This window comes from Nostoc sp. FACHB-190, from assembly GCF_014696905.1.
Taxonomy (GTDB): Bacteria; Cyanobacteriota; Cyanobacteriia; order Cyanobacteriales; family Nostocaceae; genus Nostoc_B.
The window spans coordinates 1-57671 of sequence record NZ_JACJQW010000013.1 but is presented as its reverse complement, the minus strand read 5'-3'; the positions used below and the strand labels follow the sequence as shown (position 1 = coordinate 57671).

Sequence of the window (57671 nt, the reverse complement as noted above, 5' to 3'; positions counted from 1 at the left end):
CATACACATCAGTGCTTGCCGGGTTGTAGGATAAATATTCTTTTCCTCAATTGTGACACAAAGAATCTTAAGACTTTTCTGATGTGGCAAGCGATCGCACCTGCAACTCACAACGGTGCGATCGCCTAAATTAACGAATCACTAAAAAGTCTGCAAAGATTTCTGTGCTTCTGTGGCGACTGCTTCGACTTGATCATTCACCATAGTTTCCAATATCGCTTTGGCTTCTGCGCCACCCAGTCTGGCTAAAGCTTGGGCGACTCTATAACGCATTTGCCAATCGGGATTAGTAGAGTATGGTGCTAATAAAGGAATTGCGGCGGTATTTCCTAAATCACCAAAGGAACTAATCGCAGCAGTTTGGACTAATTCGTTCTCGGATGACAGGGCTTCTTGGAGTAAGTCAAAAGAACGCGGATCACCTAATTCACCTAATGCCGCAATGATGCTGAATTGAACTAGCCACTCATTAGTAGAGTGGTAAAGGTGCTGTAAATCTACAAAAGCATCGTGTAATTTGAGCGCACCTAAACAATCGGCGGCGGCGGCTTGCACATCGGCTTCGGGGTCATTGATCAAGCGATCGCGTAAAATATCCAAAGACAATTGCAAATCTTGGCTACCGAGTGTATCCATCTGACTCACGGCTGAGTAACGCACTCTTGAGTTGCTATCACCTATAGCAATCTGCACAAGTTCTAAACCAACTGCGGGTTCTAATTCGCGGATTTGATTGACAGCACGCAGGCGATCGCCCAAATCTTCAGAACTGAGCATTTGTCTTACCGACTCAGGAGTAATACTCATTTAATGATCCTAACTTCTAAAATGTTTTAAAAAATCTCCATAGTTAATCGTCAAATGTCCATAGTCAATAGTCAAGAAACTCCTAACTAATGACAAAGGACTAATGACTAATGACCATGATTAACTTGCTGCCATTGCCCGAATCACATCACCACGGGTAAGAATGCCAACAACTTGACCTTGGTTATCTAATACAGGTAAGCGATGCACATTGCGATCGTGCATCATTTGTGCTGCTTCTTTTAAGGTTTTGTTGGGGGAAATAGTGACCGGATGTTTACTCATCACTTCTCCCACGGTTTGCCCCAAGGCTTTATGTAAATCGCGATCGTAAGTGGCAGGATTTTTTAAATAAATCACACTATCCAAAAACATAATGTAGGCAGGCGGAGTTACACCAGTTTCTTGCCACATCAAGTCAGTTTCCGAGATAATCCCCACCAGTTGACCGACATCATCCACCACAGGCAGCCCACTGATGCGTTTCTCTGCCAAAATTTGAATAGCTTCCTTTAGAGGAGTTTCCGGCCGAACAACAATCGGGTTGCGGCTCATTACGTCGTCAACATTTCTAGACATTTGCTTGCTGACACCATTTTTTACAGTCTCTGGCATTATTGTAGAAAATTGCCGGGATGAACTGAATTGAATTAATAGATTGTTACTTGCGGACAATGTTATGGCAGAAGGCAGTGGTTCGACTGCGCTCACCAAACGGAGGTAGGAAGTAGGGAATGGGGAGTAGTTTTTTTGTCATTTGCTCATTTCACCTTAAACCTTGTTGACGCAGCAGTTCACTTAGCCAAGCTGTATCTGTGACTGATAGTGCAGGTATGGGGTCACGAGTGTAATCAATTCTCAAGTCATAACTACCTTGGTCATAAATATCATTGATGACCTTTTGGAGATTTAAGAATGGTTCTTGGTCTTCTGGGTACAAAGGTAAGGCAAATTGAGGAATAGTATCTTTGAGATTAAAACCATAGAGTTCTGCTTTGGGACGGACTTCGCTGCGGCTCACTAAAATTCGATAATCGCTTTCTATGGTTTTACCCAAAATCGGCATTGGTTTTCCCTGACGGAGTAAATCAATTTCAACCAAATGAGTAGAACTGCCTAAGACTGTTTGACGTTTCGTTTCATATTGCAAGCGACCCATCACAGATTGCTTATTCTTAGGGGATAGAACTTCAATGGCTGTAACAACTTCATTGGTTTGTACTGCCCGAATTTCTAAATAACCTTCTGTTATGACTTCTGGCAAAGGAATTGTTACTTCTATTGGCTCAACATTGGGAGTAACAAGGGCGATATTATTAGGTTGATTGATGTTAGTCCTCGCTCGTTGCACTGATACATCAGGAACACCAATTAATAAAGATTCCTCACCGCTACTTTGATAAACACGCTCTTCAATCGCCACAATATATTTTGGTCGAATTTGTGGTGATAAATCATTAGCGATCGCAGTTATTAAGCGATGATGAATCCCAGACCATAATGCTGGATGCTCTAGATAGGGATTCATCCCAGGAAATGGAGAAGGCATAAGTAAGTAAAAAGTTAAAAGTCAAAAGTTAAAAGACTGCTTTACTCAGACTTTGTTGGGTTACGCTATCGCTACTATTCTCTTAACTGAACTGCTTTACTCAGCACTCAGAAATTTATACTCAGCACTTTTTAAAGCGGCGATAATTTGACCATTAGCTTCGGGAAAAGCATAATTTTCTAATTCATCTAAGCTGACCCAGCGAACTTCCTCACATTCTAGCGGTTGGGGAATACCTGATAACAGGTGACAGTGATGCACTGTTAAAGTTACACGCAATTGAGTATAAGTATGGTCGATGGTGATGAGATGGTCTTTGACTACAATTTCTATACCTAGTTCTTCGGCTATTTCTCGCCGGATACATTCTTCTATGGTTTCTCCTGGTTCAATTTTGCCCCCAGGAAATTCCCATAAACCACCCATTGCACCTTGCTGACGACGACGGTCAATTAAAACTTGCTGCTGGTCATTCCAAATGACGGCGACACCAATAATTTTATGTGGAATAGAAGTCATATCAATTTTAGATTTTAGATTACAGATTTAGTGATTTATCTAATCAACTGGAGTGGTCAGATACCCGACTTCTTGAAGAAGTCGGGGATCTCGCAGACTGATCAAAAAACTCGGCAGGATAATTTTGAATCTGCCGAGTTTATATGATTGATAGTCAAATTTCTTGTAATTGCTTAAATATTGTCGCAGAAGTCGCCCAAAGCTACAAGTTTTGATTTCAGAACTATTGATTAATCTATTCTGAGAAATCTAATGTCTAAACATCTTCTTCCCTTGTCTCTATTCCTATTCTTGATTATCGGTTTCTGTGCCTTGTAGCGCCATTTCAAAGTCCATACGTTGTTCAGCGTTACGCAGGAAATAACCACTAATCATTGCGGAGGCCAATAGACGACCAAGACTTTCCCGGCTGGTTGTAATGGTCATATTAAAGTGTTCTGGAGGTAAGTTACCTAACAACCCCACAATGTTACGTTCCATGACTTGGAAGACTTCGGGAGATGTTGGTTTAGATAAATGGCTTACTGTTTCGGGACTTAAAGATTTAACATATTGCCACAGTAAGTTACTGGTTTCTGATGCGTCGCTGGGGAAAAATTCTTCTGAGACTCGATTAGATTGGTTACTCACGTTTAACCTCCTGTACTACTGTTGCTGGTGGCTATGTTTGCAACTGAGATAAGATGTGCCTGTCTTATATTTAACGATCGCTGCCCTTTTATTGTTCCTGTTAAATAATTTAACAGGCACATTCTCATATAGAAGTCGGTGTAACCGTACCAAAACCGGAGTATTTTCTCGCCTAATAGTTATTTAGTCATTGGTTATTGGTCATTTGTGAACTACTTAGGACTTACGCAAAAAAACGAGAAAATAAGGTTTTAGAACAGGGTGCAGGGGTATGAGGGTATAAGGGTGTAAGTATTCAAAACCCTTTCACCCTCACACCCAATCCCCACAGAAAATTTTGATGCGTAAGTCCTGCTACTAATAACCAAGGACAAATGACAAAGAACTAACTCGCCAAATACTCATTCATGGTGGCTTTGGATTTGCGGAGTTTGTTTAAGGCTTCCCGTTCAATTTGGCGGACTCGTTCACGGCTGATGTTTAAGATTTCACCGATTCTGGCCAAGGTTAAGGCTTGACCGTCAATCAACCCAAAGCGCAAGGTGATGACTTCTCGCTGTTGGGGGGTGAGTTCCGCCATGACTCGTTCTAAATCCGATGAGAGGGAGGTTTGCATAACAAACTCTTCGGGAGAAGCACCAGGATCTTCTAGCATTTCTCCAAGTTCAGTGTCGTAGTTGTCTCCCAAGCGCAAATCTAAGGAAAGGGGTAAACGGGCTTTTTCGAGGTATTCTCTGACTTGTTTGGGAGTTAGGTCTAGTTCTTGGGCTAATTCGCCGACTGAAGGGGCGCGTCCGAGTTTTTGCGATAACTGACGCTGGGCTTTTTTGATTTTATTGAGTTTTTCGGTGATGTGAATGGGTAGGCGAATGGTACGGGCTTTTTCGGCGATCGCCCGCGTAATTGCTTGGCGAATCCACCAGTAAGCATAGGTAGAAAACCGATAACCTTTGGTGGGGTCAAATTTTTCTACACCCCGTTGCATTCCAATGCTACCTTCTTGGATCAGGTCAAGTAGGTCTACATTGCGCTTGATGTATTTCTTGGCGACAGATACGACTAAGCGCAAATTGGCTTCGACCATTTTACGTTTCGCAATTTCACCCTCGGCGATCGCTTTGTTCAATTCGGTTGTATCTAGCTTGGCTTCCTTCGCCCATTCTTCTAATGTGGGTTCATGACCTAACTTGCCAGCTAAAGATTCTCGAAGTTCTTGTAAAGCAGTTGAACGCTGCACCTGTTTACCGTAGCGAATTTCTTCTTCATGGGTTAACAGGGGTACACGGCCAATCTCACGCAGATAAGTCCGCACGAGGTCTGTAGCTGTCGGGGCCGTCTTGACGGCGCTACTGATTGGTGATGTTGGGGGGTTGATTGCTGTAGTCATTCAACTAACTAGTAGATAACTGATAAATAGATGTTTGTTGAGGTGCTGCCCAATTGACTTGGGAACACATGATATGGTTTACGATTTACGCTTCCGTTACGGGCGGCAGATTTTATTAATCAAATTAGGCTATTAACTGCTAGACGTTACAGTTTTTTCTGAGATTGTACAAGTATCTACGGATAGATAAGAGTAGCTAGAACAACACCTTACATCTTTAAACTTTGTTAATAATTGTAACATTTATTAAAAAGATTGCAAAGCCCCACAGGCTGAAAACGATTGAATTTGAGAATGATTGTAATAGCCTCAACACAGTGGTTGATCGAGCTTTATCCCTCGTACAGCAACAATGAGAACCATAGACTGTGGTCAATAGGTAGGCAAAAATTATGAATTTGTGGTTTTGGGCTGAGACTCCTATCAATCAATTGTTTGGCAAGTATTTGGAATGAGTATAATTGCTTGAGATGGGATGAGGGCGATCGCACTTGCCAGTTAATAAAAATTCGCAGAGAGAAAAATTAGTTTACTCATATTTGTTAAAATATCTCAATATGAACCATAAGGTTTCTTCTATAATAATTACTTAATTTTCCTTGTAAATACTGCTTAAAGCAGATTCATGAAAAAAGGGTAGGAGACAAGTGAAATCTTTACACTGCCTCCAAACCCCTCATACTCCAGTTAAATTAAGTGCCACGCCGGGCAGAATTACGGCTCTCGCTTCATACAATATTCTTGGATGCCTTTTACGTCTAAAGTCGTATTTTGCAGAGAACGGATAGCGGCGACGGTGGCTTTAGCACCAGCAATGGTAGTAATAATCGGGATTTTGTAAGCTAAGGCTGTGCGGCGGATGAGTTTAGCATCGGTTTGCGCTTCTTCACCAGAAGGTGTGTTGATGATGAGTTGAATCCTCTGGTTTTTAATTGCATCCAGGACGTGGGGACGGCCTTCGTGGAGTTTCAGCACCAACTCAACCTTTAAGTTATTTTCTTGAAGTACTTGGCGTGTGCCGAAAGTCGCCATCACAGTAAAGCCTAGGTCAATAAACTCCTTGACTACGGGAACGGCTAAGGCTTTGTCGCGATCGCTCATGGATACAAATACAGTACCAGTTAGGGGTAAACGCTCACCAGCAGCTAATTCTGCCTTGGCAAAGGCGCGGCCAAAGTCGCTGTCGATGCCCATCACCTCACCAGTCGAGCGCATCTCCGGGCCTAATATTGTATCTGTACCAGGAAATTTATTAAAGGGTAAAACTGCTTCTTTGACGGCAATATGTGAAGGTATGACTTCTTCTGTAAAGTTTAACTCCTCCAGAGTTTTACCCGACATAATTAATGATGCCAGTTTCGCCAACTGCACACCTGTAGCTTTAGAAACAAAAGGTACAGTCCGGGAAGCGCGGGGGTTAGCTTCGAGAATGTAGATTTGGGGAGAGTAGGAACCAGCACCCACCACCGCAAACTGAATATTCATCAACCCCACCACCGAAAGTGCTTGCGCTAGTTGCACAGTCCAAGAACGAATTTGATTGAGAACGGCGGGGGGGAGAGAAATTGAAGGTAAAGAACAAGCAGAGTCGCCAGAGTGGATTCCGGCTTGTTCGATGTGTTCCATGATGCCACCAATCACCACCCGTCCGGTATGATCAGCGATCGCATCTACATCGACTTCGATGGCATTTTCTAAGAACTTATCAATTAAGATGGGATGTTCTGGCTCTACTTGTACCGCAAAGGTCATGTAGCGTTCTAATTCTGTATCAGAGTAGACAATTTCCATCGCCCGTCCACCCAACACATAGCTAGGACGCACCACGACTGGATAACCAATGCGTCTAGCCACAATCAACGCATCTTCATAACTCCGCGCAATTCCATTTGGTGGTTGAGCGATATTTAATTGCTGGAGAATCTTCTCAAACCGTTCTCTATCTTCGGCTGTGTCGATGGAATCGGGGGATGTACCCCAAATTTTGGGGATTGGGGAGTGGGGAGTGGGGAGTTGGGAAGCATCTACTCCCTGCAAATACTTTTGCAGAGGTAGTGCTAATTTCAGAGGTGTTTGTCCGCCGAATTGGACAATGATTCCCACGGGGTTTTCGGCTTCGATGATGTTGAGAACATCTTCTTTGGTTAATGGCTCAAAGTAAAGGCGATCGCTAGTATCGTAATCAGTAGAAACTGTCTCTGGGTTAGAGTTGACCATGATGGTTTCATAGCCTGCACCTTTTAAAGCATAAGCAGCGTGACAGCAACAATAGTCAAACTCAATTCCTTGACCGATACGGTTCGGGCCGCCACCCAAAATCATCACCTTGGGTTTCTCGGAAGGTAAAACTTCGGTTTCTTCTTCGTAGGTGGAATAATAGTAAGGGGTAAACGCTTCAAACTCAGCCGCGCAAGTATCAACAGTTTTATAAACTGGTATGACTCCCAACTCTTGACGGTATGCCCTAACTTCATCTTCTGTGGTTTTGGTGGCGAAAGCAATTTGGCGATCGCTATAACCTTCCCGCTTGACAGCATACATTTGTTCTTTTGTCAATTGCTTTAACGGGGTGCGCTTGATAAATTTTTCAGTTTCCAACAACTGCTGCATTTTATCTAAAAACCAAGGGTCAATCCCTGTAAGTTCATAGATTTCCTCAATAGTTAGCCCTACTTGCATAGCGTGACGCACAGCAAAAATGCGATCGGGATTCGGTGTCCGCAACAAAGCGCGGATTTGTTCGCCACTGGGTAATTTTTCGGCTTTGTCACAACCCCATCCCGCGCGTCCGGTTTCTAAAGAACGCAGCGCCTTTTGGAAAGATTCGTTAAAGGTGCGCCCTATCGCCATCGCTTCCCCGACTGATTTCATCTGTGTGGTTAGCACTGGTTCCGAACCGGGGAATTTTTCAAAGGCGAAGCGGGGAATTTTGGTAACTACATAATCTATTGTCGGTTCAAAGGAGGCGGGGGTTTTTTTGGTGATGTCGTTTTTAATTTCGTCTAAGGTGTAACCAACGGCTAACTTCGCCGCCATTTTGGCTATCGGGAAACCTGTAGCTTTAGAAGCCAACGCCGAACTGCGAGATACACGGGGGTTCATTTCAATTACCACCACATCCCCAGTCACTGGGTTAACAGCGAACTGAATATTAGAACCGCCAGTTTCTACCCCAATCTCGCGGATGATTTTAATCGACATATCCCGCAACCGTTGATATTCCTTGTCGGTGAGGGTTTGGGCGGGTGCAACGGTGATGGAGTCACCTGTATGAATCCCCATCGGGTCGAGGTTTTCGATAGAACAGATAATCACCACGTTATCTGCCAAATCGCGCATTACTTCTAATTCATATTCTTTCCAGCCGAGGAGGGATTGGTCAATGAGAATTTGCGATACCGGACTCGCATCAATCCCCACCTGTGCCATTTCTTCAAATTCTTCTTGGTTGTAGGCAATACCACCACCAGTCCCCCCCATTGTAAAGGCAGGACGGATAATTAGGGGATAACTGCCAATTTTACGAGCGATCGCTTTGGATTCTTCTAAAGATGAGGCTGTACCACTGGGGCATACTTTCACACCGATTTTCGCCATCGCCTCATTAAATAGCTTCCGGTCTTCCGCTTTTTCGATCGCGTCTAACTTTGCCCCGATCAATTCCACATTATATTGATCTAAGACACCGTTTTTAGCTAAGGCAACGGCGAGGTTGAGGGCAGTTTGTCCCCCCATTGTTGGGAGTAAAGCATCTGGACGTTCTTTAGCGATGACTTTAGCGACTAATTCTGGTGTTAACGGCTCAATATAAGTGCGATCGGCCGTTTCCGGGTCAGTCATAATTGTGGCAGGATTGGAATTGACCAACACCACCTCATAGCCTTCTTCTCGTAATGCTTTACAGGCTTGGGTTCCAGAGTAGTCAAATTCACAGGCTTGCCCAATCACAATTGGGCCAGATCCTAACAGTAGTATTTTTTTCAGGTCTTGACGGCGGGGCATAGTCTTGGGGTTGGAGTAAGAAAATACAAATCCTGATTATTTTAAGGGTCTTTGCCCTCAGTCATCTTGTTTATTATCAAGTTTTCCGGGTTAAATCTTCGCCGCTAGCGAAAAGAAAGTAAGAAAACCAGGATATACAGAGAACAAATGAGTATCGACGAATGACTATTGATGAATATATCTCTTTTACTATCTTATGTATCTTACTTGTCTTGACTAACGCGGTATCCCGTTTTTCTGTGTTGACAGTTTTAACTAATTCTCAAAAAGTAAATTCGCAATTACCCGCAAATAATTTTTATCTAAACTGCTACATACTCTAATTATTTAAGTATAATTTTCCGGCTGATATAAATATTTAACAAGACACACAATATTTCTTAAATAAAAGTATTTATCATTTACTTAATTGCCAATAATTTTTAATATCTAACTAAAGAATTATTTTTTCTTGTGATTTTTTGTGTATCTGAATAAAAAATGACAGAGATACTGATTGCCTCTCTGTCATTTTTTACCTTCTCTTAATATTCTGTACTATGAGATTTTGCTGCAACCATATAAAGACTGAACTAGATAATGAGATTTCTAGTTTTGAGCAGGTTGAACAAAACCCAAAGTTAAGCTGTCTTTTGCCAAGAAATGAGCTAAATGATAAGCTCTTTCTTCGGTCTTCAACAGAATTTTTTCGTACATATAGCGTGTACCACGGTCGCCCAAACTCTCTGCCTGTGCGGCTTGGCGGCGAATCACATTAATAATAGCTTGTTCGGCAGCTAGGTCATTTTCTACCATTTTGCGGGAAGAATATACACCATCAGATTCTTGCTCAAAACAAGTTAATTCTGCTAATTTGCTGAAAGACGCAGCCGGTACACCACCTAAACCGTTAAGTCTTTCACCAATTTCATGAACATGGTCTTGGACTTCGTTGTAACTATCGTTAAAAAACTCATGCAAAGAGTAAAACTCTGCACCCTCTACAACAAAATGATGTTTTTGATACTGCAAGTAAAGTGCCTGAAAACTAGCTAAGACAACGTTTAGTCCTTCTGTAACTGGAGCCGTAACACTGCGGTCTAACAATACAGGGTTGTCATAAACTTGACCGAAATTTTGTACCAAAGTTTGTGTATCAGACATGGTTCTCCTCGCTATTTTTGCAGTTTATAGTTTTTAACCGCTTAGTTTTTACATATTAACATTCAGAAAATAAAAGCAAGTCCAAAGAATATCATAAATTTCTAAAATTTTTTGTGGCGATAATTGCAAATTTTTGCTTTTTAGCATATCAATCTTGAACTATTTCTTAAGGCTTATATCGAGAGATTGTAGAAATATTTACTAATAGGAGAAATTGCTAATTAAGAAATTCATGCAGTAAAGGAAACAAGAAAGACATTCAGGAAAAGGTAGAACTCAAAAGCCCAGAAGCAGAACTGAAGAGGGTTTGAGCCTAATTTCCCTGCACATTGTTCAGTCTTTCCCAGTAGCAACACTGAGTTAAAGCAGACTATTTACTATTGCTCTTACTTAATACCCAGTTGATTATGACTGGGTATCAATAAATAAGCTTTACGCACAAAGATTATCTGTAGAGATTGGGTGTAAGGGTGAAAGGGTTTAGGGCTTCGCCGTGAGCGTCAGCCGAACGGTGTAAGGATGCTAAAGAAATCTTTCCCCCCACCCTCCCCACACCTCCCCACTACGTAATTCCTAAAAGATTATTAAATTTTTACAAATTTTCCATCACGTCAAAGCTTGATGACATAAGGGTTTGAGCTAATTTTTAACCTCCAGTTAATGAGAAACTTTCATATTTTTACCTAAAAATAACTGAGAATTGTTCGCACTTAGGTTATTCTTATTTAAAGAAGCTGTGATCCCCAGATTGGCAAAATCGGGGAGCCAAGGCAGGCTAGTTACTGCAAATTCGTCGCGCTTTGAGGGTTCGTCTCTTGAAATCGTTTAGTTCCGGTTCAGAAATAGACCAAAAGTACGTAGTAGAAATTAATTGGGCAGACCGTTGGCAAGTCTATCAACGTCTAAATGAGCTAGATATTCCCTGTTTTTGTGAGGCTAACCAACCATTGCAAGTGGAAATTGCTCATCCTTTAGCAATGGTGCAGTTTTGGTGTGTGATGCAACGGTTTTTCGCTTGTCGCCCAGAACTAATTCAGATTCTTGAGAATAGCTGGCAAAGTCACTATTGAAATTCATAGCCAAAGACAGATGTCTGACAGCTATTACGTGGTTAGAACAAACTTAGTCGGTAAGAAATTAGGGTAAAAAATATGGGTATAATCTACAGTCAATCAATTACGGAATTTTGCTTAGAAGGCAGATTTATAGATTTTGTTATTAAAGATGGTTATAAGCTCAAAGGTTTAAATTTAGAGACTTCTGAGGGTGAATGCTATGTCAAGCTGGCGAAACCCTTGAGGGCTGCTTTTGATTGGCGCTTACCTAAAGGTACTTGGCTGCAAGTGGTTGGTACTAAAAAATATGATGAGAAAAAAAGAGAGTTTACACTCAAAGCTGAACGGGTAATGGCTGCGAGTGCTGATTTAGGTAGAGTTGCATTACAGGAACCGCCTGCGGATACTGCTGCTAAGGTTAAATCTGCAAAGACGAAGCAGACAATTTTAATGTGTCAAAAGTCAGACTGTTGGAAACGTGGCGGTAAAGCAGTTTGTCAAGCATTTGAGGCTGCATTGAGCGATCGCGGCCTAGAAGACCAAGTTACCATCAAAGGTACAGGTTGTATGAAAAACTGCAAAGCAGGCCCCAATGTAGTCATGCCTGATAAAACCCGCTATAACCGGATTCAACCTTCTGAAGTTGCTTCTGTGATGGATAAGCACTTTGCACCACAGCCAGAAGATAAGCAAACTGAAAGTTCAGAACTATTACAAATAAATATCTCTAATTTCAATAAAGTTTCTGCAAAAATTTCTGCAATTTAATGAGAAAATCATGAAGTCGGCAGATTAGTGTGTTTCCTTTAAACTTGGCTATAACTTTGACAAAAAAGATGCAAGAGTTATAGCTGGGTTATTTAATTTTTAATATGTTAGTGGGTAGTTATTTATAGCGATTTTTACTTGGGTAGAATACAAATTCATCCGCGTTGGTCTGCTTTCATCTGCGGTTAATTATTTTTTCCTGTCTGTAAAGGTTTGTATTCACTCAAGTCCTCTGTTTTAACCTTGATCATAAATCAACAGTTAGTGCGATCGCTCAAATTAGCATCTACAGAAGATGGCGATCTTACTTAGGGAAGTTATTATAGTATATAGATACTAGTTAAAGTGAAAACCTATGGGTAAAAAGAAAAACTATGGCGATAATTTTGGATTTAAGAATTTAGACAATTTTAAATTCAGAAACCCTCCCACACAACGAAAAAAGCTTATTCCAGAACCACCCGCACCTTTACCAAAGATTGACCTACCCAATATCAATCCGCCAAGTTTATAGTTAGGTTAAGTAGGGTGCATCAGAACGATAAAGTTAGAGATGATATCCAAAATTCTGGTATCTGAAGCACCCTACAGCTATTAAACGTAGCGATGGTAGTACGTCAGTCTATACGCCTCGTTGCCATAATTCGTAATTTGTAATTTAGCTGTTAGTTTTGTTGAGTTTTATGATCGCTCAATCCAACCTAGCATTCTTTATATAGTTAAGAGTATAGTTGCGCCTACTTGAACATCCTACCTGTTTGTTCTGTAGTTATACCAAAATGGGCTTCCTGTAATGCTGATTGGGTATTCTGCGGTAAGTCAACAATGTTGTAAAATTCCTGTTTTTGGGGAGGCACAAATGAACCATTTATACAAAGCCCCAACACTTCAGCATAAGAATTTATTGGAGAATGTTTAATGTGTTGAACTACCACATCTTTATCGGTGATTAATAAGTTTCCGTATATACCTTTAAGTTGAAATGCGGAAACAATATTACCATCTGTAAGAGCAGTATAAAACAACGGTTTAGCTATTAATTGCTCAGTTATTTTATAGGCTTGATAGTTGTGAATAAATGGACGATATGGCGTAGGAGTTGGCTGATTAAGATTGTCGATGTTGTACCCTGAAACATATTGGTTAAGATTGCCATCGTAAATTTGACAGAATTGAGGTCTAGACTGTGCTTGTGCTACCGATTGAATTGGTATAAGGTCAGATGCTGTGTTTGTTGTGATTGGTTCCATTGTTGTACTATTTTCTATAGGTACAGGTGTTTGGATAGACGCTGTACTAGCTTGGGGCTGAGTAGCTGAATTACAACCAGCAGTCAAAATTGTAATAAATATGCAAATTTGGATATTTTTTTTCATAAATGCACTCAGCAAGTCTTGTTACAGCATCACTCCTACAAGTGCTAACTACCTCAGCAGCAATACGATACTTGTTTCAAGAATTGTTAAGAGTATGATCGCCCACTACTACCAGTATTCCCAAGTAAAAGCTACATCGAATCTAGGCGCTGACGTAATTTACTACTAAAGGTATCAATTACAGTCACAACCACCAACAGCACTAACATCATCGTTGTGGCTTTGTTGTATTCAAAACCATCAATATAACTCTTTAATTGAAAGCCAATTCCACCAGCGCCAACTACACCTAATACTGAAGCGGCGCGGATGTTATATTCAAACATCCATAAGGTGTAGCCTAAACCCAAGGGTAAAACTTGGGGTAAAATGCCATACTGCACAATCTGAAATCTTGATGCACCCATGACTTCTAAAGATTCTAAAGATTTGGCGTTGACGGCTTCAATGGCTTGTTGATAGAACTTTGCTAAATAGCCAATGGTGTATATAGCTAAGGCTAAAGTTCCGGCTGGTGCGCCTAAACCAGTGGCGGCGACGAAAATCAAACCTAAAATGATGGAAGGAACGGAACGTACAGCATTTTGGAGTAAGTTGGCTAACCATTGCAACCAACGAGGCGCAACGTTACTAGCACTCGCTACCGCAATGGGTAAAGATAAAATTGCACCAACGGTAGTTCCCCACAAAGACATCTGCACTGTTTCTATGAGTGCTTTAATTGCTATATCTATAACCGTGGTATCTGGGGGGAATAGGCGAGATACAAAGTCGGTGATGTAAGGCCAGCTAGAGGTTAGCAATTCAAAATCGACTTTGATACCTTGCAAAGCCCATGTATAAACTACAACTGTAATTAATAGGATGAGTAAGGGACTAATCCAAGGATAACGGCGAAGAGTCTTGAGATTTAACATTGGACAAATTGGGCTTGCAGGTTTTCACAAATTCCGTCGTAAACAATGCGTCCAGCATCTAAGACGATCGCACGTTGTCCGTATTTTGCAGCTATACCTAAATCATGCAAAACTGTGACAATCGTCATTCCTTGCTGGTGCAGTTCTGATAAAGTTTCCATCACCTGTTGACAGGCAACAACATCTAAACCTGTAATTGGTTCATCAGCTAAAAGTATCTGCGGTGATTGAATTAATGCACGGGCGATCGCAACTCGTTGTTGTTGTCCCCCACTGAGTTGACTGGTTTTTTGATAGGCTTGTTCTTTTAAACCCAACTGTGCAAGTAAATCCATTGCTAAGTTGCGATCGCGTCCTGGAAAACCAAACAATGTCTGCCAAGTTGTCCTCACGCCCAGTCTGCCACACAATACATTATCAATGGCGGACAACTGCCGAATTAACCCACCGCCCTGAAATATCATTCCCACATGACGGCGAATCTGCACCAGTGTGCGGGGTGTCATAGTTACACCATTGATTTTAATTTCTCCCTTGGTGTAAGGAACTAACCCAATCAGCGATCGCAGTAATGTTGATTTACCCGCACCATTCAGTCCCAGTAAAACCACAAACTCGCCCTGTTTTATCTGACAATTAATGCCATTCAAAATAGGACGATTCAAAGATGCGGTGTAGGCTGTTTCTAAGTTATGACATTCAATTACAAAATCATTCATCGATTTTTTAAGGGGTGTAAGGATGTCAGGGGATGTTCTCGTCTAGCCCCAACGAAGTTTTATTCTTTGGGGCTATATGCAAAAAAATATATGTCTATCTCCCTTGTCTTCCTTGTCTTCCTTGTCCTCCTTCTGGACGTATTTTTCAAAAGCGAGAATGTTGGGTTTCGCTATCGCTTCACCCAACCTACAATTGTCCTTAACTCAGCACTCAGCACTCAGCACCCAGCACTCTTAAGGTGCAATTCCAATGCGAGACAAGGCGGTGCGAACTGGGGACAAGTGACGGTTATGATCAACTCTCACCAATTCGGTGGAATTGTATAAGTTACGTAGGAGTTGGTTATTTTGTGATTGATTTAACTTGAGTAAAGCGTTAATTAATCTTTCTCTGTCTTGGACTGGGACATCATCATCAATAGCGATACCGTGGGCGGGAACACCGGAGATTTTATACAGTACGCGCAACTGACTTCTTTCTTGGGCGGTGATGTACGGAGGGAACAGTGCATACTCAGACACAGCCGCTACATCAGCTTGACCACGCACCACAGCTTGTAAAGCTTTGCTGTAATTACCACCATAAGCTACTTGACCGAAGAAACCATCGAGGCGATCGCGGTTGGGGACAAATCCCTGTTTCACCAATTCACTCACCGGGAAAACAAACCCTGAACCAGAAGTTGGGGAAGTAAAGGCGATGCGCTTACCCCGCAATTGTCCCAGAGTTGCTTGAGCCGTATTTCTAGTTTTTAAAGAGCTATTGTTGGGAACAACAAATATTGAATTATAGGTGTATCTTCCAGAGTAATTGTCGCGGACTTCTGCGAGGTACAACTTTGCATTTGCTAACTGTTCCGCTTTCAACGCCGGACGACTGCTCAGAAATGCGACATCAGCGCGATTTGCTCTCAAAGCTTCCACCGCCGCCGTATCATCACCAATTTGGGCTTTCACGGGAATTTTTAACTCGTTCGAGAGAAATCTGGCTACAGCATTGGCTTTATTTTGCAAATCTGTGGAGTCAGAACGACTGGGAAAAATTATCGTTAAATTGTTTAATCTTCTAGCTTGGGCAAGTAAGTTAGGCGCTTGTTGATGAGGCATAACATTAGTATTAGCATCAATCGTCCGCATCGCCCCAAAACTGCCAGCCACCAAACCTGTCAGCGCCGCAAAGGCAACACCAGCACTCAACACACCCTTTTTACTCACACTCATTTTTCACTCCCCGTTAGGAACTATTAGCAGTATTTTTGATAAAAAGTTTCAAATACTTCAACAAATGAATCTAAAACTTTTAGGAATAAAAGTCAATATGAACTGTTTGTGACTACATATAAAGATGAATCATCGATATAGCAACCAGCAGGTTTTTAATCCACTTTTCAACAAAAATTCAGCAGTCAGAAAGACAGGGTTTTCTAGGGGCGTTTGATTAGCTAAAGATTTTTTCACTTATGCTTGACAAGTATAAAATTATACTTTAAGATAAAATCATGATAAAAGCGATCGCCCTCCAAACAGAGTTTGCGATCGCTCTTATCTAAACCCTACTACAGAATAAAGGCGATCGTTCTCCGGCCAGAGTTTGCGATCGCCTTTATGTAACCCTACTACGATTACAAATTCATCATGACACAATTACAACAGCCTGCCCAGTCAAAACTAGAACAATATCTGCGTGAAGAAGACTTAAATCAAACCATCCGCAGCCAACCAACCCAACCACCAGTTTCCCATCGAGAACCAATCAAGCATTTGTTAATGGGTTCTCCCAAAGCCGTCACCAACACCATTCACCGCTTACAGGTAATTGGCTACGCCAGCGTTGGCGACTGGAGTCCACTATTACCAACCGGAAACGCCGATGAAGTCATGAGTATTTTAATCCGGCAAATTTTAACGTAATAGTTAAATACCCGGCTTTCTTTGCAAAGTCGGGTATTTGAATCAGTAGAATTTAAACGATAAAATATCAACAATCATCATTCTTCTATTAGCAAAAATTATGAGTAACCTTGCCAGTGAAGGTTTACCAGCAGAGGATAAAAAGTCGATGTTGGCTGCGTAACCCGCCTTGAACTCAAGTTCCAGGCTAATAGCTCAAGTCTACTCAAGTAGACTAATAACAATTCTATGTGAGGCTGCACTTAATCTTTTATCTCTTCTTTCTTTGCGTTCTACCCTTCGGGAAGCCGCTATCGCGTCTATGCGCCCTTTGTGGTTCGTTCTTTAATTCAGTGTATCTTCATACAGAATTGGTATAAGAAATTTTAGGCGTACTGAGTCATCTTCAGATGACTTTTGCTATGAGCAAGGAACTTAAGTTCCTTGCGGGGCAGGGGTTAGACTTTAAGTTCACAACTATAGCGGTTGTTCGCCTTCACAGCAAAAAGTATATTGTTTGTCTTTTTATATAAACAAAATGCTTTGACAATATCTAGTAAAGGTCGGCGTAAATAAACAGACCATAAGAAATTGCGAAAAGGCTTCTAGTATCGTTATTTTTTATTTTTACTTTTGCCCTTCGGGTTCACCATTTGCTTTATGCCGGGAAACCCGTCCACCGCAATGGCTCACCTTTTTACTTTTGCCTTGTTGTACTAGTTTTTGTCTAGTTTTTGTTCCCAAGTTTCAGTATCTTGAGATTCTTGTACAGCAGAAACAATCTGCCCATTAATATAAGTAACAATAAAAATTAAGTCGCCAATTGCTTCTAGTTCAGAGGCTTCCTTTGGTGTCAAAGAATCAGCTAATTTTTTATCGACAAGTTCTTGCATTCGGTCTTGTAATTCATCTGTCAATTTAAACAGATTCACACTATTGACTTTTTCAATTTGAATCCCTTTTTCTAGCCAAGATGAGGGTTTAACTGATGCTGGTATCATGGGTTTATGGCAATTGAATACATCACTATTTTATACTTAAATAGTAAAACTTACTGTGTAATTTAACTTAACTAGCCTAGAAAGATGGTGCATTAAGGCTGATTCTCACTCTTTTCAGTTCTGAAATCATTGCATAGCCGGAACACACCCTACTGGCGTGGCAAGGCTACAATAGGGCATAAAAATCTTATGATGAAGTTAGCGATACTGGCTATGTAGTTACAGCTTATATCCCTGACTCAAATTTATGGACAGATAACTTTAGAAAACGAAAATAAAGGTATTGAATCTATGCAATGCGTTATATGTAAACACGGCAATACTCAGCCTGGACTAGTGACAGTGACTTTAGAGCGAGATAATACCATTGTTATTCTCAAAGGTGTACCAGCACAAGTTTGTAATAATTGTGGTGAATATTATTTAAGTGCTGTTGTCAGCGAAGAAGTTTTACAACGTGCAGAGGAAGCTGTTAATAAAGGTGCGGAGGTGGAAATTTTACGATATGTAGCGTAAGGAATTGTTGTGATCATCAGTATATTGACTACTGCTATGATAGCCAATTTTCTAGGTTTAATCCTTGTATTCGCTGCAAATCAGAATCGTGAGAAACTAGAATTAAACCTCGTGCGATCGCAGTAGCAGCAATTAAAATATCTGCATCTTCTAAACGATGACCTCTGCTCTTTAAATCAACTTGAATTTTACAGGCAGTTTCAATAATTTCTAGATCATCTATTAATAAAACTGGATAAAATTCACAAAATTGCTTGAAATCGACTAACTGTCTTGTAGCATTAATAGCCAAAAGACCTCTTTTTATCTCATAGTAAGTTATACAACTAATAAAAATATCTTGTTTGAGTCGCCTTAATTACCGAATTTTACTATCTATAATTTGATTTCTCTTAAGAATATAGGTAACTATATTTGTATCAAGTAAATAAGCCACCTTATTATTTACCTTCTACAACTGCATCAAAAATTGCTATTTGCTCAGGAGTCAATTCATTTAGTGTTCCTGAGACGGCTTCTAAAACAAGAATACTATTAATTCTTTCTGTTAAATCATCATCTTTAATTATCCGCATTTCTTCAGGAGTAAACTTGGCAAAAGTTTCCACCAAAGTTCCTATCATTTCTTTTTTGTTTAATCTTACCAAATATAAACTATTATTTTTAAATAATTTATCTAATATTCTTGCTATTCGCACAGCCAATTCTTGATGATAATTTGTAACTTCTAACATACTCATTACCTTTAGTATTCTTTATTCAATTAGTTAATGCTTTTCGGGGTTCTGCAATAAGCCAATGTTGCGGTACATCCAGCAATCTGATATTACTTATCTTTTTTATTACAACTATCTTCCATTAACGGCAACATCAAATTTTTCTATTTGCTCTGGTGTCAAATCATTTAATGTTCCTGAAACTGCTTCTAATACTAAAATGCTATCAAGTCTATGTTTTAATTCATCATCAGAAATTGATTTGATGGTTTCTGGAGAAAATTTGTCCAGCAAAGTAATGCTGCATTATTTCTCTTTTTTGCAACCTTTCTTCATATAAATTATTACCTTGAATTAAATTGTCAACAATTTTTGACATCCGCGCGATCGCTATATCTTTCTCCTGAGCAATCTTATCCATAAAATCTTCCTGTTCAATTGCAAATTTTGGCTAGATTATTTAATTAATCCTGGCTTTTTTATGCGGGAACGAAAGATAGTATTTATACCGTTATACCGTCTGAGTTAATAATGGGTCGAGTTGACCTTTAGTATCTAACTCATAAATGTCATCACAACCACCGATGTGTTGATTATTGATGAAAATTTGCGGGACTGTACGACGACCGTTTGAACGTTCTGCCATTTTGGCTCTAGCGGCTTCGTCACCGTCAATTTTATATTCGGTGAAGTTTACGCCTTTCCACCACAACAGCATTTTGGCACGGATGCAGTAGGGGCAGGTTTGCCAAGTGTATATTTCGACGTTAGCTTTAATTTTTTCGGGATGGCGACCGAGAAGCGGGTTGAGGAAGTCCAACATATAGTGTGAAGTGTTGATGAGTTGAGGGATGAATTTATTGACATCTTATAACGGGGGGGGGGTGGAGTTGTTGCACTTCGGCTTCGCTCAGTGACCAACTTCGACCCTTCTCCTGCCGGAGACGCTACGCGAACGACAGGCTCAGGGCGGCGCTGCGCTCAGTTATTGGCCGTGCGGGTTCAATTTTATTTGTCGGGAGTAGGTGATGAGATGAATTGCTGTTGTAGCTAATTTTTTTCGTCAACTTATACGCAGTTTTTGTGACTTGCTCTAGTTATATGCACACACCACAAAAGGATATTTATTATACCGACTGAATGATTGAGAAATCATATTAAAATTGATCAGTTTGTCTTAAAGTCTTGTGCGGTAATCTATTGAGGGATTTCATAAGTTCAGTTAATCTTTCTATATTATCAGTACAAAAGAACTGTATTTTTGCGTTACTGGTATAGATTGATATCAATTAGCAGCAAAAATTAACAATTGTGTGAGTCAATACTATTTTCCATAGGTATCGGCACTTTGGTAGACTTGAAAACTGAAATGGCTAGATGAAATAACGCAATAGAGAGCAGTTGAGAGGGGGACTCTGTGGAAAATACGCTTGGGTTAGAAATTATTGAGGTAGTAGAACAAGCCGCGATCGCATCTGCAAAGTGGATGGGTAAGGGCGAAAAGAATACAGCTGACCAAGTAGCAGTAGAAGCTATGCGGGAGCGCATGAATAAAATCTATATGCGCGGTCGCATCGTGATTGGGGAAGGGGAACGTGATGACGCTCCTATGCTGTATATCGGTGAAGAAGTTGGTATCTGTACCCGTGAAGATGCCAAAGAATTGTGTAATCCAGATGAATTAGTCGAAATTGACATCGCCGTAGACCCCTGCGAAGGTACAAACTTGGTAGCCTACGGACAGCCTGGATCAATGGCTGTGTTGGCAATTTCGGAAAAAGGTGGCTTGTTTGCTGCACCTGACTTCTACATGAAGAAACTCGCAGCACCTCCAGCCGCTAAAGGTAAGGTAGACATCAACAAGTCAGCCACCGAAAACCTCAAAATTCTCTCCGAGTGTCTAGATCGCTCAATTGATGAACTCGTAGTAGTCGTCATGAAGCGCGAACGCCACAACGACTTGATTAAAGAAATCCGCGATGCTGGCGCTAGAGTCCAACTCATTTCTGATGGTGACGTAGGCGCTGCAATATCTTGTGGTTTTGCGGGAACTAATATTCATGCACTCATGGGTATTGGTGCTGCACCTGAAGGTGTGATTTCTGCGGCGGCTATGCGAGCTATGGGTGGACATTTCCAAGGCCAATTGATCTACGATCCAGCAGTAGTCAAAACAGGTCTAATTGGAGAAAGCAAAGAAGCTAACATTGAGCGTTTGAAGTCTATGAACATCACTGACCCCGATAAGGTCTACGATGCTCATGAGCTTGCATCTGGTGAAAATGTTCTATTTGCTGCTTGCGGTATTACCTCTGGTAACTTGATGAACGGTGTTCGGTTCTTCCACGGTGGTGCAAGAACTCAAAGCTTGGTCATTTCTAGCCAGTCTAAGACAGCTAGATTCGTCGATACAATCCACATGTTCGACCAGCCTAAGACTCTGCAATTGCACTAAAGACTCAGGGAGTAGGGAGTAGGGAGTAGGAAGTAGAAAAAACCTACTCCCCACTCACCACTCACAACTCCCCAATTGTTAATAACCCATTATTAATTGTTGATAAGAAATGAATATTGCAGTGGTGGGGTTAAGCCATAAAACAGCCCCAGTCGAAGTTAGAGAAAAGCTGAGTATTCCAGAACCACAAACTGAAAGTGCGATCGCTAATTTAACTAGTTATCCCCACATTGACGAAGTAGCCATACTCAGCACTTGCAACCGTCTGGAAATTTACATTGTCGCCAGCGAAACTGACCAAGGTGTGCGCGAAGTTACTCAATTTCTTTCAGAACACAGCAAATTACCTGTAACTTCTTTAAGACAACACTTGTTTGTATTGCTGCACGAAGATGCTGTGATGCACATTATGCGCGTCGCCGCAGGTTTAGATAGTTTAGTCCTCGGCGAAGGTCAAATTCTGGCTCAGGTGAAGAATACTCATAAACTGGGGCAGCAATACAACGGTATAAAAACAATTTTGAATCGGTTATTTAAACAAGCAATTACAGCTGGTAAGCGAGTCCGCACCGAAACCAGTATTGGTACTGGTGCAGTCTCTATTAGTTCGGCGGCTGTGGAATTGGCACAAATCAAAGTAGATAATTTGGCAGCTTGTCGCGTGGCAATTCTCGGTGCTGGCAAAATGTCGCGGTTGTTGGTACAGCATTTAGTTTCTAAAGGTGCGACACAAATTAGTATTGTGAATCGTTCCCGCGATCGCGCCGCAGAATTAGCACAGCAATTCTCAGAACACCCCATCCGCACCCACCTACTTGGGGAAATGATGACTGTAATTGCCGAAAGTGATTTAGTATTTACAAGTACATCGGCAACCGAGCCAATACTTGACCGTGCCAAGTTAGAAGTAGTCTTAGAACCTGGCCGTCCTTTAATGTTATTTGATATTTCTGTGCCGCGTAACGTTCACTCAGATGTAAATGAATTGGCGCATGTCCAAGCGTTTAACGTCGATGATTTAAAAGCCGTCGTTGCACAGAACTACGAAAGCCGCCGCAAAATGGCTCAAGAAGCCGAAAAACTTTTAGATGAAGAAGTCGAAGCTTTTGATGTGTGGTGGCGCAGTTTAGAAACTGTAACTACTATTAGCTGTCTGCGAAATAAAATCGAAACCATCCGTGAGCAAGAATTGGAAAAAGCTTTATCGCGGTTAGGTTCGGAATTTGGTGACAAACATCAAGAAGTCATTGAGGCTTTAACACGAGGCATCGTTAACAAAATTTTACATGATCCAATGGTGCAATTACGAGCGCAGCAGGATGTAGAGGCCAGAAGGCGCTGTATGCAAACCTTACAAATGTTGTTTAACTTGGATGTTGAACAGCAGTTTGGTTAATAAATTGAGGGTGTAGGGGTTTAGGGGCTACCGTGTACACACAAGTCATTAAATTACTACCAACCTTTGAATTACCCCACCCTAACCCTCCCCTTGGAAAGGGGAGGGAACTACTAGATTTTACTGTTTCCCCCCTTTCCAAGGGGGGATTAAGGGGGGTAATTCGACTTGTGTAATATTTATACCGAAGTGTCATCCATTTGCGATCGCCACTTCAAACTCTTCTAATGCTTGCAGATTCCCAACTTGCCAAGCACGTTCTACAAAAGTAGGAATGACTTGCTTGATTGGGATATCTTCAAACAGAGGACTGTAATCAGAAACTAAATAAATTCCATCACGCAATAGATAAATTTTTAGTGTGCCGTTATCATAAACCCAAAGTTCCGGCACGCCAACGGCTGCATAAGCATCAAGTTTAGTTTTAGAAGTAACATCCGATTGAATTGCTAAATCCGGTGGTGGGTCGTCTGGTTCCAAGCGACGACGACCAATCATGCGCTGATAATTTTGGATGTAAAAGCAAGCGTCGGGTTCAACGCCGGCGACACCTTCCCTTTTAAAAGTAGTCGAACCAAAAGGTTGATATCTCAGACCTTTTACCTTTAGCAATATTTTGACAATATCTGAAAGCAGGTCTCTGGGTATTTCATGTTCAGGTAAAGGAACCATAATTTCTAAAGTACCCTGGCTGTAAGCTACTCTGGAACGCCGCTTGTGTCCCAATTCCGCCAAAATCGCTTCAAACTCTGACCAACTGACATCAGGTATCGTCACTGTACTACCAGGAGCCAATTGCAATTGACTAACAGGTTTTGCAACGCGAATAACAGTAGTCATAATTTCAACAAGGGAAATATTATATTACTTTATCAATAAACTTGGGTGATGGTTTTGGTGAAGCGATCGCCAAGTCTGGCTGACAAAACATCAACTAAAAATTTACCCAGAAAAATATCTGTGTTTGATTAAAATACAGTTTCCTAAAAAAACATTGTGTATCTACCCAAATTTGTATTTGCTATCTTGAATTGGTTTTTATTACGCTAGACTAGAACTCTATGTCAATTAATCATTGACATTGTTTAGGCGATCGCTACTCAATCTCGGTTAAATTTTAATTTCTAATCATTGCTATTTCAATTACTTATAAGAGAGGTCTGCTCCTCGCTTGATAATCCATTAAGGCTCCTTGACTAATCACAGTCCTGCCATTTCTGGTGGTTGAGGGAATTTGCCCTTTTTGCAGAGCTACATACAAAGTACTCTGGTCTGCGCCTAAAAATCTAGCCGCTTGTACAAGAGATGTACCTTGTTTAATTGTCCGGTTTCTGATTTTTCTAACTAACGAATGTTTCAGCATAGCGAAATGTGAAGAACAACTTAAGAAAATTCATTTTTTCTCTAAACAAATCGCAAAATTGACATTAATAAAAAAATTAACCAATAGGAGATTCTTACTGCATCTTAGGAGGGCAGTATAACTAATTCGATTTCTTTCTAATTAGATCGGGATCGAATTGATTATAACAAAATTATGGGAAAAGAACAGTTTCAGACCCTGCTACAGTTTTTTAAAGTGTTAGCTGACGAAAGTCGATTGAAGATAGTAGGTATTTTGGCAAATCAAGAGTGTAGTGTGGAAGAATTGGCTGTACTCATGCAACTCAAAGAACCAACCGTATCTCACCATTTAGCGAAACTTAAAGAAGTAAATTTAGTGACTATGCGCCCTGATGGTAACAGCCGTTTGTATCAGCTAGATAGTGAAGCCTTAGAAAATATCAGTAAGGAAATTTTTACGCCAGGAAGGATAGCATCTTTAATTGAAAATATAGATACTGAAGCTTGGGAAAACAAAGTTCTACACAGTTATTTAGACAGTAATTCCAACAGTTCAGATGGATTTCAGCGCCTTAAGGAAATTCCTGTAAGTCGTAAAAAACGTTTAGTCATTCTTAAATGGCTTTCTCAGAAGTTTGAGCCAGGAGTGGAATATAATGAACCGATGGTGAACGAAATTCTCAGTCGTTATCATCCTGATTACATGACATTGCGACGTGATTTAATTAGCCACAAATTAATTCAACGAGAAGACGAGATTTATTCACGTAATCTCCAAGATGGAAAATAATACAAGGCTGACGCAAAATACCTGTCAAACTCTCATTTCTCTGCTACTCAAGAAAAGTAGGTTGGGTGGAGCGATAGCGAAACCCAACAAAGTCTTGAGAATGGTGCAAGATATGGGTTAATTGTGCAGAAATTCTGCGGCTATTTGTTGTAGTGCTTGACGGTTAACTTTACCTTGGGCGTTCCGGGGTAAATCGTCCAGACAAATCCAATGTTTAGGAATTTTGAATTTACTGAGTTGATTTTTTAGTAAAGTTGTGATTTCTAAATGAGAAATATGAGTATTTTGAGGAATATATATAGCTGTTAAAGCTTGTCCCCAATGTTTATCAGGTACACCAATTACGCAAACATCAACAACTAATTGAGTTGCGCGAATAGCTGCTTCAATTTCGGACGGGTAAACGTTTTCGCCGCCTGTAATGATTTTATCGCTGTTGCGTCCGATGATATTCAGATAACCTTGATTATCTAAAAAGCCTAAATCATCTACTTGTAAATAATCTTGATTTTCCCAATGATGAGGATAATAACCAAGGGCTAAAGATTTGCCTTGAATAGTAATATTCCCAATTTGATTAGGTGGTAAAACTTCGCCTTGGGAATTGTGAATTGTTACCTGGGCATGAGGTAAAATTTGTCCACTGTTAATTTTACCCTGAAGAAAATCATCAGGTTTGAGGGTGGCAATTTGCGAAGCGGTTTCTGTCATACCATAGGTTGGTGCTAATCTAATATTATGAAATCGGGCTTTATCGAATAATTCTTGCCAAGCTGGTGCGCCGCCTAACATAATAGTTTGGAATTGGGCTAACCATTGAGTTAATTCTGGATTTTGTAAAAGGCGTTGTAGTTGAGTTGGTACTAAGGAAAGGAAAAATTCTGCTGGTTGAATTGTAGGTATTTGTCCAGTTTCTAAATTTTTGAATGGCAGAATAGTGAGTTTACCGCCAGTTGTAAAAGAACGGATGAATTGCATTAACCCACTGACATGATAAAGGGGTAATACACAAACAGAATTTACTTGAGTTAACTGAAAATATTCTGTAAATCCTTGCACAGATGCGGTGAGTGTTTGCCAAGTGTGGATGGCGAATTTGATGTTACCTGATGAACCGCCTGTGGGAATCATGATTTGGGGGGAGTTGGGAGTGGGGAGTTGGGAGTGGGGAGTGGTGGTTCGGCTACTTCGGTTGCGCTCAGTACAAGTTTGCTCACCAACCGGGAGTGGGGAGTTTACTTCGGCTACTTCGGCTGCGCTCAGTACAAGTTCGCTCAGTAACCGGGAAGGGGAATTAAAATTGATTCCTAAGATAATATCTGGTTGGACTAATTCAAATACTTGTTCCCATTCTTGTGTTCCCCAGTCGGGGTTACAGAGAAATACAGGACAATTGGCTGCACAAGCGGAGAGAAAACTAGCTAAGAATTTGACTGGTTCGCGTTCAGCTAGGATAATTTTTGGTGGCGTGTGGCGTTTTTCTAATATTTCTGTGAGTTCTAAATATAGTTTTTTAGCTATTACTGAAAATTGATGGCTTTTGTCAGTAATTAACCAATCAGATGGAGGTAAATTTTGCAGATAAGTTAAAGGTTGTTCCATAAATTTTCAGGATTTGTTGCTGCTGCTTGGGCAAAAAAATGATCAACACCAAAACCAACGGCTCTGTTTTTGCGAGATAATTCGGCTGCAAGGTTAAGTGCAGCTTGTCTACCAATGACAGTCTCAAATACAGAGGAAAATACAGCATCAATTTTATGTTGTTGGCAAAACTGACGCAGCTTTGATGGTGAACCAATAATTCCGGGTTTAAGGACAAAAATTCCGCGCCAACCTTGTTGATAACAACTGAGGAGTTGTTGGAGTGTGGCGACAGATTCATCTAATGCGATCGCAGTTCGGTAAAATTTACTTAACTCCAACATCCCCGCTAAGTCTTTCACAGGTAGGGGTTGTTCTAAAAATTCAATTTCTGCGGTAACTTCACCCTGAATTTTGTCACAAGTCTCTAGCCATAACTCGGCTTCTTCATAGCTGAGTCCACCGTTAGCATCGAGGCGCAGTTTAGCTGAGGCGGGTAAGCTACGACATAGGTTATCAAAAATTGCGAGTTCTGTGGCGATCGCATCAACACCAATTTTCCATTTAAATGTACGATATCCTTCTTCCCACAGCTTTTGCCATTGTTGTAAAGCCACCTCACCCGCAGCCAGTAACCCACTACACCCGAATTTCTCACGTATGGGTAGCGGGTGTGGGGAGTGTGGGGAGTGTGGGGGGAAAGATTTCTTCACCATCCTCCCACCCTTCCTACTCCCCTGGATTTCTCTCTTGTGAGAAATCCAGGTACAACTCATGTTTTCCCCCACTCCCCATTCCCTACTCTCCATTCCCTCAAAAGCTGACTCAAACCCAAATTGACAAGCGGGTAAATCATCAGGAATTGCAAAAATAGTTTCAGATGTAATTTCTTTAGGTAGTTGGCGACAAAAATCTAAAGCTTGTTCTAAAGTTTCCGAAGCAAACCAACTAATAGGCGCAATTTCTCCCCAGCCAACATTCCCCACTTCATCAACCAGACGCAGAATAATTCCCTCGCGCATATCCCAAACACCATGATGAGTAGTAAGCGGACGCGCAAATTTTCGCTGGTAAGGACGAAATTCAAAAAGTGCTGAGTGCTGAGTGCTGAGTGCTGAGTTGGGAGTGCTGAGTTGGGAGTGCTGAGTGCTGAGTGCTGAGTGCTGAGTGCTGAGTTGGGAGTGCTGAGTGCTGAGTGCTGAGTGCTGAGTGCTGAGTGATGTACACTGAGCGACTTGTACCGAGCGAAGTCGAGGTAAGTCGAAGTGTGAATGTTGAGGTACAAATTTATCTGCGTTCATCTGCGTTCATCTGCGGTTAATTATTCTTTTCGTGCCTCTGACGACTCATCACCCAATAAAAAACCCTACACCTAAAAACAAACAACTCCAGAAATGTACAGCCACCGCGATAAATTTACAATTGCTAACTTTGTCTGGATAGTTGTGATTTTCTTGGACGTGGCGACATAATTTGAAAGCCGATGGTAAACTCAACCAACTCAATAATGTCCAGACTGGGAAGATTCCCAAAATCACCAACAATAAAGATAAAGGATAGATACTGGCGGTAAACCAAACTAAAACTTTTGCGCCGTTGGCTGTACCTAAACGCACAATTGGCGATCGCTTTCCTGCGGCTATGTCATCCTTAACTTGGTGAAAGTGTGAACAAAACAAAATTAAGCTAGTTACAATCCCAACAATCACCGAAGCTGTAAAACTAGCAACTGACCAAGTTTGAGTTTGGCTGTAATATACCGTTGGCACTAACAAAGGCCCAAAGGCAAAAAAGCAGAGAATTTCGCCTAATCCTTGGTATCCTAGCCGAAAGGGTGGCCCTTGGTACATATAACCCAAAGCACAAGCCACTAACATCATGATGATCACAGTTGGGTCTTGTTGCCAAGTAGCGATCGCGAGTATTCCTAACAACCCAATTACCAAACACAGATTTGCTAACCAAAATATTAGCGACTTCTTCCCCGTTAAATTCACTAGAGAATGATGTTTATTTTTATCGATTCCTGTTTCAGAATCAAACACATCATTACTCAAATTTTCCCATACCAGAATTAATATTGCTGCTCCTAAAAAAGTTAAAAATACTGTTGTATTTAAATTCTTGGTTTCGGCAAAAGCAATTGCTGTTCCTATCCAGATAGGCATAATCGCCACACTGTACATTGGTGGTTTAATTGCCGCCATCCACAGCTTATTTTTGGAATGTGAAATCTGCTTGGTAGTCATTAGTTAATATTGATTGCTTATCAAAATAGAATCCAGCCTATAGGAATCCGGTTTGATTTCTGAATTTATTTGTGTAGGTAGGGAATAGGGAATGGAGAGTCGGGAGTAGGAAAGAAGCCTGATCTGAATGTACTGATTTTTTTCAGAAATCAAATATGAGTCCTATATAGCCATATTAAATGATTTACAAACATCTCTCTACCTTGTCTACCCCCTCCTCCTTGTCTCCCTTGTCTCGGTTATTCACACATCAAATAAGACTGCTATATCTTGGGGTATGAATCAATAATTTCCACCCTCAAGAAATCTCAAAACTAGTTGTCTAGAATTAATAACTGGCTTACATCCCCACCAATTAATTCTGCCTCCTGAATCCTGACTTCTGAATTCTTATTTAATTATTTTACCCAGTAATTAGCCCTGAATAGTCAGCACTTTTTTGAACTGATTAACCATATCCTTAGTAAAACTTATTCTTTAGTTGCAGGCTGAAACTGAGCATAGATTGTCAGCGTTTGGTAATACCTAAAACAAAGCAAACTATACTCTGGTGAAATGTCGTCTGAATATGTTACCTGTAGAAATAGACCATGATTAATTACACTTTAGGAAGATTACTTAAAAAAAATTTACTATTCCTAGATCCATGACAGTTTCACCATGTCGTAACAACTTCTTTGTAACGCACAAAGACATATACCAATTTCTGTTAGCGGTTCAAGAAAATTGCCTCACCAATAATTGTCGGCAAATTGTGAGTATTTCCTTAGAACTCGACTGGGTTGATCCTTTAGTTGTATTGGATAAACTAGCGCAAGCAAATGAAATAAATTTTTACTTTGAGAATAGAGGTAAAGGCGAAGCGATCGCCGCGATTGATGCTGTCACAAAATTACAAATTAATGGGCAAGACCGATTTAATCAAGCAGAACATTTTATCAAAAGTTGTCTAAAAAATATAATTCCTTTTGGAGATATTCACAAACCTTTAGCAAGCCCCCGTTTTTTTTGTTACTTTAGTTTTTTTAACCAAAATATTCAAACAGATTATCCTTTTCCTTCCGCGACGATATTTTTACCGCGCTGGCAAATAGCTGTAAAAAATCAGGACTGTATCTTAGTCGCTAACCTATTAATCACAGCCAACACCAATTTAGATAAAATTTGGCATGATTTATGGAGTAAAGTCGAACTAATTAATTCTTTAGAATATTTCTCACCTAAACTTGACTTTTTCTCAACCCACTTGAGTAAACAACCTGTAACGCAAGGTACAGCATTTAAGCGTTCTGTTGTTTCGGCTTTAGAAAAAATCCAAGCTAGTCATCTCAGCAAAATTGTTTTAGCAGATGCTTTAGATGTCCGGGCAAATCATCAGTTTAATTTATATAAATCATTAGATAATCTCCGACAAATTCATCCTAATTGTTATGTTTTTTCCACCAGTAATGGTAAGGGACAAAACTTTATCGGTGCAAGTCCAGAAAGATTAATTTGTATTCAAAATCAACAATTAATCACCGATGCTTTAGCGGGTTCTGCGCCACGGGGTAAAACACCAGCCGAAGACGCGGCGAATGCAAATCGCTTACTCAACAGTGAAAAAGAAAGACACGAACACTCATTAGTCATTGATTTTATAACTCAACGCTTATCACAACTAGGATTATCCCCCCAAACATTACCGCCACGTCTGCGACAGCTATCTAACATCCAACATTTATGGACACCCATTAGCGCCACCGTTCCCCCTCACGTCCACCCCTTAAAAATTGTGGCGCAACTGCATCCCACACCAGCCGTTGCTGGCGCAGCGCGAGACGTGGCTTGTGCAGAAATTCGGCGTTACGAAAGCTTTGAAAGGGGTTTATATGCTGCGCCACTAGGTTGGATAGACTCGCAAGGTAACTGTGAGTTCATTGTAGGGATTCGTTCGGCATTAATTGATGGCGATCGCGCTAGACTTTACGCAGGTGCAGGTATCGTCGCCGGTTCTGACCCCGATAAAGAATTTGCTGAAGTGCAACTCAAACTCCAGGCGTTATTGAAAGCTTTAGTTTAGTAAAAGTTCTTATACCAATTTAATGTGAAGCTGCACAGTATTTTACCCCTCCCTAACCTGTACACACATGACTACCAGTTCTCGAATTACCCCACCCTAACCCTCCCCTTGGAAAGGGGAGGGAACTAGATTTCTCTTTCTCCCCCCTTTCCAAGGGTAATTCGACTTGTGTGTACACGGTAGCCTTTCCAAGGGGGGACTAAGGGGGTAATTATACCAATTTGAAAGAAGAATGCGACAGATAGAAATCAGGAAAGTATTACTGGAGCTAGATTTCTTAATTGCGAATTGGTATTAGCTAGTAGTGGTTTTGACGGTAGTAGCTACTCGACGATTAGATCCCCGACTTCTTAAAGAAGTCGGGGATCTGGAAAAACTCAAAAACGCTCAAATAACCACTCATCCCCAACAATCGCCTCTAGCAGTTGCACCAAACACGGAATAAAATAATTAGGATCATTTAACCGTTGCTGCACAAACCAAGTAGTCAAAGCTTCCTGTATTTCAATACCTTGAGCAGTAGCCGCACCTGCTAACATCTTAAAACTGAGTTGTTGCAACTCCTCTAACTGCGGATGCTCATCACCGCGAACTTGACAGAAATACATTGCAACTGCACCTAGCAAGGCTTCCATTTCATCACCTTGGGGAATTAGATTGTACATATACTGGAGCGTATTTACAATATCATCCAAAGGCACTTGCACTCGCAGACACAGCCACACAGCTTGAGCGAGGTAAATAATTCCATTGCTGTCGACAGTTAAACCTAAGTTACTCAACACACTACGCAAATCAATATAAGCGCGGACTTGTCCTAGTAATTGCGCCGCTTGCAAGTTGAGTTCTAACTGCTTTGTTTTATTTCCCCTTTTACCTTCGCAATAAGCCATATTCATCAGTGTCATGGCTTTCCCTTGGACATTGTTGATACTTTCATAGATATCCAAAGATTGCTGGTAAAGAGCGATCACCCCTGTGACATCTCCCTGTTGGGCTTTTAATCCAGCCATTTGGTGTAGCGTCGCCGCTTTCCCTTTGACATTGTTAATGCTTTCCTTGATATCCAAAGATTGCTGGAAAAGAGCGATCGCCCCTGTGACATCTCCCTGTTGGGCTTTTAATCTTGCCATTTCGTGTAGCGTCGCCGCTTTCCCTTGGACATTGTTAATGCTTTCTTTGATATCCAAAGATTGCTGGTAAAGTGCGATCGCACCTGTGACATCTCCCTGTTGGGCTTTTAATCCAGCCATTTGGTGTAGCGTCGCCGCTTTCCCTTGGACATCGTTAATGCTTTCTTTGATATCCAAAGATTGCTGGTAAAGTGCGATCGCACCTGTGACATCTCCCTGTTGGGCTTTTAATCCAGCCATTTGGTGTAGCGTCGCCGCTTTCCCTTGGACATCGTTAATGCTTTCTTTGATATCCAAAGATTGCTGGTAAAGTGCGATCGCCCCTGTGACATCTCCCTGTTGGGCTTTTAACCCTGCCATGTTGTGTAGCGTCGTGGCTTTTTCTTGTGTATCATCTTCTGGACACAGTTCTAAAGCTTGTTCGTAATGCGTCAGTGCTTCCTTGACAAAACCTAAAGTTTCTTCTGCCCTAGCAATCGTTCCTAAAATCCGGTAATCTTCACCCAATTGCAGAATTTCTTGGCATAATTCCCACGCTTCCACATATCGGCTAAGATTCACCCAACGTCTTGCAACTATATTTCCTACAGTAACAGCGATTTCTTTTTCCTGCGCCAGCACTGCTAATCTGATTATTTCTCGTGCTTGTTCTTCATTCTTGTTATCTGCTTCTTCCCACCAACTGCGGTAAATAATCTGTGTTGCTGCTTGGCGGGTAGTTTGCCATTCTTCTTCATTTAATAGTGGTTGCAGCAACGGTGCTAAAATCGTCGTCACTCGATATTCTGGCGTTTGCTTGGCGTAAGTCGTCGCTGATTCCACTAGGCTAAGGCTAATTAATTTGGGGAGTGTACTTCGGCTGCGCTCAGTAACCAGGGAGTTTACTTCGACTTCGCTCAGTAAACGGGGAGTAGGGAATGGCGAGTTTACTTCAACTTGGCTTTGGCTAACTTCGACTTGGCTTTCGCTCACTGAGCGAAGTCGAAGTGAGCAAGAAGAAACAGAGTTAATAATATCGATTGTCACCGGCAAACGAAACACACTCAACTGAGCGAGAAACTTTTTCTCCTCATCTTCCAAAGCATTTAACAGCGTTTCTGCCAAAATATTCTCTCGAAACTTTAGCTGTACACCCTCCAACTTTGTCAAAAATTCTTCTTCAGCTACATCTGGTAACTGCACCACTTCCACCAACCACTTCAACAAGCGCGGATTTCCATCAGCAATTCTGAGAAGGCGCTGCTTTTTCACTTGCAACCGCACATCTCCATCCAATTGCCAGTAAATTTTATTAATATCCGCCTCACCCATCGCCTTTAATTTTTCCAAATGCAGACGATGGGGAGGTAAAGTATTTTCTTCCAAATAACGACAGGTGACAATCAACCGACTTTCCGCTTGATTTTCTGCCAACGCTGCACACAACGCGGCTAACACATCATAAGCAGCCGTCGTCATCCGCAAACTACCATCAGCCACATTCTCTTGGGGGATATTCTGCTCAAAATCATCCAAAACCAACAACACAGGCTTATCGTGTTCGTCTTCTATCGCTGCAAAAAAGTTCTGCAACCGCCCTTTAAACGAAATTCCCGGTTGATTTAACAAAGCTGGTACACCTGCAAACCGTTCATACTTACTCGCCAGCTTGTTAATTAACCCTACCTCATCCACCACCCCAATCAACACCACCCGTTCAAAATTCGGGCGTTGCGCTTGCACCCGCGTACACAACCGCGCTGCCAGGGAACTCTTACCCAAACCCCCCATCCCCGCAATAAATACGCCGATATCATCGCTAGTTTGTTTTAACGCCCGCATTCCTCGTTGTAATGCTTTTCTTCGCCCGACAAACTCCCCATGACTAGCAACTTTAACGATGTTATTTTCATCCAGAAATTCACTTTCAGGCGGTGTAAACTTCAACTTCTCCCGCTTTTTAGTATTTAGCGGTGTCACTAACTCCGCAATAGCGCGACTATCCCGATAAATTCGTAATAAATGCCAATCACTGCATTCTTGAGCAATCATCTCTTGCTGTACAGCTTTGACAGCATCTTCCACCGTCGCCCCAGTCGCCAAAGCGTGATAAAGTGCCTGAGCCGCAATAATACCAGTTCTATCAAACACCGGACGCGCCCAACCCAAAACTACACCCGCACCCGCTTTCACTAAAGCCTGCGCCATTGAAGGGAATGTTCCTTGGTTGGCAATTTGCCCAGTATGACAGCCAGAGAGAAACACCACACGCGGAAAGCGATTTTGAAAAGCTTTTGCTAAATCATCAACAGTAGTAAATTCTACTTTTCCTTCATCATCTTCTGTGATGAAGCAGGGAGTATAATCTTTAATTTTGCGACTTTTAGGCAAATATCGCCCTAACTCTGCCTCTGTATAAATTACACCATGTCCCGTCAAATGGAACACATCAAAATAATCTTTTGCTTCCGACTGAACTAAATTCCCCAATTCAATAACGGAGCCACTTTCCTCGACAATCAAAGCCAAAGGCTGCTCTTTCGTCGCTTCGAGGATATTTTTTTCTTCTTGCTCAAATTGTAGCGGCGCAATGCCTGGGTGTTCTGGTGATGTCGCCATAAACAACAGCCGCAAAGGCCGATTTTGGACATCCAAAACACTAGTATTTCTTTGCTGCACAGTCCGCACAGGTACAGGTGCATTATGTCTTTGCAGTAAAAACACTGTGCCATCATGTAACAATTCCCAAGGCAAATGTGCCAAGCCTAACGCCACTTTCTGCGTTTGGGGGTTTAAACTTTGTGCTTCACTGGTTTGAATTAAATCTAGATATATGCGCCCCTCATCTGTCTCATCTAACGCCCTCCTTAGCCATCCTTCCTTACCATCCAGCCAAGAATACAGTTCACGCCCAATATTCCGCAATTGTGCGGTGTCATCCAGCCTTTGAGAGTAATATTTTTCTTCACACAGATTAATTAAACTAGCTAACTTATCAGCATCTAGACGGCGTGTACCGTAATTGCAGCGCAATTCAAAAGTTTGGTTTTGGCTAAGAGCAAAGGTGAAGGTGAAAGCCACGGTTACTTAAGTAGTGACTATAGTTACTGTTGCTATGATATCGCGCGATTTTGGAAAGTTGCAGCAGAATATGATTAAGAGTGCTGAGTGCTGAGTTAAAAGACCGCCCACAATTGGGCGTGGCATTTACCGAGTGCGAAAGTGCTTCCTTCCTTTTTTCTTACTCAGCACTCAGCACTAAGTACAGTGACAGACAAGATGCCTATTAAAAAAACCCCTAATGGGGGTTGATTTTTAAGTTATTCGCGTGGAGTGAACAACTTGCTAATTAATACCTACAGAAGATACAGTAATCCGAATAAAATAATCCAGATTACGTCTACAAAGTGCCAGTAGATTTCTGCGGCTTCAATACCGAAGTGTTTTTCATTACTGTAGTGACCGGGAACGCGCGATCGCCACAACACTGCCACAATTGCTAAAACACCGATAGTAACGTGTAGTCCGTGGAACCCAGTCAACACGTAAAAAGCACTGGCGAATAAATTGGTGGTTAAACCAAATTCTAGGTGCATATATTCATATACCTGCCCCGCCAAGAAAATCGCCCCCATTGCGGCGGTGATAGCTAACCAAATTCGCGCACCTTTGGCATCATTCTTTTTAATCGCCGTATCAGCATTGTGCATCACAAAACTGCTGGCAATTAGATTAACGGTGTTGACTCCAGGCAGCAATAATTCTAACTCTGGAGTACCCGCCGGCGGCCACACAGGTAAGGTGGAACGAAAAGCTAAATAGGCTCCGAACAAGCCCATAAAAATCATCCCTTCAGCCACCAAGAAGACAAACAAACCAAACAAGCGATGATCTGGATGCGCTTCGTGATGATCAACTGTGGCTGCACTGTGATGATGATTAAGTTCGGTTTTAGCTGGGTCAATGGTTTGACTTTGCATGAATTTTTATAAAGTGTGAAGTGTGAAGTATGAAGTATGAAAAATGCAGTTTGGCTAAGAGCTAGGAAATTGTGAGCGTGAGACTGCTAAGAACATTGGAATTACCCCACCCTAACCCTCCCCTTGGAAAGGGGAGGGAACTAGAGTTCTCTTTTTCCCCCCTTTATAAGGGGGGATTAAGGGGGGTAATTCGACTTATATGTACAGCGTATTGGAAAATACCCAGTAAAAATCCTCATCCCTAGCCCCTAGCCTCTAGTCCCTAGCCTCTAATCCCTAGTCCCAGAAACACGCTGTTCCAAGTCAGACTCAATGGTGGGATATGGCTCATCAGGATCAGCACGGAGTACTGAGTTGGGGCCAGCCGATAATAAAGGATTGGGATCGGATAATGGCACACCTTCGGCCGCTCTTTCTAAGCCGTAGTCGTAAGGACCTGTAGCCAATACGGGGTATCCCTCAAAATTTTCAATTGCTGGTGGGGAAGTTGTCATCCACTCTAGGGTAAGCGCCCGCCAAGGATTATTACCAGCCTTCTCGCCATACAACCAACTCCAAATCACATTAATAATGAATGGAAAGGTGGAAACAGCAAGTATGTAAGCGCCATAAGTACAAATTTCATTCAGCAGCGTGAATTTGGGGTCATACTGAGCGACGCGGCGGTTCATCCCCATCATCCCTAGCTTGTGCATTGGTAAGAAGGTCATATTCAGACCAACAATGGTCAGCGCAAAATGCACCTTACCCCAAAATTCGTTGACCATTCGTCCCGTCATCTTCGGGAACCAATGATAAATAGCGGCAAAAATCCCCAACACGCTACCACCAAACAAGACATAGTGGAGGTGCGCCACGACAAAATAAGTATCGTGGACGTGGATATCAAAGGGTACAGCCGCCAACATTACACCACTGATACCACCAATTACGAAGGTACCAACAAAACCAATGGCAAATAGCATAGCGGAGTTGAGTTGGATTTTACCGCCCCACATGGTTGCTAACCAACTGAAAATTTTGATCCCTGTGGGTACAGCGATGATCATCGTCGTGATCATAAAGAACATCCGCAACCAACCGGGAATACCACTGGTAAACATGTGGTGCGCCCAAACTATCAGTCCCAAAAAGCTAATTGCCAGGGATGAGTAGGCGATCGCTTTATAACCGAAAATTGGTTTACGAGAATGTACGGGAATAATCTCAGAAATTGCCCCAAAGAAAGGCAAAATCATGATGTATACCGCCGGATGGGAGTAAAACCAGAACATGTGCTGGTAAACTACGGGATCACCGCCACCAGTCGGGTTAAAAAATGTTGTCCCTGCTAATAAGTCAAAGGCCAGCAAAATCAAACCGGCTGCTAAAACAGGAGTTGACATCAACACCAGTGCTGAAGTCGCAAACATCGCCCAACAAAACAATGGCATTTGATGTACTCCCATCCCTGGAGTCCGCATCTTGATTAGGGTGACGAGAAAATTAATCGCCCCCAAAATCGATGATGTACCCAGCAACAGCACACTCATAATCCAAATCCCTTCACCCACCTGGCCTGTCACCAAGCTCAGAGGCGGGTAGGAAGTCCAACCAGCATCCGGCGCATCGCCTACAGCTAAACTCGCCACCAGCATTAAACCCCCAACAGGGATCATCCAAAAAGCCACAGCATTCAATCTGGGGAATGCCATATCCTTAGCCCCAATCATCAGGGGAATCAAATAATTGGCAAACCCCGCACCCGCCGGCACAATCCACAAGAAAATCATGATTGTGGCGTGCAGTGTAAATAAGCTGTTATATACTTCTGGGGTGACAAAATCGACTTCTGGCGTACGTAGTTCTGTCCGTACCAAGTCAGCTAAAACACCGCCAATGCAGTAAAAAATGAAGGAAGTGACTAGGTATTGAATCCCAATCACCTTATGATCTGTGCTGAAACTAAAGTAGTCTCGCCATTTTCGCTTCCCTGGCTCATCAATCAGCACCGGGCTATTGGCAGTTTCTTGTATTTGGGCTTGTGTCATAGGAGTTAGTTGTTCAGTTATCAGTTATCAGTTGTCAGTTATCAGCCTGTTTACTGATCACTGTTGACTGTTGACTGACTAATGGTGAATTTGATGTAAAGTTTCTGGCTTAATTCCCATTTCTTTGATGTATGGGGCGAGAAATTCGTCGGGAGTCAGATTTGCCGGATTAACAGCAATGGCTTGATTCATGGTTTCATGACTTGCCACCAACTGCTCTTGCATCCATTTGTCAAAATTCTCTTGACTTTCTACAACCACTTGGGTTCGCATCGCGCCGTGGTAGGGGCCGCAAAGTTCTGCACAAATCAGGGCATAATCGCCGACTGTTTTGGGTGTAAAGCGAATTTCGCTTTGTCTACCAGGGATCGCATCTTGTTTCACGCGGAACTCTGGCACCCAAAAGGCATGAATCACATCGTTAGCGGTCATATTGACCTGCACTTCCCGCCCAATGGGAACGTGTAACTCGCCTGTGGTCACTCCGGTGTCTGGGTAGGTAAAAATCCAGGCATATTGCAGACCTGTGACATTGACAATTAAACTCGCTGGCTGACCTGCTTTGTCAGGACTAGCCCCCAAAGTTGGAGCCACACTACCAACACCAGGAGCATCAACCTTTTGGGGAATTTGATCAGCATTGCGGACGGCGGCGGTGGCTGGGTCTTGCATCGCCTCATCAGATTTTGCTTGATTGAGGTTGGCAGGAGCTTCTGTTAAAGTAGCAGCGAGAGCGGCTCCTGGCATATTCATCGAACTTTGATTCATCGGCGCTTCGTGAACAGCGTGGGGATCGAAGCCACCGATGTCGTTATAAACTTCAAAGCTATAAACAGAAATACCGATGACGATAATGGCGGGGATCGCCGTCCAGAGGATTTCTAGCGGGACGTTACCTTCCACTGGTGGCCCGTCTCCTTGATCACCAGGACGGCGACGATATTTAATTACAGAGTAGATTAAAGCACCTTCAACAAGCAAAAATATACCGACGGAAACGGTCATCATCGAGTTAAATAAACCATCAATTAAGACGGCTTCATCTGAGGCTGCTGTTGGCAACAGACCGTGATTCTGACCGTACCAAAGACTGGCTAACGTCAACCCGATGCCAATCAGTAATGTCCAGATGGAACTTGGAATTTTCACGGCTTACCTAGAATTAATTGACTACGTTTTTTTAAAGCTGCCCACTTACTAAGGTAGTCTAGGCTATTAAACAAAAAGCCAAATGGTCTGAAATTTTTATTAATTTTTTCAGCCACTTTCCTATTTCTGAGTAAAAGAGATTTATTAGATACTGACAAGGATAAATAGTAATTACTGGAAAAATTTAAGAAAAACTTTAGGTTAGTAAAATTGTTTGTCAACTGTCTATTACACACATCTTAAAAAATACCTAAAACTTCAGACTAAAACCATCTGAAGTGATTCAAAGTAATAGGTGAAACTCCATCTCGAAACCAAGTTGTATACGCTAGGGTGGAGATGGGTTGGTACGGAAAAATTAAAAATTTTAAGAGAGCTACTACCAAGATCGGCAGAAGGAATCGTTCATGAACGAATTTGTCCTAAAACAACAAAATGATGCGGCAATTGAGCAGCAAAAGCCAAAAGAAATGATTCGTCGCTTGGTGTGGCGTATGGCTATAGCCACGTTGATTTTAATGGCTATTGGCTCTGCCACCCGTGTAATGAATGCCGGACTTGCTTGCCCAGACTGGCCCCTATGCTACGGGGAACTAGTACCAGCCAAACAAATGAATCTCCAAGTGTTTTTGGAGTGGTTTCACCGATTGGATGCAAGCTTGATTGGTGTAAGCGCGATCGCACTTGCTGGTTTATCTTGGTGGCACCGTCGTTCTTTGCCTGTCTGGTTGCCTTGGGCTGCAAGCTTCGCCCTGTTTTTAATCGTGTTTCAAGGCATCTTAGGCGGACTCACAGTCACCGAATTGCTGCGGTTTGATATCGTTACCGCCCACTTGGGAACAGCACTGTTATTTTTCACCACCCTACTAGTCGTCGGTACCGCTCTAGCTCAATATCAGGGAACTGGCAATGTCGGTAAGTTGCCCTGGATTGGTTTAGCGGCGGCTATTTTGGTGTACGTGCAGAGTTTACTGGGTGCGGTTGTGGGTTCTCGCTGGGCGCTACACCAGTGTTTTGGTACGGCAGAACTCTGCTCTGTGATGTACAGCCATATTTTTGGTTTAGTCCCGCCAACCGTCGCCACCTTAGCCGTAGTGTTAATTTCCTGGCGCACACCAGCCCTCCATCCCGCTTTGCGGCGACTGGCAAACATGGCTGGTGGTTTGTTAGTTTTACAAATTTTGTTGGGAGTTGCTACTTTTCGCTTGCATTTGCAAGTCGAGCCGTTAACTGTCTCTCATCAAGCTGTAGGTGCGGCTTTGTTGGGTACTTTGGTGGGTTTTACGGTTCTAGCATTGCGTGACTGGGCTGCTAATCGTGAAATCAGCAGTTTGTCTAACCCAGCTATCAGCTCAAATCCCTAAATTAACCTTTTGGGGATAAACTGATGCGATCGCTACGATGACTCTTGACTAATGGTGATAGGACATTAGCCATGAGTCATTTACCAATTCACTGCATCTCCAGTAACTAGTAGGACTTACGCACAAAGATTATTCGTGGAGATTGGGTGTAAGGGTGAAAGGGTTTGGGGCTTCGCCGTGAGCGTCAGCCGAACGGTGTAAGGATTTTGAATAAGTACACCCCCATACCCGTGAACCCCTACACCCTCGCCAAAACCCTTGATTTTTCGTTTTGATGCCTAAGTCCTAACTAGCACTGGTGAAAGTCTACAGATACTTGGCTGTGCTGAAGTTTCTCAACCACTAGCAACTTTTGGCGCTTCAAACAGAGAAACGGCAAGGTTAAAGATTCTCACCCAACCAAGCCAAGACTAGACACACATTGTTGACAATTAAGGAAATAGAACCAAGATGATTGAGACTAATGTCTCTCGCCACCACGAAACATTCCTCCAGGTAATTCAAAGCTATTACCAACTAACAAAACCTCGCATTATTCCCTTGCTGTTGATTACCACGGCTGGGAGTATGTGGGTTGCAGCCAAGGGACAAGTAGACCCGTTACTGTTGTTAGTCACTCTGACTGGTGGTACTCTGGCAGCAGCCAGCGCCCAGACAATTAACTGTATCTACGACAGAGATATTGATTATGAAATGGAACGGACGCGCCATCGTCCCATGCCTTCTGGCAGAGTCCAGCCAAGAGATGCACTGATTTTTGCAGCCGTTTTGGCTGTACTTTCGTTTACCCTACTGGCTGTGTTTGCTAATTTATTGGCTGCTTGTTTAGCATTCTCTGGCATTGTTTTTTACGTACTGATTTATACCCATTGGCTCAAGCGTCACAGCACTCAAAATATTGTGATTGGTGGGGCGGCTGGTGCAATTCCGGCTTTGGTTGGTTGGGCGGCTGTGACAGATACTTTAAGCTGGGCAGCATGGTTAATTTTTGCCATTGTCTTTTTATGGACACCCCCCCATTTCTGGGCGCTGGCGTTGATGATTCGGGATGACTACGCCAAGGTAGGCATCCCCATGCTCCCGGTGATTGCAGGTGCAACAGCCACAGTCAAACAAATTTGGTATTATACCCTAACTACAGTCATCGCTACGTTGTTGTTGTTTTATCCCCTGCACGCCAGTGGGGTTATTTATGCAGCGATCGCAGCTGGTTTAGGTGGATTATTTATCCGCAAATCTTGGTGTTTATTACAACAACCAGAAGACCGCACTGTAGCCAGAGAACTATTTCTCTACTCCATCTCCTACATGATGCTGTTATGTTTAGCAATGGTGATTGATAGTCTACCCATTACTCATCATTTGGTGAGTACTGTTATTGCTCAGTTGCACTTGTTTAATTAAGGTAGACCAAAATAAATGCGATCGCACTAGGAGAATTAGGGGTGCGATCGTATTTCTCAACATTAAAATACTACTAAACAATAATTTTGATTATTTCTATAACTCCACATCATCTTTTGTCAAGTATTGTTGTGCAGTATGTCTAATTCGATAAATGTTCACTTCAGTTTCAGAGATTCCAAAAAGAATTCGGTAGCGGAATCTTTTCGATTTTCCGTAGAGCAATTGGCGAATCTCCATTCCTAACTCCTCACTTTCAGGAGTGACAGGACAACGAGCCGGAAAGCGTTCAAGCGAATCAATTGCATCAAGCAGTCCGTCAAACCACTTGTCAGCCAAATCTGAATCTTGTTCTCGAATCCAAAGATAGGCATTTTCCGCATCAGCTAATGCCAATGGAGAGATGTCAACGCGAAATTCCATGCTTTCTTCTTAAACCTTCTAGTGCTTCTTTAGCTGGAACTCCTTTTCCTTGCTCGATTTCCTGAATTCCTTGTCTGAGTGCAGCTACAGTTTCAGCATATTCTAAACGTTCCAAGAGCTTTTGATAGGCTTTAGCATCCTGGACAACAAGTTGAGCAGCACCATTAACAGTCAGGACGAGCGGCTTTTCGCTTTCTTCCATTTGTTGGATGTACTGTTTGGTGTTTCGCTGAAATTCTGAGAGCGAGTGAATGTTATTGAGGTCAATCATAGACTCAGCATGAAATTAACAGTTAATTTGATATAAAAATCAGACTAACATAAATAGTTGAGCGATCGCGTTTGCCAAATCTACAGACTACCTAAATAGAGTATTAGGCTAGTTCCCAGAACGCAGAAAACCCCAGCTAATCCAGCCAGAGGTTTTTTATATTTACCAGTCCACCATTCGGGTACTTTACCTGTGTAAGTGATGAGTTGGGCTGTATCTATAGTAGCGATCGCCAACACCAAAGCTGTATGTAATCCCCAAGCTATACCCAAACTGCCTTTATCTGCTATTCTCGCCATCACTAACATCATTCCCATCAGCCACAGTCCCGGTACTTGTGGTAGCGTTTCTTGCTGTTCCCAAACTAAGTGCAAGATAGCAAATATGCAGCTAGAAATTGTTGCTGCTATCCATATTGGATAATTTCTTTCTAATTCCGTGAACAAAAACCCACGAAAAACTAATTCTTCTACCCCACCTACCAATAACGCGACTAATAAAATTGGTAGCAAGATAGATGGTAATAACTTAATATTCGCCTGGGCAAATTCACACCAACCAAGCCCCAATTCTACAGCAAACATCATAGCGAGGCTGAATAATCCCAAGCCAAAACCTATCCCAATACCACCCACCAGGGAAAGATTTACTCCTAAGCCATACTCAGCAAAAGACCTACCAAACAACCAAATTACTCCCCAAAGTACCAGGGGAGCTAATAAGTAAAGTGTCACAATTAATGGTAACTTCTGCTCTGGTTGTAAAGGCTTTGTTGGTTGCCAACCCATAACAATAGCAGATATTACTGCCAATGGCAGCCAACATACTACCCAACTTATAAAAAATGCCATCAAGACAACGGCTACTGGTGCATTTTCTCTCAATGACAGTAAGGTGTTGCCTGATGGCTGAAAAAAATTTGCTAAAACAAATAAACAAAACACGATAGACTTCTTAGGTTGTGGTCAAGACTCTAGTAAAATTTGTGGCTTGAGCAATATGTCTCATCGTATCGTTTTATTAGTACAGAATTCTTAAACAGAGTTATTTGCTCTCGTGGTAGGGATATATTTTCTCAAAATTTCTCGAAAACTTCTCCCTACAACCCAAGAATTTACTCTTCTTCGTCTAAGTCCTCATCTACCTCATCTATGTCCTCTGGGGAGATTTTTTTATCACTTTCACCCAGTTGAATCAGGTGAATATGTTTGTAACCCAGTCTAATTTCAAATTCATCTCCTGGTTTTAAACCCATTGCCTTGGTGTATGTTGCACCAATGACAATTTGACCATTTTGATGAACGCTAACCCGATATGTCGGTTCGCGGCCACGGCCATCTTTAGGTGCTTCTGGACTTAGGGGAATTCCTCTAGCCGATAGTAAAGCGTCATAAAAATCAGTGAGATTGACGCGCACCTGGTTATTCTTAGTAACAGTGTAATAGCCACACTGCTTTGCTCTTTCTCTTCTAGGTAAATTAGAAAGTTCTTTTACTTTAGCAAGCAGTGCTTTTCCAGTTAATGGTGCAGTTGCAGTTTCTGTCATTACGCTCAAATTATCCTTACTCTCTCCAAACTGATAAACTATGTAGTCTGACGGCAGTATTTAACTCTTGAGCCTCCGTCAAAAGATGCTCAAAATTTTAAGGGAAGGGTTAAATTGCTACTGATAGAGGAGCAACAAGCGCCTATATTATGTTTGTCTGCAACAGATTCAAGTCAGCTTTGTCACAGACATTTATTTTGGTGATTTTAGGACACTGTTAACCATGATTCGCCATTGAAAACGCAATAATTTTCTCTTTTGGCGCTACTGTAGCGGTGTAACTTTAAGCCACCTTTACAAATAAGGTTGTTTCTACTCCAAATAAGTAGTAGACCCAAGAAATTGCAGGTTTTCCACTTTCAGTACTTGCCTTTATTGCCCTTGAGTTGTAGGTTTTAACCGTTCTTCCTCTTAAGCTTAAGACAGCATAGTATTTGAATATGCTCTCCTAGACATACAACTTTTGCCTCAGATGTAGAGACACAAAATTTTCTGTCTCTAGGTTACGAAAAAACAAAGTAGTGATCATCGCGCTTATACGACGATTGAGACTAGTTTTGTTACTTCGTAATTTTATATTAAATACTAGCATGGACTAATAATAGCAAAATAATTGTTTATGTTTGAATTTAATTTACAGACGAACTTTTATTTCAATCATTTAACTTAACGAGGTAACAAGCAGTCAGGATTTTCATCCGGGTTTATTAGCTACCATGCGTATTGCAGCAGCACTTTTATAAAAATTCATCTAAATTTAGATCGGTAGTTTTGAGCAAGTGCCATTCTTTGATATTCGAGATAGAGAAGAGACAAAAATACAAAGCGGTTTCACCTGCGGGTTTATCCTCACAAGACAAACCACCTCTCAAGCATTTTGAGTGTCTGTCTATGGGAAGAATAAATATTCTGCACATCTGTCAAGTGCTTAATGACCGCCATCAGATGTTTATTATCAGCTTTCACACTTCCATATCAGCCAAAATTCACCTTTGGGAATTAGTTTCCTAATTTCTCCAATCAGTAGATTTTAGCTAGAAGCCTGATGGATATAAAGATGTATTAAGCAGATGAAGTGTAGGAAATGGGAATATTATCGTTATGTAGATAATTAACTTGAGTTGGTCTCCCGAAAAACTCTTTTATTTATAACTCCGAAACAGGGAAGGTGAACAATCAGCTGCGATCGCCTGTTTGCTACTAAAGCTCAGAGCTTAACATAAATCTCGGACATGGTGCTAATACAACTAAAATTTTAATGGTTATCCTGGAACTATAATCAGTAGCTCTTGGCTCATCAGCCTTTTAACACTCGGTTTTGAATTAAGAGCAACAAGAGTATAACTCAATTTTCGCACCTACTAGCCTTGAGTTATGATTTTTCAAGCTGGTAAAGCAATTTTAAGACTTTGGTTGGTGGCAATGGAAGTTATTTTTAAGGTTATTCGACAGCAACAAAATTCTCTACCTGTGGTGCAAACTTACCCACTAGAGGTAGACCCTGGTAATACAATCCTTGACTGTCTAAATCGCATTAAATGGGAGCAAGACGGTACATTAGCATTTCGCAAAAATTGCCGCAATACTATATGTGGTAGTTGTGCGATGCGAATTAATGGGCGTTCGGCTTTAGCTTGTAAAGAAAATGTCGGAAGTGAAATAGCTAGATTACAGCAAATACAATCTTTGACCAATACAGAAAATCCCAATTTAGAAATCACAGTTGCGCCCCTGGGTAATATGCCTGTGATTAAAGATTTAGTGGTAGATATGAGCAGTTTTTGGGATAATTTGGAAGCTGTCGCTCCTTATGTTAGTACAGCAGCCAGACAAATTCCAGAACGGGAATTTTTACAAACACCCCAAGAGCGATCGCTTTTAGATCAAACTGGTAACTGTATTATGTGTGGTGCTTGTTATTCTGAATGCAACGCCCGCGAAGTAAATCCCGATTTTGTCGGCCCCCATGCTTTAGCTAAAGCCTATCGAATGGTTGCAGATTCTCGTGATAGTAATACAGAAAATCGCTTAGAAAATTACAACGAAGGTACTAAAGGAGTGTGGGGTTGCACTCGTTGTTTATATTGCGATTCCGTTTGTCCAATGGAAGTTGCCCCCCTCGAACAAATTACCAAAATTAAACAAGAAATTCTCTCTCACAAACAAACAGCTGATACCCGTTCCCTACGTCACCGCAAAGTTTTAGTGGAATTAGTCAAAGAAGGCGGCTGGATTGATGAACGCCAATTTGGTTTGCAAGTTGTGGGTAATTATTTTCGGGACTTGAGAGGATTATTAAGTCTCGCACCCCTGGGATTAAGAATGATTGCCAAAGGTAAATTCCCCTTGTCTTTTGAACCATCTGCCGGGACAAAACAAGTGCGATCGCTCATTGAATCAGTACAGAAAATTAAGGGAGTAGGGAATGGGGAGTAGGGAATGGGGAGTGTGGGGAGTGTGGGGAGTGTGGGGAGTGTGGGGAGTGTGGGGAGTGTGGGGGGAAACATTTCTTCACCATCCTCCCACCCCTCCCACACTTCCCACCCCTCATACCCCTAAACCCTATATCTAAAACCTTATTTCCCACTCCCAACTCCCAACTCCTTATTTTTATCGAGGATCTTGGGGTATATCCAATGGTCGCCCAAAACGGTCATAAACTAAAATATCCCACTGCCCGTTATTACTCGACTCAAAGGCAATGCGACTACCATCCGCACTAATAGTTGGGTGACGAACTTCCGCTTGCAAATTATTAGTCAAATTGCGAGATTGGCGGGTTTCGCGGTCATATAAAAAAATCGCCGACCTCCCCTGACGACTAGCCGCAAACACAACATAACGACCATCTTGGGAAACGCTGGGGTGAGAGGCGATCGTATCTAAAGCATTTAAACCTGGTAAATCAATTAAATTGCGCGTCAGGGTATCAAACATATAAACATCTTGACTACCCCGGCGATCGCTAATAAAAACAATATATCTCCCAGAAGTTTGCGGACTTAACTCCGAAGCCAAACTATTCATACTCTGCCCCCCCGGATCAAAAGGATAACTCACCAACCGGGGATAGCCAAAACAACCAGTTAGTAAACTACAACAAGCAAATATAGGGATAAAAATACTACTTTTTGTCATTAGTCAATAGTCATTTGTCCTTTGTTAATTTCCCCTCATCTCCCTAGCTTGAAAGTCACCGAAGTTTGCTCAACGGGGGGAACCCCCGCACGCAACTTCTCGCTGAGTGCTGAGTTGAAAGTGCTGAGTAAACACAATAGTCGCTATTTCATGCTTGGCTTGGGAAATAAGTTTCATCGTGACTCTTTCCCCTGTCTTCCTTGTCTCCCTTGTCCCCCTTGTCCCTCTCTCCTCAATTCGTCGGCCCATCCACCGTCGCCCCATTAGGAATATCTAATTCAATATTCGGGCCACGGTCTAACACTTCAATATCCCATTGACCACGACTGGCTGTTTCAAACACAACATAACGTCCATCAGGACTAATCCCAGGATTTCGCACCCAGCCACGATAAACAGGTGTGAGAACTTGTGACTGTTGTATGGCGCGATCGTAAAGGGCTACCACTGGTCTACCTTGGTCGCTCGTTAAATAAACAACATAACGCCCTGTATAGCTCAAGCTAGGGCTTTCACTAATTGTTTCTGGTCGATTTAAACCCGGAGTTCTCACAAATGTTTGTTGTTGCAAATCATATATGAGTAATTGGTGACTACCATTACGATTTGAAACAAACGCCAAGAACCGACCGTTACCACTTAACGTCGGTTGTTCTTCTGTATAACGGCTGTTTAACGAAGTCGGCCCCAGGGGAATCTCACTGGCACCACAAGATACAAGTAAGCTGCTTAAGCCAAAAATCAGGCTCCAATGAATCGGTCTTTGGAGCCACACAATAGGCGTAAATTTTTTCACCTCTACTGTTATTTTTTACATCGCCTCTAGCTTACATCCATCCCACCAGTTTTAGACATCATCAAAATTAGTTGAATTATCTGATTCATCATCAGACTGGTCTATTGGCTTGTATGGAACGTAATCTGCTGGAATAACATCATCATCTGCACTTTCGCGGCGCGAAGTTGTCTCAGCAGGCGGACGACGTTTTCTGGGTCTAGTCGGAACATTATCTTCCCGACTTTCAGAACGCTGATTACCGTTACTTCCACGACGCGCAGGTTTTCTTCCTTCATCACTGGGACTTTCCCAATCATCTACCTGTTTTGCGGAAGCAGAACCCCAACTTTCTTCATCGTCATATCTCTCAGTCGAACGGCTATTGGAACGAGTAGAAGTCCGGCGACGATTTTTATCAGTCGTGTCTGTCCGTTCATTGCTGGGGCGACGATTTGAGCGACGGGGTGGTTGCTCCTCATTGTAGTCATCACGGGATGAACGAGTATCTCTGCTGGGTCGAATTCTAGGACGTACTGGAGGTTCTTCTTCCTCATAAGGTAGTGGTTCGTAATCGTCTTCTACCTCAGCTTCATAGTCTTTGCGCGACCTCCTATTATATGAATAGTTATCGCTGACTTCCCGTTCTTTATCCACAATCGGAGTGTTGCGCTTGGCTTGCTGGGTAGCGATGCTACGTAGGCGAATACTTTCCACAGCAAAAAACACCGTTGTTCCCACCAACAGCAATTGACCGAATTGTAAAATCGGGTCTAACCGCCATCCTTGGAAAATCAAAATAAAGCCGCAGAGTAAACCTACAGCCGCAAAAAAGATATCTTGATCTCGTGAAAGTTCTGGGCGTACAGTCCGCATAAAATACAGTGCTGCCCCAGCCACAGCCAGGAAAATTCCTAGAATACTGGCTGAGTTCGTTCCTACATTGACCTGAGCCAGAACACTGGCTGAGTTCAGCCCAAAATTTAGCATTGTTCTTTATCCCAATATCACAATCTATGTTAGCGAGTCAAAATTAAAATCACTACTTTAATTAATCACAATATAATTGAGCTTCACGGCTTTTGGCTCAGAAGGTCTGAAGCTTTTTAATCATTGCCAGCCAAAAAATTGATATCTGTCAGCTAAGTATACCCTGTCCTCACAAGGAAGATTGCTAATGTGAATGCAATTAGGTAATTAGCTGACAGAATACTGGTCTTAGACAGGACTTACGCACAAAGATTGTCTATGAAGATTGGGTGTAAGGGTGTAAGGGTGTGGCGTAAGGGTTTTAGATATATACACCCCTATACCCTGTACCCTTGCACCCTCTCCAAAACCCTTGATTTTTCGTTTTTATGCGTAAGTCCTATTAGAGTCTAATTGACTCGACAAAAGATTAAGAACGTTGGATTTTATCTTTTTGGCTAATGAAAATTAGCCCAACAGTAGCAGGGATAACAACGATCGCAGTACCCCAAGCCAGACTCCAAAGAAAATTTGCTAAAGATGGTGTCATTGTTCTCAACCTTTTTTTACACACTTCATCATAATTCTAATAGTGTAGTACTTCCTTGAGAAGCCTTTTAGTATAAGCTTTAAAACCAGAAAATTCAGGCTAGGGGCTAGGGATGAATATTTATCGCTCCGTATTTCCTGCAACTAGACACAAATTATTTTCACAAAAATCTCTAGAAATCTTAATATTTAGCCAAAGTGATGCTTTTGTGTTGATTGTGACCAATGTTAGCGGTATGGAAAAAGTCGCCAGATTTATCTGTGGAGTCATACCAATTCACTCAAGTACTAGTACAAATCACCACTTCCTCTGCGCCTCTGCTCCCGGTTGCCGAGCGCAGTCGAGGCGCTGCTTCCTAGAGCTTGCCGATGTGTATTATTTTTCAAGTGAAATGGTATCAATCCCAAATCTAAAATTGCTTGACTGGCATTTGCCATAAAATATATCTATAAGCTTTACAAACCTTCAAACTTTCTGATTTACTTCTCGGAATTTTCTTCGTTCAAAAACAGTAGCGCAAACAGATGACTGGTGTTAATTTGACCGTTTGGACTCTCGGCCCCCTGTTGGGACTGATGACATTTCTGTTTATTTTCCGCATTGTTCTGACTTGGTATCCCCAAGCCGACTTAAATAAGTTACCCTTCAATCTCATAGCTTGGCCGACTGAGCCGTTTTTAGTACCTTTACGTAAGCTAGTACCACCAATAGGCGGGGTGGACATTACCCCAATTATTTGGGTAGGGATTTTCAGCTTACTGCGGGAAATTCTCTTAGGTCAGCAAGGATTAATCACGATGATGTCTCATGCCAGCTAGGGGATAGGGGAGGATGCGATCGCATTTCCGGCACCAACTTTATCATGTTTGGAGCGATCGCTCTCTGTATGAAGATCAGAAACGTTAAGGAAGCACGCATCGTTACTAACAAATAGCTTCAATCTTCATTCTCGTAGGCAATCTCAAGCTGCCTGTTATTGATGTGCCTCCATATACGCTCGTAGCAATTGATTGATCTGTGTCTGATAGCCTCGCCCTTGCGACTTAAACCACTCCAATACATCGCTATCAATGCGGAGTGTAACTTGAGCTTTGATTTTTGTGGTAGGTAAACCTCGTCGCACTACTGCCTTAGCAAACATTTCTGGTGTAATTTCTGGGCAGTCTGAGAAATCAATATCCTCATCACTCATTGCGTCTAATCGTTGCCAATCAGTTTGAGAGTTGCTCGAAGTAGGTTCGTTGTTCATATTTCGTCGCTTTTCTTGCAGAAATAATACGAGTGCAATCCTCATGTTCTGTATGGACAATGGCAATCACTCGCCCTTGCAACAAACCGATTATAGGCGTTCTATGTAGTTGGATACTTCAATTAAATTAGAATCTGGGTCTCGAAAATATATCGAAAGAATAGCTCCTTTGGCACCAGTTCGTCGAACAGGGCCTTCCAGAATAGGAATACCTCTCTCATATAGTCGTGCGATAACTGCATCTAGGGAAACTGATGCGATGAAGCAGAGATCGGCCGAGCCAGGAGTCGGGAATAATGCCTTTGGTTCAAATTCCTGCCCTTTCTTGTGTAAATTTATCTTTTGTTGTCCACAGGAGAGGGCTGTCCGTCCTTCTCCAAAGGAAACCTCACGCATATCGAGAACCGTTGTATAAAAATCGACGGTTCGATAAATATCTTCAACGGTCAGAACCAAGTGATCCAGGTGAGCGATCATATTTGCTTACCGAACTATTTATTATTTATATAGAAACTTTCCGTTTCTCAATGCTTATATCTCAAACCTTACAACGAACTTCAAATTCTGATCGCGCACGAAAGAAACATACATCAAACTCGAAGAAGAAATTGGCCTGTCCTAAAATCAAAGGCACATTGGTTGCTTGTGTCCAGGCAAATGCTAGATTAACCCTTGGGAATGAACTAACTTGAGCATCAACAACGACTGCGCGAGCTTCAAATCGAGCCAAGTTTCCTGTCAGCACAACTGAGAGAGTTTCATTCTCCCAAATTAAGCCCAGTTGTAGACCCAATTCGTATGGCAAAACATTAACGCTTGCGCCCGTATCTAATAAACCTTCGGTGTTCAACGACTGACCGTTAAGACTAAGCATCAATGGCAGATACGCCATCCGATCAACCATACCAAGCCTGCTATCAATGATTTTGTAGGGAAATCTTTGAGCGTCAACCATTCGGTTCTTGTTGCTTTGTCGCTAGAAGATTCATTAAAACATTGGCAGCCTCAGAGCAATTGTAAGGCGACCAGATCGGATACTCTTGGTTCGCAACAAAGAAGTTTGCATCTTCTTCTTTGACCAGTTCTGTAGCGAGAAACTGCATCAGCCGAAGCTTTTCAATTTTTGGAAGTTCTTGGATTTGTGACATGAGTTCAGCTAATGACATTTGAGAATCTCCTTTTCTGAAGATTGGGTGAAAAGGTCGAGGATACTGGCTTATTGTATGGGCGATCGCTAGAGTTCAATTATTCTATCAATTAGTCTGATGGGTTGGTTCAGGAACTTCTGATCCCTGTGGCAGCGATTTTTTCCTAACCAGATCGGCGAACAAACCAGGGCAATAGACTTTGCTTATGGACAAATCTTCATTCGACATTCCCATAGTTCGTGGTCACTAGAATAGCTGGCTGCATCGTACCATGACTACTTAACCTGAGCAGGATCAGGAAAGGGGCAGGTAGTCAACTGAAAATAAGATATTTCTCAGCCTTTTACCCTTTCCCTTTACCTTCTACTTCCTAATTTTCTAGAGTTTCATTTCTTGAATGAAGTTGGTGTAAACATTGCCTTGTAAAAACTGTGGGTTTTCCATAATTCTTTGATGAAAACCAATAGTTGTTGGTAGTCCCGTAATAGCACATTCCCGCAGGGCGCGTTTCATTCTAGTAATAGCAGTGGCACGGTCTGGCCCCCAAACAATCAACTTACCAATCAGAGAATCGTAGTAGGGGGGAATTTGGTAATCGGTGTAAACGTGGGAATCAATTCGCACACCAGGGCCACCAGGGGGAAGATAACCGCTAATGCGACCTGGGGCGGGACGGAAATCGTGGTCTGGGTCTTCGGCGTTGATGCGGCATTCTATGGCGTGTCCCCGCAAAATCACTTGGTCTTGAGTTAGCCTGAGTCTTTCGCCCTGAGCCACCCGAATTTGTTCGACTACTAAGTCCACACCAGTAATCATCTCGGTAACAGGATGTTCTACTTGAATGCGGGTGTTCATTTCCATAAAGTAGAAACTACCCGACCGATCTAAGAGAAATTCAATCGTACCAGCCCCGGTAAAGTTAATAAACTGGGCAGCTTTGACCGCAGCTTGTCCCATTTTCTCACGTAAGTCTGGATCAAGAGCCGGACTAGGGGCTTCTTCTAATAATTTTTGGTTACGGCGTTGAATAGAACAATCCCGTTCACCCAAGTGAATTACATTGCCATAGTTATCTGCCAAAATTTGAAATTCAATGTGGCGGGGACGTTCAATAAATTTTTCGATATAAACGCCAGAATTACCAAAGGCTGCGCCTGCTTCACCTTGAGCAGCTAAAAACAGTTTGACAAATTCTTCTTCAGAACGGACTAGGCGCATCCCCCGTCCACCGCCGCCAGCCGTGGCTTTAATCATCACGGGATAGCCAATTTCTTTCGCCAGTGCTAATCCTTCTTGTTCTGACTCGACTAAACCATCACTTCCTGGTACTGTTGGCACTCCAGCTTTTTGCATGGTTTCTTTGGCTGTGGATTTATCTCCCATCAACCGAATTGCTTCTGGAGTCGGGCCAATAAATGCAATGTGATGATCTGCACAAATTTCGGCAAATTTGGCATTTTCTGACAAAAAACCATAGCCAGGATGAATGGCAGTGGCATTCCGGGTCAAGGCGGCAGCAATGATGTTGGGAATATTTAAATAACTTTTACTGCTGGCAGGCTCACCAATACAAACGGCTTCATCAGCCAGCTGCACATGGAGCGCATTCCGATCAACAGTGGAGTGAACCGCAACAGTCGCTATTCCCATTTCTTCACAGGCGCGGAGAATACGAAGGGCGATTTCTCCCCGATTAGCAATTAGTATTTTGTCAAACTTCATTTTCGAGTTTCGATATTAGTACCAGTAGATTGACATTTTCTCTTATCTGATTTGCAACAAAGCTTTGACTTGGTTACAAATAACGATGAGAGTTTTTTCAGCAGCATCCTGAGCAGTATATATACGCCCTTCGCAGTTTCACAAAGGTCAGGACTGCCAGGGAGTCTCTACGGGTCTTAACCAGATTAACAGCTTCACATCTGCTTGTCTGTGCCAGTTTCCCGAACGAGGCTGTGGTGAGTGCGGAACATCTTAAAGTAGCTATACCCCTTTTAATATCACTTGTGGCGCTATTACATTTCTGTTAGTCTGATATCCACCTTCGGGAAAGTTGCGAACATGTTCACTTAAATTTTTGGTAAATTTTGCAAAATTAGATATTACCTTACTATAATCACTTAGTTGTGCTATATTAGTTCTTCAGTGAACTCTCGCGGATGTGGCGGAATTGGTATACGCGCACGCTTGAGGTGCGTGTGGCTTTGCCTTGCGAGTTCGAGTCTCGCCATCCGCATTTTTGATGAAAAGGGAACAGAGAAGACTTCGACAACCTTCCTGTTCCTGCCCCGCAAGGGCTGGGTCAATGGTTATGAGTGAATGGTCAATAGTTAAGCAATGCCTAACTACTGATTATCAGCTTTGAACTATTGACTTTTTTTGTGCTTTTATAGAGATAGATGAACTTTTGTAAATAAAATTGACTGCTATTTTTACTCTGACGAACAATCCTGCGCTGCCAACAGCTTGGCACCGTCTAACTCCGATTTGGCAAGGGGACGAAGAAGTTATCCAAAAGAGTTTACCCCACACACAGTTGGCTCCTGCTTGGCAACTGCTGTTGTTGGGTGATGGTTCTCCGACTCGGCATTTAGAATTGCTGACAGGTGAACCGACAGAAGTCGATGTGATTGATATGTCCTTGATTGGTACAGATTTAGATGATGCGCCTGATTTGATTCAAGCTGTGCCAGGGCCAAGACTGCGCCGTCAGGTGTGGTTACGTACTGCGTCAGGACAGAGATTGGCTTATGCGACATCTTGGTGGGAAGCCAGCCATGTAGATGAGTATTTACAAAATCGTTCATTGCCAATTTGGGCGAGTTTGGCGCGTCTCCGTACAGAGTTATATCGGGATGTGCGCGGTATTTATTATGGCAACTCGGCAGCGTTGGAGTCTGGTTTTGATGTGCCTGGGCCGTTTTGGGGTCGTCACTACTTGTTTTGGCATCATGGACAACCGCTAACTTTAATTTATGAGGTGTTTTCGCCGTATTTAACCAAGTATTTGGGGCCGATGCAGTTGAGTGGGACGAATGGCAAAGTGTAGAATGCAGTGGCGATCGCTACATTCAAATCCAACTCTGATTCGGTAAAAAAATTACCGGAACTAAGAAAAGTTAAATTTATCTAAAAATTATCTCTAGATGGCGGATTCATTTACCGCGTTCTAGCTAATATTAAGTGTCAAAATATCGCTAAATCGCCGAAATTTGAGTTTTGCTAATTTTGGTAAAAATAGTTGTCAGTAATTATAATTGCAAAAATTAGTGCCTCACAGCTACAGCAGTCCTAGTTGATATGTGAACAACAAAGACAAGGGAGACAGATGTTAATGAATCATTTAGGATTGCTATATATTTTTGAGCGTTAAATATAAAAGAACTCAGATGTATCAGTAGTAAAAATTACAAATTACTGGAGACTTGCAGCTTTTTGAAGTTAGTTATATCCTCATAATGCTGAGAATAAACTTGGAAACTTATATTGATTCGTAGTATGAATGCGTAAATTATGACAAAGTTCTCTAATTAAGCTTGATTAACACAGCAAACTTTTAGAGAAAAGTTGCCTGCGAAATAGAGTAAAGCATGTTAAAAAGATTAACTAACAACAAAATCACTACTTTTAAAGGAAAAATAGCTCACGTTGATTACCGAAGTATCAGCAAAATTTTAGGGTAGAGACAATTGTTGAAAAACAGCCCAAAAGTAAGAAAAAAGCTTAAGTTTACTTGGTCAAACAAGTAAAAAGTTCGCAAGTATGAGGTATTGGTTTCAATGGCGCTGCCTATTGTGTCTGTTCCCGTGAAGAAAAAACAGAAACCGTCTTTGGCACTGACGCTCTCGGCTACTGGTTTATTAATTATTGGTGGCGGAGTAGCCTATAGATTGTTCAGCCAAGGGCATTTTTCTGGAAATTTATTAGTAGGTGCAAATATTATCCCGAATGATGCACTGTTTGCTGCTTCTGTGACTACAGATCCCAAACAATGGCAGAAATTGCAGGAATTCGGCACAAAAGAATCGCAAGCACAACTTAATCAAACTTTAATGCAGTTGCGCGATCGCTTTCTGACAAATAATGGTTTTAATTTTGAGCAAGATATTCAACCTTGGGTAGACAAAGAAGTTACCTTGGCGATTTTAGCTCCCGAAACAAATCAGTCTAAGCCTGTAGCTACCGATAGCCTTACACCTGACAGCCAGCAGTCAATGGTGATGGTTTTACCTGTGAAAAACTCCGAGTTAGCGCAAAAAATTTTGGCACAACCCAAAGCCTTAAAAACCGGGAAATGGATTGACCGCACCTATCAGGGAGTCCCCATCAAACAAAGCGAAGGGGAATTTGGGACAAACCTTTCCGCCACATTACTCGATAAACGCTTCCTGGTGATTACCGATAACCCGAAAGCCACGGAACGGGCAATTGATGCCTACAAACATCAAACATCCTTGGCAACAGTTGGCAGTTTCGCTGAGAATTTCCCCAAAATTTCTGAGTCTAATTCTTTTGCCCAATTTTACATCAACGTCCCAAATGCTGCCAAAATTGCCACTAAAGCTCCAAACCGACGTTTACCAGCCCAAGTTTTGGCACAACTGCAAAATAACCAAGGTTTAGCGGGGGCGATTAGTTTAGAGTCAGATGGCATACGCTTAAAGGGCGTTTCGTGGCTGAATCCTCAAAGCCAGCGTCTACTGTCGGTGGATAACTCAGCAGGTAATATGCAGCAGCGAATGCCAGCAGAAACCTTAATGATGTTATCTGGTAGTAATTTACAACGGCTGTGGGGTGACTATATTCTCACATCCCAAGGAAATCCGCTTTCACCCGTATCTCCAGAACAATTACGTAGCGGGGTGAAATCGCTGACGAGTCTTGATTTAGAACGAGATTTACTCAGTTGGATGAAAGGTGAGTTTGCTGTCTCGCTGATTCCCAACGTTCAAAACAACGGCGCACCAGGAGATTTTAGGGCTGGATTGGTATTCATGGTTAAAGCCAGCGATCGCAAATTAGCTGAAGCATCTCTCCAAAAGCTAGATGACATCATTAAAACTCAATACCAATTCCAAATTCAACCAGGAACAGTTGCAGGTCAACCTGTTGTTAACTGGATTGGGCCTTTCGGCACTTTAACAGCCAGCCACGGCTGGTTAGATCAAGATACTGCGTTCATGGTATTAGGCGCTCCCGTTACCGATAAAATTGTGCCTAAACCCACCAGCACATTAGCCAGCAATCTTGCATATCAACAAACTGTGCCGACAGAGTTGAATCCCACGAATAGTGCATTTTTTATAGATGTCGAACGCATGGTAAATAACTTTACCCTCAATACCCTATTTCCCAAACAAAGAACTTTTTTAGAAGCGACTCGTTTCATTGGCGCAACAACCTCAGTGAGTGACAGCCGCAGTACCCGCTATGATATTTTTCTCTCTCTGAAAAAATCGACCAATGCAGCCACTGTGCCTAATTCAGAGAATCATCCCAACATCAGTAATTCAAAACCTTAAATTCAACATAAATATATATAGCAATCCTAAATCAGTTATGAGAAAACACCATAGGTATGGAGTTTGGGAAAGTCAAAAATTTGACCGTGAATTGCTAGTTCAAATAACGCTTTCACCACAGTAAAAGAATGACAGAAAAAATAAAACTCTCTGATGAATCGTTTGGCGT

General features: G+C 42.0%; 56 protein-coding genes, 1 tRNA gene and 2 pseudogenes (1 of these 59 running past the window's edge). 15 read left to right on the top strand and 44 right to left on the bottom strand.

Features of this window, described 5'->3' with window-relative positions; genetic code table 11:
• The 9 genes from H6G28_RS15990 to dpsA form a co-directional block, all read right to left on the bottom strand.
• Window positions 1-36, bottom strand: partial view of a DUF6888 family protein gene (locus H6G28_RS15990; protein ID WP_190672297.1) — the start only. It extends 150 nt beyond the left edge of the window; only the first 36 of its 186 coding nucleotides appear in the window; the start codon lies at window positions 34-36; its stop codon lies beyond the left edge, outside the window.
• A 105-nt stretch (window positions 37-141) separates the two neighbouring features.
• Entirely contained in the window at window positions 142-807 is a 666-nt protein-coding gene (gene nblB / locus H6G28_RS15985) for a phycobilisome degradation protein NblB (RefSeq protein WP_190591243.1), read from the bottom strand.
• A 120-nt stretch (window positions 808-927) separates the two neighbouring features.
• Window positions 928-1386 carry a CBS domain-containing protein gene (locus tag H6G28_RS15980; protein ID WP_190672294.1) on the bottom strand — a complete coding sequence of 153 codons (459 nt, stop codon included), beginning with the start codon at window positions 1384-1386 and terminating at the stop codon, window positions 928-930.
• A 187-nt stretch (window positions 1387-1573) separates the two neighbouring features.
• Complete coding sequence (locus H6G28_RS15975) at window positions 1574-2356, bottom strand: DUF4058 family protein (RefSeq protein WP_190591242.1); 783 nt, start codon at window positions 2354-2356, stop codon at window positions 1574-1576.
• Between the two features lie 96 nt (window positions 2357-2452).
• Entirely contained in the window at window positions 2453-2875 is a 423-nt protein-coding gene (gene mutT, locus H6G28_RS15970) for an 8-oxo-dGTP diphosphatase MutT (protein ID WP_190672099.1), read from the bottom strand.
• Window positions 2876-3160: 285 nt separating this feature from the next.
• Window positions 3161-3505 carry a DUF760 domain-containing protein gene (locus tag H6G28_RS15965; protein WP_190591240.1) on the bottom strand — a complete coding sequence of 115 codons (345 nt, stop codon included), beginning with the start codon at window positions 3503-3505 and terminating at the stop codon, window positions 3161-3163.
• 385 nt (window positions 3506-3890) lie between these two features.
• Entirely contained in the window at window positions 3891-4892 is a 1002-nt protein-coding gene (locus H6G28_RS15960; protein ID WP_190591239.1) for an RNA polymerase sigma factor, RpoD/SigA family, read from the bottom strand.
• 714 nt (window positions 4893-5606) lie between these two features.
• Window positions 5607-8894 carry a carbamoyl-phosphate synthase large subunit gene (carB, locus tag H6G28_RS15955; RefSeq protein WP_190591238.1) on the bottom strand — a complete coding sequence of 1096 codons (3288 nt, stop codon included), beginning with the start codon at window positions 8892-8894 and terminating at the stop codon, window positions 5607-5609.
• A gap of 588 nt (window positions 8895-9482) precedes the next feature.
• Window positions 9483-10037 carry a DNA starvation/stress protection protein DpsA gene (gene dpsA, locus H6G28_RS15950; RefSeq protein ID WP_190672094.1) on the bottom strand — a complete coding sequence of 185 codons (555 nt, stop codon included), beginning with the start codon at window positions 10035-10037 and terminating at the stop codon, window positions 9483-9485.
• 815 nt (window positions 10038-10852) lie between these two features.
• Between dpsA and H6G28_RS15945 the strand changes: the two genes are divergently transcribed.
• The gene (locus H6G28_RS15945; RefSeq protein ID WP_190591236.1) at window positions 10853-11107 is read left to right on the top strand and encodes an Asr1405/Asl0597 family protein; all 255 of its coding nucleotides are present in this window, start codon (window positions 10853-10855) and stop codon (window positions 11105-11107) included.
• Window positions 11108-11188: 81 nt separating this feature from the next.
• Entirely contained in the window at window positions 11189-11860 is a 672-nt protein-coding gene (locus tag H6G28_RS15940; RefSeq protein WP_190672092.1) for a (2Fe-2S) ferredoxin domain-containing protein, read from the top strand.
• Window positions 11861-12597: 737 nt separating this feature from the next.
• Here the strand turns inward: H6G28_RS15940 and H6G28_RS15935 are convergent.
• The 4 genes from H6G28_RS15935 to H6G28_RS15920 all read right to left on the bottom strand — a co-directional run bounded on the left by H6G28_RS15935 (window position 12598) and on the right by H6G28_RS15920 (window position 16093).
• Window positions 12598-13236 carry a hypothetical protein gene (locus tag H6G28_RS15935; RefSeq protein ID WP_190672089.1) on the bottom strand — a complete coding sequence of 213 codons (639 nt, stop codon included), beginning with the start codon at window positions 13234-13236 and terminating at the stop codon, window positions 12598-12600.
• 131 nt (window positions 13237-13367) lie between these two features.
• A complete protein-coding gene (phnE, locus tag H6G28_RS15930) occupies window positions 13368-14153 on the bottom strand; it encodes a phosphonate ABC transporter, permease protein PhnE (RefSeq protein ID WP_190591233.1) in 786 nt (261 codons plus the stop codon).
• Window positions 14147-14872, bottom strand: coding sequence for a phosphonate ABC transporter ATP-binding protein (locus H6G28_RS15925; RefSeq protein WP_190591232.1), 726 nt, complete (start codon window positions 14870-14872; stop codon window positions 14147-14149). The genes phnE and H6G28_RS15925 overlap by 7 nt, the downstream gene beginning before the upstream one ends.
• A gap of 234 nt (window positions 14873-15106) precedes the next feature.
• Window positions 15107-16093 (bottom strand): phosphate/phosphite/phosphonate ABC transporter substrate-binding protein, encoded by a 987-nt coding sequence (locus H6G28_RS15920; protein WP_190672086.1) that lies wholly within the window; start codon window positions 16091-16093, stop codon window positions 15107-15109.
• 414 nt (window positions 16094-16507) lie between these two features.
• Here H6G28_RS15920 and H6G28_RS15915 point away from each other — a divergent pair, with 414 nt between their 5' ends.
• The gene (locus tag H6G28_RS15915) at window positions 16508-16783 is read left to right on the top strand and encodes a hypothetical protein (protein WP_190591230.1); all 276 of its coding nucleotides are present in this window, start codon (window positions 16508-16510) and stop codon (window positions 16781-16783) included.
• Window positions 16784-17478: 695 nt separating this feature from the next.
• Here the strand turns inward: H6G28_RS15915 and H6G28_RS15910 are convergent.
• Window positions 17479-17763 (bottom strand): hypothetical protein, encoded by a 285-nt coding sequence (locus H6G28_RS15910; RefSeq protein WP_190591227.1) that lies wholly within the window; start codon window positions 17761-17763, stop codon window positions 17479-17481.
• A 291-nt stretch (window positions 17764-18054) separates the two neighbouring features.
• Here H6G28_RS15910 and H6G28_RS15905 point away from each other — a divergent pair, with 291 nt between their 5' ends.
• Window positions 18055-18279, top strand: coding sequence for a type II toxin-antitoxin system MqsA family antitoxin (locus tag H6G28_RS15905; RefSeq protein ID WP_190591226.1), 225 nt, complete (start codon window positions 18055-18057; stop codon window positions 18277-18279).
• Window positions 18280-18313: 34 nt separating this feature from the next.
• Here the strand turns inward: H6G28_RS15905 and H6G28_RS15900 are convergent.
• The 4 genes and pseudogenes from H6G28_RS15900 to grxC all read right to left on the bottom strand — a co-directional run bounded on the left by H6G28_RS15900 (window position 18314) and on the right by grxC (window position 19818).
• Window positions 18314-18715: pseudogene (locus tag H6G28_RS15900) on the bottom strand (type II toxin-antitoxin system VapC family toxin).
• Window positions 18716-18719: 4 nt separating this feature from the next.
• Entirely contained in the window at window positions 18720-19013 is a 294-nt protein-coding gene (locus H6G28_RS15895) for a hypothetical protein (RefSeq protein WP_190672083.1), read from the bottom strand.
• A 232-nt stretch (window positions 19014-19245) separates the two neighbouring features.
• Entirely contained in the window at window positions 19246-19416 is a 171-nt protein-coding gene (locus H6G28_RS37670; protein ID WP_313949933.1) for a hypothetical protein, read from the bottom strand.
• A gap of 90 nt (window positions 19417-19506) precedes the next feature.
• Entirely contained in the window at window positions 19507-19818 is a 312-nt protein-coding gene (grxC, locus tag H6G28_RS15885; protein WP_190672080.1) for a glutaredoxin 3, read from the bottom strand.
• Window positions 19819-20412: 594 nt separating this feature from the next.
• Here grxC and glpX point away from each other — a divergent pair.
• Together glpX and H6G28_RS15875 are read left to right on the top strand one after the other, a co-directional pair.
• On the top strand, window positions 20413-21450 hold the full coding sequence (gene glpX / locus H6G28_RS15880; protein WP_190591212.1) for a class II fructose-bisphosphatase: 1038 nt from the start codon (window positions 20413-20415) through the stop codon (window positions 21448-21450).
• A gap of 109 nt (window positions 21451-21559) precedes the next feature.
• Window positions 21560-22846, top strand: coding sequence for a glutamyl-tRNA reductase (locus H6G28_RS15875; RefSeq protein WP_190591210.1), 1287 nt, complete (start codon window positions 21560-21562; stop codon window positions 22844-22846).
• A 192-nt stretch (window positions 22847-23038) separates the two neighbouring features.
• Here H6G28_RS15875 and H6G28_RS15870 read toward each other — a convergent pair whose 3' ends face one another.
• Both H6G28_RS15870 and H6G28_RS15865 read right to left on the bottom strand, forming a co-directional pair.
• Entirely contained in the window at window positions 23039-23686 is a 648-nt protein-coding gene (locus H6G28_RS15870; RefSeq protein WP_190591208.1) for a Uma2 family endonuclease, read from the bottom strand.
• A 307-nt stretch (window positions 23687-23993) separates the two neighbouring features.
• On the bottom strand, window positions 23994-24209 hold the full coding sequence (locus H6G28_RS15865) for a helix-turn-helix domain-containing protein (RefSeq protein ID WP_190672078.1): 216 nt from the start codon (window positions 24207-24209) through the stop codon (window positions 23994-23996).
• Window positions 24210-24383: 174 nt separating this feature from the next.
• Here H6G28_RS15865 and H6G28_RS15860 point away from each other — a divergent pair, with 174 nt between their 5' ends.
• Window positions 24384-24980 carry a DUF2087 domain-containing protein gene (locus tag H6G28_RS15860; protein ID WP_190672075.1) on the top strand — a complete coding sequence of 199 codons (597 nt, stop codon included), beginning with the start codon at window positions 24384-24386 and terminating at the stop codon, window positions 24978-24980.
• Between the two features lie 117 nt (window positions 24981-25097).
• Here the strand turns inward: H6G28_RS15860 and H6G28_RS15855 are convergent, their stop codons facing one another.
• From H6G28_RS15855 to menA, 3 genes are read right to left on the bottom strand one after another with little or no spacing between them, the layout of a single operon-like run.
• A complete protein-coding gene (locus H6G28_RS15855) occupies window positions 25098-26582 on the bottom strand; it encodes a 2-succinylbenzoate--CoA ligase (protein ID WP_190672073.1) in 1485 nt (494 codons plus the stop codon).
• Window positions 26567-27862: an o-succinylbenzoate synthase gene (locus tag H6G28_RS15850; RefSeq protein WP_242054595.1), complete on the bottom strand. Its 1296-nt coding sequence runs from the start codon at window positions 27860-27862 to the stop codon at window positions 26567-26569. Before H6G28_RS15850 ends, H6G28_RS15855 begins: the two co-directional genes overlap by 16 nt.
• A gap of 48 nt (window positions 27863-27910) precedes the next feature.
• Window positions 27911-28810 (bottom strand): 2-carboxy-1,4-naphthoquinone phytyltransferase, encoded by a 900-nt coding sequence (gene menA / locus H6G28_RS15845; protein ID WP_190591198.1) that lies wholly within the window; start codon window positions 28808-28810, stop codon window positions 27911-27913.
• Window positions 28811-29456: 646 nt separating this feature from the next.
• Between menA and H6G28_RS15840 the strand changes: the two genes are divergently transcribed.
• Entirely contained in the window at window positions 29457-30872 is a 1416-nt protein-coding gene (locus H6G28_RS15840; RefSeq protein WP_190672070.1) for an isochorismate synthase, read from the top strand.
• A gap of 377 nt (window positions 30873-31249) precedes the next feature.
• Here H6G28_RS15840 and H6G28_RS15835 read toward each other — a convergent pair whose 3' ends face one another.
• From H6G28_RS15835 to H6G28_RS15820, 4 genes are all read right to left on the bottom strand, one after another.
• Entirely contained in the window at window positions 31250-35065 is a 3816-nt protein-coding gene (locus H6G28_RS15835; RefSeq protein WP_190672067.1) for a tetratricopeptide repeat protein, read from the bottom strand.
• A 275-nt stretch (window positions 35066-35340) separates the two neighbouring features.
• Complete coding sequence (locus H6G28_RS15830) at window positions 35341-35964, bottom strand: cytochrome c oxidase subunit 3 (RefSeq protein WP_190672064.1); 624 nt, start codon at window positions 35962-35964, stop codon at window positions 35341-35343.
• Window positions 35965-36233: 269 nt separating this feature from the next.
• Window positions 36234-37994 (bottom strand): cytochrome c oxidase subunit I, encoded by a 1761-nt coding sequence (ctaD, locus tag H6G28_RS15825; protein WP_190591187.1) that lies wholly within the window; start codon window positions 37992-37994, stop codon window positions 36234-36236.
• Window positions 37995-38072: 78 nt separating this feature from the next.
• Window positions 38073-39143: a cytochrome c oxidase subunit II gene (locus tag H6G28_RS15820; RefSeq protein ID WP_190591185.1), complete on the bottom strand. Its 1071-nt coding sequence runs from the start codon at window positions 39141-39143 to the stop codon at window positions 38073-38075.
• Between the two features lie 407 nt (window positions 39144-39550).
• Between H6G28_RS15820 and H6G28_RS15815 the strand changes: the two genes are divergently transcribed.
• Entirely contained in the window at window positions 39551-40507 is a 957-nt protein-coding gene (locus H6G28_RS15815) for a COX15/CtaA family protein (protein ID WP_190672061.1), read from the top strand.
• Between the two features lie 450 nt (window positions 40508-40957).
• Entirely contained in the window at window positions 40958-41911 is a 954-nt protein-coding gene (locus H6G28_RS15810; RefSeq protein WP_190591181.1) for a heme o synthase, read from the top strand.
• Between the two features lie 96 nt (window positions 41912-42007).
• Here H6G28_RS15810 and H6G28_RS15805 read toward each other — a convergent pair whose 3' ends face one another.
• From H6G28_RS15805 to H6G28_RS15790, 4 genes are all read right to left on the bottom strand, one after another.
• Window positions 42008-42334: a type II toxin-antitoxin system RelE/ParE family toxin gene (locus tag H6G28_RS15805; protein ID WP_190591179.1), complete on the bottom strand. Its 327-nt coding sequence runs from the start codon at window positions 42332-42334 to the stop codon at window positions 42008-42010.
• Complete coding sequence (locus H6G28_RS15800) at window positions 42318-42605, bottom strand: type II toxin-antitoxin system Phd/YefM family antitoxin (RefSeq protein WP_190591177.1); 288 nt, start codon at window positions 42603-42605, stop codon at window positions 42318-42320. Before H6G28_RS15800 ends, H6G28_RS15805 begins: the two co-directional genes overlap by 17 nt.
• An 80-nt stretch (window positions 42606-42685) precedes the next feature.
• Entirely contained in the window at window positions 42686-43549 is an 864-nt protein-coding gene (locus tag H6G28_RS15795; protein WP_313949932.1) for a CPBP family intramembrane glutamic endopeptidase, read from the bottom strand.
• Between the two features lie 170 nt (window positions 43550-43719).
• A complete protein-coding gene (locus tag H6G28_RS15790; protein WP_190591175.1) occupies window positions 43720-44151 on the bottom strand; it encodes an AbrB/MazE/SpoVT family DNA-binding domain-containing protein in 432 nt (143 codons plus the stop codon).
• 1422 nt (window positions 44152-45573) lie between these two features.
• Here H6G28_RS15790 and H6G28_RS15785 point away from each other — a divergent pair.
• Window positions 45574-46587 carry a succinate dehydrogenase/fumarate reductase iron-sulfur subunit gene (locus H6G28_RS15785; protein WP_190672289.1) on the top strand — a complete coding sequence of 338 codons (1014 nt, stop codon included), beginning with the start codon at window positions 45574-45576 and terminating at the stop codon, window positions 46585-46587.
• A gap of 174 nt (window positions 46588-46761) precedes the next feature.
• Here H6G28_RS15785 and H6G28_RS15780 read toward each other — a convergent pair whose 3' ends face one another.
• The 5 genes from H6G28_RS15780 to H6G28_RS15760 form a co-directional block, all read right to left on the bottom strand.
• On the bottom strand, window positions 46762-47289 hold the full coding sequence (locus H6G28_RS15780; RefSeq protein ID WP_190591173.1) for a TolB family protein: 528 nt from the start codon (window positions 47287-47289) through the stop codon (window positions 46762-46764).
• Between the two features lie 232 nt (window positions 47290-47521).
• On the bottom strand, window positions 47522-48085 hold the full coding sequence (locus H6G28_RS15775) for a TolB-like translocation protein (RefSeq protein ID WP_190672058.1): 564 nt from the start codon (window positions 48083-48085) through the stop codon (window positions 47522-47524).
• Between the two features lie 51 nt (window positions 48086-48136).
• Window positions 48137-49054, bottom strand: a complete 918-nt coding sequence (locus tag H6G28_RS15770; protein ID WP_190672055.1) for a Ycf66 family protein — start codon at window positions 49052-49054, stop codon at window positions 48137-48139.
• A gap of 409 nt (window positions 49055-49463) precedes the next feature.
• Window positions 49464-49583: a photosystem II reaction center X protein gene (gene psbX / locus H6G28_RS15765; protein ID WP_015112477.1), complete on the bottom strand. Its 120-nt coding sequence runs from the start codon at window positions 49581-49583 to the stop codon at window positions 49464-49466.
• A 287-nt stretch (window positions 49584-49870) separates the two neighbouring features.
• Window positions 49871-50020 (bottom strand): hypothetical protein, encoded by a 150-nt coding sequence (locus tag H6G28_RS15760; protein WP_190672053.1) that lies wholly within the window; start codon window positions 50018-50020, stop codon window positions 49871-49873.
• A gap of 87 nt (window positions 50021-50107) precedes the next feature.
• Between H6G28_RS15760 and H6G28_RS15755 the strand changes: the two genes are divergently transcribed.
• Complete coding sequence (locus H6G28_RS15755) at window positions 50108-50401, top strand: YggT family protein (protein ID WP_190672050.1); 294 nt, start codon at window positions 50108-50110, stop codon at window positions 50399-50401.
• Here H6G28_RS15755 and H6G28_RS37370 read toward each other — a convergent pair.
• From H6G28_RS37370 to accC, 7 genes are all read right to left on the bottom strand, one after another.
• Window positions 50398-50523 carry a hypothetical protein gene (locus tag H6G28_RS37370; RefSeq protein ID WP_277883230.1) on the bottom strand — a complete coding sequence of 42 codons (126 nt, stop codon included), beginning with the start codon at window positions 50521-50523 and terminating at the stop codon, window positions 50398-50400. The two genes, H6G28_RS15755 and H6G28_RS37370, sit on opposite strands and share 4 nt — an antisense overlap.
• Before the next feature lie 33 nt (window positions 50524-50556).
• Window positions 50557-50832 carry a BrnA antitoxin family protein gene (locus H6G28_RS15750; RefSeq protein WP_190672048.1) on the bottom strand — a complete coding sequence of 92 codons (276 nt, stop codon included), beginning with the start codon at window positions 50830-50832 and terminating at the stop codon, window positions 50557-50559.
• Complete coding sequence (locus tag H6G28_RS37800) at window positions 50795-50902, bottom strand: BrnT family toxin (RefSeq protein ID WP_199332862.1); 108 nt, start codon at window positions 50900-50902, stop codon at window positions 50795-50797. Before H6G28_RS37800 ends, H6G28_RS15750 begins: the two co-directional genes overlap by 38 nt.
• 20 nt (window positions 50903-50922) lie before the next feature.
• A complete protein-coding gene (locus tag H6G28_RS15740; protein WP_190591163.1) occupies window positions 50923-51309 on the bottom strand; it encodes a VOC family protein in 387 nt (128 codons plus the stop codon).
• A 61-nt stretch (window positions 51310-51370) separates the two neighbouring features.
• Window positions 51371-51787 carry an aspartyl protease family protein gene (locus tag H6G28_RS15735; protein ID WP_190672045.1) on the bottom strand — a complete coding sequence of 139 codons (417 nt, stop codon included), beginning with the start codon at window positions 51785-51787 and terminating at the stop codon, window positions 51371-51373.
• Window positions 51780-51998, bottom strand: a complete 219-nt coding sequence (locus H6G28_RS15730; protein ID WP_190672041.1) for a hypothetical protein — start codon at window positions 51996-51998, stop codon at window positions 51780-51782. Before H6G28_RS15730 ends, H6G28_RS15735 begins: the two co-directional genes overlap by 8 nt.
• Window positions 51999-52358: 360 nt before the next feature.
• Window positions 52359-53702 carry an acetyl-CoA carboxylase biotin carboxylase subunit gene (accC, locus tag H6G28_RS15725; RefSeq protein WP_190672038.1) on the bottom strand — a complete coding sequence of 448 codons (1344 nt, stop codon included), beginning with the start codon at window positions 53700-53702 and terminating at the stop codon, window positions 52359-52361.
• 433 nt (window positions 53703-54135) lie between these two features.
• Between accC and H6G28_RS15720 the strand changes: the two genes are divergently transcribed.
• The 3 genes from H6G28_RS15720 (at window position 54136) to H6G28_RS15710 (ending at window position 57502) form a co-directional block, all read left to right on the top strand.
• A tRNA-Leu gene (locus tag H6G28_RS15720) sits at window positions 54136-54216 on the top strand.
• Between the two features lie 183 nt (window positions 54217-54399).
• On the top strand, window positions 54400-55029 hold the full coding sequence (locus tag H6G28_RS15715) for a chorismate lyase (RefSeq protein ID WP_190591155.1): 630 nt from the start codon (window positions 54400-54402) through the stop codon (window positions 55027-55029).
• 730 nt (window positions 55030-55759) lie between these two features.
• Complete coding sequence (locus tag H6G28_RS15710) at window positions 55760-57502, top strand: DUF3352 domain-containing protein (protein WP_190672035.1); 1743 nt, start codon at window positions 55760-55762, stop codon at window positions 57500-57502.
• Between the two features lie 35 nt (window positions 57503-57537).
• Here H6G28_RS15710 and H6G28_RS15705 read toward each other — a convergent pair.
• Window positions 57538-57671 (bottom strand): annotated as a pseudogene (locus tag H6G28_RS15705) (IS630 family transposase); the annotation flags it as partial.

What these genes read in the sequence shown, in the direction of transcription:
- H6G28_RS15710 (WP_190672035.1), top strand. Translation starts at nt 55,760, where the DNA reads ATGGCGCTGCCTATTGTGTCTGTTCCCGTGAAGAAAAAACAGAAACCG.
- psbX (WP_015112477.1), bottom strand. Translation starts at nt 49,583, where the DNA reads ATGACACCATCTTTAGCAAATTTTCTTTGGAGTCTGGCTTGGGGTACT.
- H6G28_RS15870 (WP_190591208.1), bottom strand. Translation starts at nt 23,686, where the DNA reads ATGACTACTGTTATTCGCGTTGCAAAACCTGTTAGTCAATTGCAATTG.
- H6G28_RS15790 (WP_190591175.1), bottom strand. Translation starts at nt 44,151, where the DNA reads ATGACAGAAACTGCAACTGCACCATTAACTGGAAAAGCACTGCTTGCT.
- carB (WP_190591238.1), bottom strand. Translation starts at nt 8,894, where the DNA reads ATGCCCCGCCGTCAAGACCTGAAAAAAATACTACTGTTAGGATCTGGC.
- H6G28_RS15780 (WP_190591173.1), bottom strand. Translation starts at nt 47,289, where the DNA reads ATGACAAAAAGTAGTATTTTTATCCCTATATTTGCTTGTTGTAGTTTA.
- grxC (WP_190672080.1), bottom strand. Translation starts at nt 19,818, where the DNA reads ATGTTGGACTTCCTCAACCCGCTTCTCGGTCGCCATCCCGAAAAAATT.
- H6G28_RS15860 (WP_190672075.1), top strand. Translation starts at nt 24,384, where the DNA reads ATGGGAAAAGAACAGTTTCAGACCCTGCTACAGTTTTTTAAAGTGTTA.
- menA (WP_190591198.1), bottom strand. Translation starts at nt 28,810, where the DNA reads ATGACTACCAAGCAGATTTCACATTCCAAAAATAAGCTGTGGATGGCG.
- H6G28_RS15855 (WP_190672073.1), bottom strand. Translation starts at nt 26,582, where the DNA reads ATGGAACAACCTTTAACTTATCTGCAAAATTTACCTCCATCTGATTGG.
- H6G28_RS15910 (WP_190591227.1), bottom strand. Translation starts at nt 17,763, where the DNA reads ATGATACCAGCATCAGTTAAACCCTCATCTTGGCTAGAAAAAGGGATT.
- mutT (WP_190672099.1), bottom strand. Translation starts at nt 2,875, where the DNA reads ATGACTTCTATTCCACATAAAATTATTGGTGTCGCCGTCATTTGGAAT.
- H6G28_RS15785 (WP_190672289.1), top strand. Translation starts at nt 45,574, where the DNA reads ATGGAAGTTATTTTTAAGGTTATTCGACAGCAACAAAATTCTCTACCT.
- H6G28_RS15815 (WP_190672061.1), top strand. Translation starts at nt 39,551, where the DNA reads ATGAACGAATTTGTCCTAAAACAACAAAATGATGCGGCAATTGAGCAG.
- H6G28_RS15810 (WP_190591181.1), top strand. Translation starts at nt 40,958, where the DNA reads ATGATTGAGACTAATGTCTCTCGCCACCACGAAACATTCCTCCAGGTA.
- nblB (WP_190591243.1), bottom strand. Translation starts at nt 807, where the DNA reads ATGAGTATTACTCCTGAGTCGGTAAGACAAATGCTCAGTTCTGAAGAT.
- H6G28_RS15905 (WP_190591226.1), top strand. Translation starts at nt 18,055, where the DNA reads ATGCAATGCGTTATATGTAAACACGGCAATACTCAGCCTGGACTAGTG.
- H6G28_RS15840 (WP_190672070.1), top strand. Translation starts at nt 29,457, where the DNA reads ATGACAGTTTCACCATGTCGTAACAACTTCTTTGTAACGCACAAAGAC.
- phnE (WP_190591233.1), bottom strand. Translation starts at nt 14,153, where the DNA reads ATGTTAAATCTCAAGACTCTTCGCCGTTATCCTTGGATTAGTCCCTTA.
- H6G28_RS15850 (WP_242054595.1), bottom strand. Translation starts at nt 27,862, where the DNA reads ATGAACGCAGATAAATTTGTACCTCAACATTCACACTTCGACTTACCT.
- accC (WP_190672038.1), bottom strand. Translation starts at nt 53,702, where the DNA reads ATGAAGTTTGACAAAATACTAATTGCTAATCGGGGAGAAATCGCCCTT.
- H6G28_RS15770 (WP_190672055.1), bottom strand. Translation starts at nt 49,054, where the DNA reads ATGCTAAATTTTGGGCTGAACTCAGCCAGTGTTCTGGCTCAGGTCAAT.
- H6G28_RS15740 (WP_190591163.1), bottom strand. Translation starts at nt 51,309, where the DNA reads ATGATCGCTCACCTGGATCACTTGGTTCTGACCGTTGAAGATATTTAT.
- H6G28_RS15915 (WP_190591230.1), top strand. Translation starts at nt 16,508, where the DNA reads ATGACACAATTACAACAGCCTGCCCAGTCAAAACTAGAACAATATCTG.
- ctaD (WP_190591187.1), bottom strand. Translation starts at nt 37,994, where the DNA reads ATGACACAAGCCCAAATACAAGAAACTGCCAATAGCCCGGTGCTGATT.
- H6G28_RS15980 (WP_190672294.1), bottom strand. Translation starts at nt 1,386, where the DNA reads ATGTCTAGAAATGTTGACGACGTAATGAGCCGCAACCCGATTGTTGTT.
- H6G28_RS15920 (WP_190672086.1), bottom strand. Translation starts at nt 16,093, where the DNA reads ATGAGTGTGAGTAAAAAGGGTGTGTTGAGTGCTGGTGTTGCCTTTGCG.
- H6G28_RS37670 (WP_313949933.1), bottom strand. Translation starts at nt 19,416, where the DNA reads ATGGATAAGATTGCTCAGGAGAAAGATATAGCGATCGCGCGGATGTCA.
- H6G28_RS15760 (WP_190672053.1), bottom strand. Translation starts at nt 50,020, where the DNA reads ATGGCAAATGCCAGTCAAGCAATTTTAGATTTGGGATTGATACCATTT.
- H6G28_RS15755 (WP_190672050.1), top strand. Translation starts at nt 50,108, where the DNA reads ATGACTGGTGTTAATTTGACCGTTTGGACTCTCGGCCCCCTGTTGGGA.
- dpsA (WP_190672094.1), bottom strand. Translation starts at nt 10,037, where the DNA reads ATGTCTGATACACAAACTTTGGTACAAAATTTCGGTCAAGTTTATGAC.
- H6G28_RS15875 (WP_190591210.1), top strand. Translation starts at nt 21,560, where the DNA reads ATGAATATTGCAGTGGTGGGGTTAAGCCATAAAACAGCCCCAGTCGAA.
- H6G28_RS15735 (WP_190672045.1), bottom strand. Translation starts at nt 51,787, where the DNA reads ATGGTTGACGCTCAAAGATTTCCCTACAAAATCATTGATAGCAGGCTT.
- H6G28_RS15925 (WP_190591232.1), bottom strand. Translation starts at nt 14,872, where the DNA reads ATGAATGATTTTGTAATTGAATGTCATAACTTAGAAACAGCCTACACC.
- H6G28_RS15865 (WP_190672078.1), bottom strand. Translation starts at nt 24,209, where the DNA reads ATGCTGAAACATTCGTTAGTTAGAAAAATCAGAAACCGGACAATTAAA.
- H6G28_RS15730 (WP_190672041.1), bottom strand. Translation starts at nt 51,998, where the DNA reads ATGTCATTAGCTGAACTCATGTCACAAATCCAAGAACTTCCAAAAATT.
- H6G28_RS15940 (WP_190672092.1), top strand. Translation starts at nt 11,189, where the DNA reads ATGGGTATAATCTACAGTCAATCAATTACGGAATTTTGCTTAGAAGGC.
- H6G28_RS15830 (WP_190672064.1), bottom strand. Translation starts at nt 35,964, where the DNA reads ATGCAAAGTCAAACCATTGACCCAGCTAAAACCGAACTTAATCATCAT.
- H6G28_RS15805 (WP_190591179.1), bottom strand. Translation starts at nt 42,334, where the DNA reads ATGGAATTTCGCGTTGACATCTCTCCATTGGCATTAGCTGATGCGGAA.
- H6G28_RS15895 (WP_190672083.1), bottom strand. Translation starts at nt 19,013, where the DNA reads ATGTTAGAAGTTACAAATTATCATCAAGAATTGGCTGTGCGAATAGCA.
- H6G28_RS15800 (WP_190591177.1), bottom strand. Translation starts at nt 42,605, where the DNA reads ATGATTGACCTCAATAACATTCACTCGCTCTCAGAATTTCAGCGAAAC.
- H6G28_RS15935 (WP_190672089.1), bottom strand. Translation starts at nt 13,236, where the DNA reads ATGAAAAAAAATATCCAAATTTGCATATTTATTACAATTTTGACTGCT.
- H6G28_RS15975 (WP_190591242.1), bottom strand. Translation starts at nt 2,356, where the DNA reads ATGCCTTCTCCATTTCCTGGGATGAATCCCTATCTAGAGCATCCAGCA.
- H6G28_RS15750 (WP_190672048.1), bottom strand. Translation starts at nt 50,832, where the DNA reads ATGAACAACGAACCTACTTCGAGCAACTCTCAAACTGATTGGCAACGA.
- H6G28_RS15960 (WP_190591239.1), bottom strand. Translation starts at nt 4,892, where the DNA reads ATGACTACAGCAATCAACCCCCCAACATCACCAATCAGTAGCGCCGTC.